General features: G+C 74.0%; 40 protein-coding genes and 2 pseudogenes (1 of these 42 running past the window's edge). 29 read left to right on the top strand and 13 right to left on the bottom strand.

What is annotated here, in order from left to right:
• The 10 genes in view from ACZ61C_RS34845 to gntA are tightly spaced (at most 41 nt apart) and all read left to right on the top strand, a layout consistent with a single transcriptional unit that may run on beyond the window.
• Positions 1-9732 carry the 3' portion of an SDR family NAD(P)-dependent oxidoreductase gene (locus ACZ61C_RS34845; RefSeq protein ID WP_465312351.1) on the top strand. Its footprint begins 1173 nt before the window's first position, so 9732 of the gene's 10905 nt are visible here — the last part of the coding sequence; its start codon lies off the left edge, out of view; the stop codon is at positions 9730-9732.
• Positions 9733-9764: 32 nt separating this feature from the next.
• Complete coding sequence (locus tag ACZ61C_RS34840; RefSeq protein ID WP_465312144.1) at positions 9765-18569, top strand: type I polyketide synthase; 8805 nt, start codon at positions 9765-9767, stop codon at positions 18567-18569.
• Between the two features lie 3 nt (positions 18570-18572).
• Positions 18573-21530: a type I polyketide synthase gene (locus ACZ61C_RS34835; protein WP_465312143.1), complete on the top strand. Its 2958-nt coding sequence runs from the start codon at positions 18573-18575 to the stop codon at positions 21528-21530.
• Positions 21527-22384: a 3-hydroxyacyl-CoA dehydrogenase family protein gene (locus ACZ61C_RS34830; protein WP_465312142.1), complete on the top strand. Its 858-nt coding sequence runs from the start codon at positions 21527-21529 to the stop codon at positions 22382-22384. Before ACZ61C_RS34835 ends, ACZ61C_RS34830 begins: the two co-directional genes overlap by 4 nt.
• 41 nt (positions 22385-22425) lie before the next feature.
• Positions 22426-22677, top strand: coding sequence for an acyl carrier protein (locus ACZ61C_RS34825; protein WP_465312141.1), 252 nt, complete (start codon positions 22426-22428; stop codon positions 22675-22677).
• Between the two features lie 14 nt (positions 22678-22691).
• The gene (locus ACZ61C_RS34820) at positions 22692-23831 is read left to right on the top strand and encodes an acyl-CoA dehydrogenase family protein (RefSeq protein ID WP_465312140.1); all 1140 of its coding nucleotides are present in this window, start codon (positions 22692-22694) and stop codon (positions 23829-23831) included.
• Complete coding sequence (locus ACZ61C_RS34815; protein ID WP_465312139.1) at positions 23828-24892, top strand: HAD-IIIC family phosphatase; 1065 nt, start codon at positions 23828-23830, stop codon at positions 24890-24892. The genes ACZ61C_RS34820 and ACZ61C_RS34815 overlap by 4 nt, the downstream gene beginning before the upstream one ends.
• Entirely contained in the window at positions 24889-25632 is a 744-nt protein-coding gene (locus ACZ61C_RS34810; RefSeq protein WP_465312138.1) for a thioesterase II family protein, read from the top strand. The genes ACZ61C_RS34815 and ACZ61C_RS34810 overlap by 4 nt, the downstream gene beginning before the upstream one ends.
• Positions 25629-26366 (top strand): 4'-phosphopantetheinyl transferase family protein, encoded by a 738-nt coding sequence (locus ACZ61C_RS34805; protein ID WP_465312137.1) that lies wholly within the window; start codon positions 25629-25631, stop codon positions 26364-26366. The genes ACZ61C_RS34810 and ACZ61C_RS34805 overlap by 4 nt, the downstream gene beginning before the upstream one ends.
• Positions 26363-27067: a guanitoxin biosynthesis heme-dependent pre-guanitoxin N-hydroxylase GntA gene (gene gntA, locus ACZ61C_RS34800; protein WP_465312136.1), complete on the top strand. Its 705-nt coding sequence runs from the start codon at positions 26363-26365 to the stop codon at positions 27065-27067. Before ACZ61C_RS34805 ends, gntA begins: the two co-directional genes overlap by 4 nt.
• A gap of 126 nt (positions 27068-27193) precedes the next feature.
• Here the strand turns inward: gntA and ACZ61C_RS34795 are convergent, their stop codons facing one another.
• Positions 27194-29572: a BTAD domain-containing putative transcriptional regulator gene (locus ACZ61C_RS34795; protein ID WP_465312135.1), complete on the bottom strand. Its 2379-nt coding sequence runs from the start codon at positions 29570-29572 to the stop codon at positions 27194-27196.
• 356 nt (positions 29573-29928) lie between these two features.
• On the opposite strand from ACZ61C_RS34795, the gene ACZ61C_RS34790 reads away from it, so the two are divergent.
• Genes ACZ61C_RS34790 through ACZ61C_RS34770 form a run of 5 tightly spaced genes read left to right on the top strand, consistent with a single transcriptional unit; the run spans position 29929 to position 35753 of the window.
• A complete protein-coding gene (locus ACZ61C_RS34790) occupies positions 29929-31560 on the top strand; it encodes a fatty acyl-AMP ligase (protein ID WP_465312134.1) in 1632 nt (543 codons plus the stop codon).
• Entirely contained in the window at positions 31541-31810 is a 270-nt protein-coding gene (locus tag ACZ61C_RS34785) for an acyl carrier protein (RefSeq protein WP_465312133.1), read from the top strand. Before ACZ61C_RS34790 ends, ACZ61C_RS34785 begins: the two co-directional genes overlap by 20 nt.
• A gap of 1 nt (position 31811) precedes the next feature.
• Complete coding sequence (locus tag ACZ61C_RS34780; RefSeq protein ID WP_465312132.1) at positions 31812-32129, top strand: hypothetical protein; 318 nt, start codon at positions 31812-31814, stop codon at positions 32127-32129.
• On the top strand, positions 32129-35335 hold the full coding sequence (locus ACZ61C_RS34775; RefSeq protein ID WP_465312131.1) for a WXG100 family type VII secretion target: 3207 nt from the start codon (positions 32129-32131) through the stop codon (positions 35333-35335). Before ACZ61C_RS34780 ends, ACZ61C_RS34775 begins: the two co-directional genes overlap by 1 nt.
• A 19-nt stretch (positions 35336-35354) precedes the next feature.
• A complete protein-coding gene (locus tag ACZ61C_RS34770) occupies positions 35355-35753 on the top strand; it encodes a hypothetical protein (RefSeq protein WP_465312130.1) in 399 nt (132 codons plus the stop codon).
• 40 nt (positions 35754-35793) lie between these two features.
• Here ACZ61C_RS34770 and ACZ61C_RS34765 read toward each other — a convergent pair whose 3' ends face one another.
• Positions 35794-36603: a class I SAM-dependent methyltransferase gene (locus ACZ61C_RS34765; protein ID WP_465312129.1), complete on the bottom strand. Its 810-nt coding sequence runs from the start codon at positions 36601-36603 to the stop codon at positions 35794-35796.
• A 25-nt stretch (positions 36604-36628) separates the two neighbouring features.
• Here ACZ61C_RS34765 and ACZ61C_RS34760 point away from each other — a divergent pair, with 25 nt between their 5' ends.
• The gene (locus tag ACZ61C_RS34760) at positions 36629-38176 is read left to right on the top strand and encodes a glycoside hydrolase family 13 protein (RefSeq protein ID WP_465312128.1); all 1548 of its coding nucleotides are present in this window, start codon (positions 36629-36631) and stop codon (positions 38174-38176) included.
• Positions 38173-39738, top strand: a complete 1566-nt coding sequence (ligD, locus tag ACZ61C_RS34755) for a non-homologous end-joining DNA ligase (protein WP_465312127.1) — start codon at positions 38173-38175, stop codon at positions 39736-39738. The genes ACZ61C_RS34760 and ligD (ACZ61C_RS34755) overlap by 4 nt, the downstream gene beginning before the upstream one ends.
• Positions 39739-39744: 6 nt before the next feature.
• On the opposite strand, the gene ACZ61C_RS34750 is transcribed toward ligD (ACZ61C_RS34755), so the two are convergent.
• The gene (locus ACZ61C_RS34750) at positions 39745-40656 is read right to left on the bottom strand and encodes a PfkB family carbohydrate kinase (protein ID WP_465312126.1); all 912 of its coding nucleotides are present in this window, start codon (positions 40654-40656) and stop codon (positions 39745-39747) included.
• A gap of 243 nt (positions 40657-40899) precedes the next feature.
• On the opposite strand from ACZ61C_RS34750, the gene ACZ61C_RS34745 reads away from it, so the two are divergent.
• The gene (locus ACZ61C_RS34745; protein WP_465312125.1) at positions 40900-41295 is read left to right on the top strand and encodes an STAS domain-containing protein; all 396 of its coding nucleotides are present in this window, start codon (positions 40900-40902) and stop codon (positions 41293-41295) included.
• Between the two features lies 1 nt (position 41296).
• Here ACZ61C_RS34745 and ACZ61C_RS34740 read toward each other — a convergent pair whose 3' ends face one another.
• Positions 41297-41518, bottom strand: a complete 222-nt coding sequence (locus tag ACZ61C_RS34740; protein ID WP_465312124.1) for a hypothetical protein — start codon at positions 41516-41518, stop codon at positions 41297-41299.
• 87 nt (positions 41519-41605) lie between these two features.
• Between ACZ61C_RS34740 and ligD (ACZ61C_RS34735) the strand changes: the two genes are divergently transcribed.
• From ligD (ACZ61C_RS34735) to ACZ61C_RS34715, 5 genes are all read left to right on the top strand, one after another.
• The gene (gene ligD / locus ACZ61C_RS34735; protein ID WP_465312123.1) at positions 41606-42526 is read left to right on the top strand and encodes a non-homologous end-joining DNA ligase; all 921 of its coding nucleotides are present in this window, start codon (positions 41606-41608) and stop codon (positions 42524-42526) included.
• Positions 42527-42944: 418 nt separating this feature from the next.
• Positions 42945-43364, top strand: a complete 420-nt coding sequence (locus ACZ61C_RS34730; protein WP_465312122.1) for a DUF6292 family protein — start codon at positions 42945-42947, stop codon at positions 43362-43364.
• Positions 43365-43413: 49 nt separating this feature from the next.
• Entirely contained in the window at positions 43414-44388 is a 975-nt protein-coding gene (gene ligD / locus ACZ61C_RS34725; RefSeq protein ID WP_465312121.1) for a non-homologous end-joining DNA ligase, read from the top strand.
• Entirely contained in the window at positions 44385-44816 is a 432-nt protein-coding gene (locus ACZ61C_RS34720; RefSeq protein ID WP_465312120.1) for a GyrI-like domain-containing protein, read from the top strand. Before ligD (ACZ61C_RS34725) ends, ACZ61C_RS34720 begins: the two co-directional genes overlap by 4 nt.
• A gap of 180 nt (positions 44817-44996) precedes the next feature.
• Positions 44997-45335, top strand: coding sequence for a DoxX family protein (locus ACZ61C_RS34715; RefSeq protein WP_465312119.1), 339 nt, complete (start codon positions 44997-44999; stop codon positions 45333-45335).
• Here ACZ61C_RS34715 and ACZ61C_RS34710 read toward each other — a convergent pair.
• Together ACZ61C_RS34710 and ACZ61C_RS34705 are read right to left on the bottom strand one after the other, a co-directional pair.
• The gene (locus ACZ61C_RS34710) at positions 45296-46159 is read right to left on the bottom strand and encodes an alpha/beta fold hydrolase (RefSeq protein WP_465312118.1); all 864 of its coding nucleotides are present in this window, start codon (positions 46157-46159) and stop codon (positions 45296-45298) included. The two genes, ACZ61C_RS34715 and ACZ61C_RS34710, sit on opposite strands and share 40 nt — an antisense overlap.
• A gap of 93 nt (positions 46160-46252) precedes the next feature.
• Positions 46253-47275, bottom strand: a complete 1023-nt coding sequence (locus ACZ61C_RS34705; RefSeq protein WP_465312117.1) for an alpha/beta hydrolase-fold protein — start codon at positions 47273-47275, stop codon at positions 46253-46255.
• Between the two features lie 131 nt (positions 47276-47406).
• On the opposite strand from ACZ61C_RS34705, the gene ACZ61C_RS34700 reads away from it, so the two are divergent.
• The 3 genes from ACZ61C_RS34700 to ACZ61C_RS34690 are packed head-to-tail and all read left to right on the top strand — an operon-like array spanning position 47407 to position 49059.
• On the top strand, positions 47407-48078 hold the full coding sequence (locus ACZ61C_RS34700; RefSeq protein ID WP_465312116.1) for a hypothetical protein: 672 nt from the start codon (positions 47407-47409) through the stop codon (positions 48076-48078).
• Entirely contained in the window at positions 48078-48623 is a 546-nt protein-coding gene (locus ACZ61C_RS34695; RefSeq protein ID WP_465312115.1) for a DUF6529 family protein, read from the top strand. The genes ACZ61C_RS34700 and ACZ61C_RS34695 overlap by 1 nt, the downstream gene beginning before the upstream one ends.
• A 13-nt stretch (positions 48624-48636) precedes the next feature.
• A complete protein-coding gene (locus ACZ61C_RS34690; protein WP_465312114.1) occupies positions 48637-49059 on the top strand; it encodes a Rieske (2Fe-2S) protein in 423 nt (140 codons plus the stop codon).
• Here ACZ61C_RS34690 and ACZ61C_RS34685 read toward each other — a convergent pair.
• Positions 49056-50609 carry a hypothetical protein gene (locus ACZ61C_RS34685; protein WP_465312113.1) on the bottom strand — a complete coding sequence of 518 codons (1554 nt, stop codon included), beginning with the start codon at positions 50607-50609 and terminating at the stop codon, positions 49056-49058. The genes ACZ61C_RS34690 and ACZ61C_RS34685 overlap by 4 nt on opposite strands.
• Before the next feature lie 179 nt (positions 50610-50788).
• On the opposite strand from ACZ61C_RS34685, the gene ACZ61C_RS34680 reads away from it, so the two are divergent.
• Entirely contained in the window at positions 50789-51706 is a 918-nt protein-coding gene (locus tag ACZ61C_RS34680) for a DUF3800 domain-containing protein (protein ID WP_465312112.1), read from the top strand.
• Here the strand turns inward: ACZ61C_RS34680 and ACZ61C_RS34675 are convergent.
• The 3 genes and pseudogenes from ACZ61C_RS34675 to ACZ61C_RS34665 all read right to left on the bottom strand — a co-directional run bounded on the left by ACZ61C_RS34675 (position 51696) and on the right by ACZ61C_RS34665 (position 53639).
• Positions 51696-52721: a protein kinase domain-containing protein gene (locus ACZ61C_RS34675; RefSeq protein WP_465312111.1), complete on the bottom strand. Its 1026-nt coding sequence runs from the start codon at positions 52719-52721 to the stop codon at positions 51696-51698. The two genes, ACZ61C_RS34680 and ACZ61C_RS34675, sit on opposite strands and share 11 nt — an antisense overlap.
• 76 nt (positions 52722-52797) lie before the next feature.
• Positions 52798-53076: pseudogene (locus tag ACZ61C_RS34670) on the bottom strand (protein kinase family protein); the annotation flags it as partial.
• A gap of 95 nt (positions 53077-53171) precedes the next feature.
• Positions 53172-53639: a CAP domain-containing protein gene (locus ACZ61C_RS34665; RefSeq protein ID WP_465312110.1), complete on the bottom strand. Its 468-nt coding sequence runs from the start codon at positions 53637-53639 to the stop codon at positions 53172-53174.
• Between the two features lie 221 nt (positions 53640-53860).
• Between ACZ61C_RS34665 and ACZ61C_RS34660 the strand changes: the two genes are divergently transcribed.
• Positions 53861-54757, top strand: a complete 897-nt coding sequence (locus ACZ61C_RS34660; protein ID WP_465312109.1) for an NAD-dependent protein deacetylase — start codon at positions 53861-53863, stop codon at positions 54755-54757.
• Between the two features lie 10 nt (positions 54758-54767).
• On the opposite strand, the pseudogene ACZ61C_RS34655 reads toward ACZ61C_RS34660, so the two are convergent.
• From ACZ61C_RS34655 to ACZ61C_RS34645, 3 genes and pseudogenes are all read right to left on the bottom strand, one after another.
• Positions 54768-55298: pseudogene (locus ACZ61C_RS34655) on the bottom strand (TIGR03086 family metal-binding protein); the annotation flags it as partial.
• A 161-nt stretch (positions 55299-55459) separates the two neighbouring features.
• Positions 55460-55915 carry a group II truncated hemoglobin gene (locus ACZ61C_RS34650; RefSeq protein ID WP_465312108.1) on the bottom strand — a complete coding sequence of 152 codons (456 nt, stop codon included), beginning with the start codon at positions 55913-55915 and terminating at the stop codon, positions 55460-55462.
• Positions 55916-55955: 40 nt separating this feature from the next.
• Positions 55956-56909: an NAD(P)/FAD-dependent oxidoreductase gene (locus ACZ61C_RS34645; protein ID WP_465312107.1), complete on the bottom strand. Its 954-nt coding sequence runs from the start codon at positions 56907-56909 to the stop codon at positions 55956-55958.
• Positions 56910-56986: 77 nt separating this feature from the next.
• Between ACZ61C_RS34645 and ACZ61C_RS34640 the strand changes: the two genes are divergently transcribed.
• The gene (locus ACZ61C_RS34640; RefSeq protein ID WP_465312106.1) at positions 56987-57571 is read left to right on the top strand and encodes a helix-turn-helix domain-containing protein; all 585 of its coding nucleotides are present in this window, start codon (positions 56987-56989) and stop codon (positions 57569-57571) included.
• Positions 57572-57671: the final 100 nt, after the last annotated feature.

Genomic DNA, 57671 nt, shown 5'->3' with positions numbered 1-57671 from the left:
GAGTGGCCTGCCGTCGAACGGCCGCGCCGCGCGGGTGTCTCGTCCTTCGGCATGAGCGGTACCAACGCGCACGTCGTCCTGGAGCAGGCTCCCCCGTCCGAAGAGTCCGAAGAGGACCGGACGCCGCCCGCCGTCCAGCCGTGGCTGCTCTCGGCTCGCGGTCCGGCGGCGCTGCAAGGTGCGGCTCGGTCCCTGCTGTCCACTGTGGACGACGTCGACCCGCTCGACCTCGGCTGGTCGCTGGCCACCACACGCACTGCGCTGGAGACGCGGGCCGCCGTCGTCGGCCGCACGGCGGAAGACCTCAAGGCCGGGCTGATCGCGCTCGCGAACGGCGAGCCCGCGCCCGGTGTGGTCACCGGCGAGCCGCTGCACGGGCGCACCGCGTTCCTGTTCTCCGGCATGGGCGCCCAGCGCTGTGGCATGGGCCGCGAGCTGTACGACACGTTCCCCGCGTACCGGACGGCGTTCGACGAGGCCTGCGCGGCTTTGGACGCCCACCTCGACCGCCCGCTGGCGGACATCGTCTTCGGGGACGACCAGTCGCTGCTCGACCGGATGACCTACGCGCAGCCCGCGATGTTCGCTCTGCAGGTCGCGCTGTTCCGGCTGTACGAGTCCTGGGGCGCGCGCCCGGACTACGTCGTCGGCCACTCCGCCGGTGAGCTGGGCGCCGCGCACGTCGCCGGCGTCTGGAACCTCGCCGACGCCGCCCGGATGATCACCGCCCGCGGCCGCCTGATGGAGGCGCAGCCGCCCGGTGGCGCGATGATCGGCATCCAGGCCACCGAGGAGGAGGTCGCGGCCGAGCTGACCGACGGCCTCGCCATCGGCGCCCTCAACGCGCCCGACTCGATCGTCATCTCCGGTGAGGAAGCCGTCGCCGAGGCCCTGTCCGCGAAGTTCGCCGAGCGCGGCCGCAAGACCAAGCGGCTCAACATCTCCCACGCGTCGCACTCGGCGCGGATGGACGGCATGCTCGCCGAGTTCGGCGCCATCGCCGAGGAGATGACCTACCACCCGCCGACGATCCCGGTCGTGTCCAATGTGACCGGTCGGCTGGCCGGGCCGGACGAGGTTACCGTCCCCGGGTACTGGCCGCGGCACGTCCGGCAGCCGGTCCGGTTCGCCGACGGCGTCCAGTTCCTGCGCGGCGAGGGCGTTTCCCGGTTCGTCGAGATCGGCCCGGACTCGGTGCTGGCCGGGATGGCCGCCCGGACGCTGCCCGCCGAGGGTGTGCTGACCGTCCCGGTGCTGCGGCGCGATCGCGACGAGGCACTGACCGCGATGTCCGTATTGGCCGAGCTGCACGTCCGCGGCGCCCGCGTCGACTGGACGGCCTTCTACGCCGGGACCGGCGCCCGCACGATCGACCTGCCCACCTACGCCTTCCAGCGTGACACCTACTGGCTGCGCGGCAACCGCAGCGCGGGCGACCCGAGCGGACTGGGCCTGGCCGACGCCGGGCACCCGCTGCTCGGCGCGTCCGTGACGCTGGCCGACGGCGCCGGGGTCGTGCTGACCGGCCGGATCTCGCCGTCCACCCACCCGTGGCTGACCGACCACGCCGTCGGCGGCACGGTGGTCGTGCCCGGCACCGCGCTGGTCGAGCTGGCCCTGCGCGCGGGGGACGAAGCCGGGTGCGCCCACCTGGAAGAGCTGACCCTGCGCGAGCCGATGGTCCTGGCCGGAGCCCTCGACGTCCAGGTCGCCGTCGCCGGGCCGGACGAGAGCGGCCGCCGCGCCGTCGCCGTCTACTCCCGCGCCGGCGAGGGATCCTGGACCCTGCACGGCACCGGCACCCTCGCCCCGACGGCCCCGGCCGCCGGGTTCGACCTGACCGCGTGGCCGCCGCGGGACGCGACCCCGGTCGACCTCACCGACGTCTACCCGGCCTTCGCCGCCGCGGGCATGGAGTACGGCCCGACCTTCCGCGGCCTCACGCACGCCTGGCGCCTCGGCGACGAGATCTTCGCCGAGACCACGCTGCCGGAGGACGCGGGCAAGGCCGACGTCGAGCGCTTCGGCCTGCACCCCGCCCTGCTGGACGCGGGCCTGCACGCGATCGGCCTGCTCACCGGCGAGGGCGGCGGCGCGCAGCTGCCGTTCCTCTGGCAGGACGTCGCCCTGCACGCGACCGGCGCGTCCCAGCTGCGGCTGCGCATCACGCGGGACGCGTCCGGCGCGGTCACCCTGCGCGCGGCCGACGGCACCGGCTCGCCGGTCGCCACGGTCGGCTCGCTGACCCTGCGCGAGCTCACCGCCGGCCCGCTCACCGCGTCGACGCCGGGCCTGGACGCGCTGTGGCGCCTCGACTGGACGCCGCTGCCGACGCCCGCCGAGCCCGAGCCGGTCGGCTGGTCCTTCCACGGCCGCCTCGGCGGCGGGGACGTGCCGCCGGTGGTCGTCCTGCCGGTGCTCACCGACCCGGACGACGCCGCCGAGAGCGCCCGGCTCGCCACCCGCGAGGTCCTGGCCGTCCTGCAGCAGTGGTCGACCGACGACCGCTTCGCCGACGCCAAGCTGGTCATCGTCACCGCCGACGCCACCACCGGCCGGGTCGACCCGGCCGCCGCCGCGGTCTGGGGCCTGGGCCGGTCCGCGCAGAGCGAGCTGCCCGGCCGCGTGCTCCTCATCGACACCGAGACCGGCGATCTCTCCGACTCCGAGGTCGCCGCGGCCATCGCCACCGGCGAACCGCAGCTGACCCTGCGCGACGGCGTCTTCTCCGCGCTGCGCCTCGGCCCGCTGCCGGGCACGGACGAGCTGGTCCCGCCCGCCGAACCCGCGTGGCGGCTCGGCATGGCCGGGCGCGGCACCTTGGAGGAGCTGCGGCTGGAGCCGTGCCCGCAGGCCCTGGAACCCCTGGCGCCCGGCAACATCCGCGTTGCCGTCGGGGCCGCGGGCCTGAACTTCCGTGACGCGCTCAACGTGCTCGGCATGTTCGACGGCGAGCCCGGCCCGCTCGGCAACGAGGTGGCCGGCGTGGTCCTCGAGGTCGGGTCCGAAGTGGACGATCTCGCCCCCGGCGACCGCGTCATGGGGGTCGCCATCGGTGGCATCGGCACGATCACCACCGCCCAGCGGTCGATGTGTGCGCGGATCCCCGGCAGCTGGACCGACGAAGAAGCCGCGTCCGTGCCGCTCGTGTTCCTCACCGCCTACTTCGGGCTGAAGGAGCTGGCCGGGCTGCAGTCGGGCGAGAGCGTGCTGATCCACGCCGGCGCCGGTGGTGTCGGCATGGCGGCCATCCAGATCGCGCGTCACCTCGGCGCCGAGGTCTACAGCACCGCGAGCCCCGCCAAGCAGCACATCCTGCGCGAGGCCGGGCTCGACGACGCCCACATCGCCAACTCACGCACCCTCGACTTCGAGCAGCAGTTCCTCGCGACCAGCGAAGGCCGCGGTGTCGACGTTGTGCTCGACGCGCTCACGGGCGACTTCGTCGACGCGTCCATGCGGCTGCTGCCGCGCGGCGGCCGGTTCCTCGAGATGGGCAAGGCGGGCCTGCGCGACCCCGAAGAGGTCGCGGCGGTGTATAACGACGTTCACTACCGGCCTTACGACCTCATCGAAGCCGGGCCGGAGCAGTTCTCCCGCATGTGGACCGAGGTCCTCGAGCTGTTCGCGGCGGGCACGTTCGAGCCGCTGCCGCGTCGCGTCTGGGACGTCCGGCGCGCGCCCGAGGCGTTCCGGCTGCTGAGCCAGGCCAAGCACATCGGCAAGCTGGTGCTGACCATCCCGAAGCGTCCCGACGGGACAGTCCTCATCACCGGCGGCACCGGTGGCCTCGGCGCGATGCTGTCGCGGCACCTGATCACCGAGCACGGCATCCGCGACCTCGTGCTGACCAGCCGTCGCGGCCCGGACGCCCCGGGCGCGGCCGAGCTGGCCGAGGAGCTGACCGGGCTCGGCGGGAACGTCACCGTCACCGCGTGCGACAGCTCCGACCGCGACGCCGTCGCCACGCTGCTAGCCGGGATCCCGAACCTGACCGGCGTGATCCACGCGGCCGGCGTCCTCGACGACGGCCCGATCGACACCCTGACCCCCGAGCGTCTCGACCGGGTCCTGTACCCGAAGGCCGACGCCGCCTGGCACCTGCACGAGCTGACCGCGGACCTGCCGCTGCGCTGGTTCGCCACGTTCTCCTCGGCCGCCGGGGTGCTCGGCAACCCGGGCCAGGGCAACTACGCCGCCGCCAACGCCTTCCTCGACGGGCTGGCCGCGCGCCGCCGCGCCGAGGGCAAGGCCGCGCAGTCCGTCGCGTGGGGCCTGTGGTCCGGCGGCATGCGCGGCGAGCTGGGTGACGCGGGCGAGGAACGCATGCGCCGCAGCGGGTTCCCGCCGATCGCGCCCGAAGAGGGCATGGCGATGTTCGACCGCGCGGTCTCCGTCGACCACGCCGTCCTGCTCGGCCTGAAGCTCGACCGCGCCACCGTGCGCGGCAGCGACGCGCCGATCTCGCCGCTCATCCGGTCGCTGGTCGGCGGGTCCACCCGCGGCAAGGCCAAGACGGCCACCGCCGAGCAGGCGGGCGAGCTGCGCCGCAAGCTCACCGGCCTGCCCGGCGCGGAGCAGGACGAACTGCTGCTGGACCTGGTGCGCCGCGAAGTCGCGCAGGTCCTCGGCCACGCGGACGCGGCCGGCATCGCCGCGACCCGCGCGTTCAACGAAATCGGGTTCGACTCGCTCACCGCGGTCGAGCTCCGCAACCGCCTCGGCGCCGCGACCGGCCTCCGGCTGCCCGCGACGCTCGTCTTCGACCACCCGACGCCCGCCGCGCTGGGCACGTTCCTGCGCGCCGAGCTGATCGGGACCGAGGAGCCGGCCCCGGCCGTGGTCGCCCCCAGCGCGGCCGGCGCCGGCTCCTCCCCGGACGACCCGATCGTCATCGTCGGCATGGGCTGCCGCTACCCGGGCGGCGTCACCTCGCCGAGCGAGCTGTGGCAGCTCGTGGCGGAAGCCCGTGACGGCGTCGGCGACTTCCCGACCGACCGAGACTGGCCCCTCGACTCCCTGTTCCACCCGGACCCCGACCACCGCGGCACGACGTACGCCTCCGAAGGCGCGTTCCTCTACAACGCGGGCGACTTCGACCCCGAGTTCTTCGGCATCTCACCGCGCGAAGCCCTCGCGATGGACCCGCAGCAGCGCCAGGTCCTGGAGACGGCGTGGGAGGCCCTGGAGCGGGCGGGCATCGACCCGTCGTCGCTGCGCGGCACCAGCACCGGGGTGTTCGCCGGCGCGCTGTCCAACGACTACGTCTCGCGGCTGAGCGCCATCCCCGAGCAGGTCGAGGGCTTCCTCGGCACGGCGTCGTTCAGCAGTGTCATCTCCGGGCGTGTCGCCTACGCGCTCGGCCTCGAAGGCCCCGCGGTGTCGGTGGACACGGCGTGCTCGTCGTCGCTGGTCGCCGTGCACCTCGCGGCCCAGTCGCTGCGGTCGGGGGAGTGCACGCTCGCCCTGGCCGGTGGTGTCAACGTGATGGCGTCGCCGGACATGTTCGTCGAGTTCTCCCGCCAGCGCGGCCTCGCGCCGGACGGCCGCTGCAAGCCGTTCGCGGCCGCGGCCGACGGCACGAACTGGGCCGAAGGTGTCGGCATCCTCGTGCTGGAAAGGCTTTCCGACGCCCGCCGGCACGGCCACCACGTCCTGGCCGTCGTCGCCGGATCCGCGGTCAACCAGGACGGCGCGTCCAACGGCCTGACCGCCCCCAACGGCCCGTCGCAGCAGCGTGTCATCCGTGCGGCGCTCGCCAATGCCGGGGTCGAGGCGTCCACTGTGGACGTCGTCGAGGCGCACGGCACCGGGACGCCGCTGGGCGACCCGATCGAGGCCCAGGCCCTGCTGGCCACCTACGGCCAGGGCCGTGAGCGGCCGCTGCTGCTCGGCTCGGTGAAGTCCAACATCGGGCACACGCAGGCCGCGGCGGGTGTTGCCGGGATCATCAAGATGGTCGAGGCCATGCGCCAGGGTGTGGTCCCGGCGAGCCTGCACCTCGACGAGCCGACCCCGCACGTCGACTGGGAAGCCGGTGAGATCACGCTCCTCGGCACGCAGGAGGCGTGGCCGGAGACCGGCCGCCCACGTCGCGCCGGGGTGTCGTCGTTCGGCATCAGCGGCACCAACGCCCACGTCATCCTCGAGCAGGCGCCGGCCGCGGCCGAACCCGAGCCGACGCGGCCGCTGCCCGTGGCCGCGTACCCGATCTCGGGCCGCACCCCGGCTGCCCTCACCGCGCAGGCTTCGCGCCTGCTGTCCACTGTGGACGCCCCGGCGGACGTCGGCTTCTCACTGGCCACGACCCGCACGCACCACGCTCACCGCGCGGTGGTCGTCGGCGACCCGGCCGCCGGGCTGCAGGCGCTGGCCGCGGGCGGGACGTCGGCGCGCCTGGTGACCGGCGAGACCGCGCCGGGCCGCCTGGCCTTCCTTTTCACCGGCCAGGGCTCCCAGCGGGCCGGGATGGGCCGCGGCCTGTACGCCGCCTTCCCGGCGTTCGCGGCGGCCTACGACGAGATCGCCGAACTGCTCCCGGCCGTGCGCGACGTCGACGACGCCGTCGCGCTCGGCCGGACCGGGCTCGCCCAGCCCGCCATCTTCGCCCTCGAAGTCGCGCTGTTCCGGCTCTACGAGTCGTGGGGCGTGCGGCCCGCGTTTGTCGCCGGGCATTCGATCGGCGAGATCGCCGCGGCCCACGTCGCCGGGGTGCTGTCCCTGGCGGATGCGGCCAAGCTGATCGAGGCGCGCGGACGGCTGATGGAGGCGCTGCCCGAGGGCGGTGCGATGGTCGCGGTCCAGGCGTCCGAAGCCGAGGTCGCCGAGTTCGCCGACGTCAGCATCGCGGCGATCAACGGCCCGCAGGCGGTCGTGCTGTCCGGGGCCGAGGAGCCGGTGCTCGCCGCTGCAGCGGCCCTGGAAACCCAGGGCCGCAAGGTCAAGCGCCTCGACGTCTCGCACGCCTTCCACTCCGCGCTGATGGACCCGATGCTCGACGACTTCGCCGCTGTGGCCGGTGAGCTGACCTACGCCGCGCCGTCGATCCCGGTGGTGTCCTCGGGCACCGACCTGACCGACCCGGCTCAGTGGGTCCGGCACGTCCGCGAGCCGGTCCGGTTCGCCGACGCCGTCGCGACGCTGAAGGCCGAAGGTGTGACGACGTTCCTGGAGATCGGCCCGGACGCCGTGCTGTCGGCGATGGCGGCCGACGCGGGCACGGCGATTCCCGCCCTGCGTGCGGACCACGACGAGCCGACGGCAGCCGTCACGGCGTTGGCGCGGCTGCACGTCGTCGGCGTCGACGTCGACTGGACGGCGTTCTACGCCCCCGCCCGGCCCCAGGTGGTCGACCTGCCGACCTACGCCTTCCAGCACGAGCGGTTCTGGCTGCGCGAGCCCGCCGTGGCCCGCGCCGCCGGTGGCCTCGGCCACCCCGTGCTGGCGAGCGCGGTCACCGCGGCCGGGGACGGCTCGGTGCTGTGCACCGGCGTCCTGCCCGCCGAGCCGTCGGACACGCTGCTCGTCGAGCTGGCCATCCGCGCCGGCGACGAGGTCGGCGCGGGCACCATCGCCGAGCTGACCGTCGAGGGGCCGCTGGCCGGGGACCGCGAGGTCCAGGTCGCCGTCGGACCGGAAGCCGGCGGACGTCGCCCGGTCTCGATCCACACCCGTGGTGGCCAGGACTGGCAGCGGCACGCCACCGGCTTCCTGGTCGGCACGCCCGCCCCGGCGCCGGTCGTCGACGGCCCGCTCACCGAGCTGACCGTGCCCGGCGCGTCCGACGACACCGCCCAGCTCTACGGCCTCCACCCCGAGCTGCTGGACCTGCTGCTGGCCGAGCACGGCTGGCCCGCCGCCTGGCGGAACGTCACCCTGCACGCCACCGGCGCCACCACGGTCCGGGCTCGGGTGGAGAACGGCAAGCTGGCCGTCTTCGACGTCTCCGGCGAGCCGGTCCTGTCCGCCGAGATCACCTTCGGCGAACGCCCGGCCGTCACGGGCTCCGAGCAGGAGCACCTGCACCGGCCGGCCTGGACGCCGGTCGCGCTCGGCACCGCCGAGACGACGTGGACGCGTCGCGAAGACCTCGGTGACGAGGTCCCGGACGCGGTCGTGCTGGAAGTGTCCGAATCGGACGGTGACCTCGCCGGAGTGCTCGCTGCCGTGCAGGAGTGGCTCACCGAGCCGAAGTTCGCCGAAAGCCGTCTGGTCGTGCTGACCGCCGGGGCGACCGGGCTGTCCGAAGAGGACGGTGCCGACCCGGCCGCGGCGGCCGTCTGGGGTCTGATGCGCTCGGCGCAGTCGGAGCACCCGGACCGGTTCGTCCTGGTCGACGGCGACGGCGACACCGCGGCCCTGGGCCGCGCGCTCGCCACCGGCGAAGGCCAGCTGCTGCTGCGGGACGGCCAGGCGTACGTGCCGAAGCTGGCGACCGTCAGCGGTCCGGTCACCGAAGCGCCCGAGCTGGCCGGCGGCACCGTGCTGGTCACGGGTGGCACCGGCGGGCTCGGCGCCCACATCGCCCGGCACCTCGTGCGGAACCACGGCGTCACCGACCTGGTGCTCACCAGCCGTCGTGGGCTCGACGCGCCCGGCGCGGCCGAGCTGGCCGACGAACTCGGCGCCCGGGTCGTGGCCTGCGACGTCGCCGACCGCGGTGCCCTCGAGGCCCTGCTGGCCGGGATTCCGCGCCTGACCGGCGTGGTGCACGCGGCCGGTGTCCTCGACGACGGTCTCGTCGAGGCCCAGACGCCGGAGCGGCTCGACGGTGTCTTCGCGCCCAAGGCCGGGGCCGCCTGGCACCTGCACGAGCTGACCAAGGGCCACGAACTCGCCGCGTTTGTCCTGTTCTCCTCGGCCGCCGGGGTCCTCGGCAACGCGGGACAGGCCAACTACGCGGCGGCGAACGCGTTCCTCGACGGCCTGGCCGTGCACCGGCGGGCCCTCGGCCTGCCGGCCCGCTCGCTGGCCTGGGGCCGCTGGGCCGACGGCATGGGCGGCGCGCTCGACACCGCGGCCGCGCAACGCCTCAGCCGCACCGGTTTCCCCGCGCTGTCGCTCGACGAAGGCCTCGCGCTGTTCGACCGGGCGCTGACCACCGACGTCGCGGCGCAGGTGCCGGTGAAGCTGGACCGGGCCGCGCTCGCCGCGGCCGCCGGGGCCGGGCTGCTGCCGCCGGTGCTGCGGGACCTGGTGCCCGCGGTGCGGCGCCGGGCCGCGGCCGCCGACGCCGGGGAGCTGCGGCGCAAGCTGGCCGGCCAGGCCGGGTCCGAGCAGGAACGCACGCTGCTCGACCTGGTCCGCGGGCACGCCGCCACCGTGCTCGGGCACCCGACCCCGGCCGCGATCGCCCCGGCGCGCGGCTTCCTCGACCTGGGCTTCGACTCGCTGACCGCGGTCGAGTTCCGGGCCGCGCTGGCCGCCGCGACCGGGCTGAGCCTGCCCACGACCGTGGTCTTCGACTACCCGGCGCCCGACGCGCTGGCCAAGTACCTGCAGGCCGAGCTCGCCCCCGAGACCGGCCCCGCGGCCGCGGTGACCGAGCAGATCACCCGGCTCGAAGCCCTCCTCGACGGCGCCGACCCCGCCGACGCGGAGATCGACAACCGGCTGAAGCGGCTGGTGTCGGCGTGGGCGGCGAAGAAGCCCGCGCTCGCCACCGCCGACCTCGAAGCCGCGTCCCCGGACGACCTCCTCGCGCTGATCGACGACGAGTTCGGCCCGCGCTGACCCGCCCTCCAGCCCCTCGGGAGCCGTGACCCATGCCTTCGGAAGAGCAGTACGTCGACTACCTCAAGCGGATGGCGGCCGACCTGCGTGAGAGCCGCCGCGAGCTGGCGGACGCGCGGGAGAAGGAGACCGAGCCCGTCGCGATCGTCGCGATGAGCTGCCGGTTCCCCGGCGGGGTCCGCACCCCGGACCAGCTGTGGGACGTGGTCGACGGTGGTGTCGACGCGATCTCGCCGTGGCCGGCGGACCGCGGCTGGGAAACCGACGCGATCCACGACCTCGACGCGTCCAAGCCGGGCACCAGCTACGTCCGCGAGGGCGGGTTCCTGCACGACGCGGCCGAGTTCGACGCCGAGCTGTTCGGCATCTCGCCGCGTGAGGCGGAGGCGACCGACCCCCAGCAGCGGCTGCTGCTGGAGACGGCGTGGGAGGCGGTCGAGCGGGCCGGCATCAACCCTGCGTCGCTCAAGGGCAGCGCGACCGGCGTGTTCGCGGGCGTCGGCTTCACCGACTACGCGTCGCGGCTGACGGCGTTGCCGGAGGAGCACGAGGGGTATCTCGGCATCGGGACCTCGGGCTCGGTCGTCTCGGGGCGCGTGTCGTACGCGCTCGGCCTGGAGGGGCCGTCGGTGTCGATCGACACGGCGTGCTCGTCGTCCCTGGTCGCGCTGCACCTCGCGGCTCGCGCGCTGCGGTCGGGGGAGTGCACCCTGGCGCTGGCCGGTGGTGTCACGGTGATGGCGACGCCCGGGGCGTTTGTCGAGTTCTCGCGGCAGCGCGGCCTCGCGCCGGACGGCCGCTGCAAGCCGTTCGCGGCCGCGGCCGACGGCACGAACTGGGCCGAGGGCGCCGGGATGCTCGTCCTGGAACGGCTTTCCGACGCGCGTCGCCACGGCCACCCGGTGCTGGCGCTGGTCCGCGGCAGCGCGGTCAACTCCGACGGCGCGTCCAGTGGTCTCACCGCGCCGAACGGTCCCTCGCAGCAGCGGGTGATCCGGTCGGCGCTGGCGAACGCCGGACTGTCCACTTCGGACGTGGACATGGTCGAAGCGCACGGCACCGGCACCGCGCTTGGTGACCCGATCGAGGCGCAGGCCCTGCTCGCCACCTATGGGCGGGATCGTGAGACGCCGCTGTGGCTCGGCTCGGTGAAGTCCAACATCGGGCACACCCAGGCCGCGGCGGGCATCGCCGGGATCGTCAAGGTCGTCGAGGCCATGCGGCACGGCGTCCTGCCCGCGACGCTGCACGTCGACAAGCCGTCGCCGCACGTCGACTGGTCCGCCGGGGCGGTCGAAGTCCTGGCCTCGCGCCGGGAGTGGCCGGCGGCCGACCGGCCGCGCCGCGCCGGGGTGTCGTCGTTCGGGATCAGCGGGACCAACGCGCACGTGATCCTGGAGCAGCCGGTCGACGAGCCTGCTTCGGAGCGTGAGGTTGTTGCGCCGCCGGTGGTTCCGTATGTCCTTTCGGGAGCTTCTCCCGCGGCGGTGAAGGCGCAGGCTGCTGCTCTGCTGTCCACTGTGGATGAGACCGGTGCCGAGCCGGTCGACGTCGCGCTCTCGCTCGTCGCCGGCCGGGCCGCGCTGGAGCACCGGGCGGTGGTCACCGGCACGAACCGCGGCGAACTGGCGGCGGGCCTGCGAGCGCTGGCCGCCGGCGAGGCGGGGACCACGACCGGCAGCGACACCGGCGGCCGCCTGGCCGTCCTGTTCACCGGCCAGGGGGCGCAGCGGCTCGGCATGGGCCGCCGCCTCCACGAGGTCTTCCCGGTGTTCGCCTCGGCGTTCGACGAGGTCTGCGCGCACCTGCCCGGTGTCCGTGACGTCGTCTTCGGCGCCGACGCCGCCCGTCTCGACCGGACGGAGTTCGCGCAGCCCGCGCTGTTCGCGTTCGAGGTCGCGCTCTACCGGCTGGTGACGTCCTGGGGTGTCACGCCGGACTTCCTGGCCGGGCACTCGATCGGCGAGCTGGCCGCCGCGCACGTCGCCGGGGTGCTGTCCCTCGACGATGCGGCGAAGCTGGTGCTCGCCCGCGGCCGTCTCATGCAGGCGCTGCCCGAGGGCGGCGCGATGCTCGCCCTCGAAGCCACCGAGGACGAGGTCCGCCCGCACCTCTCCGGCGACGTCGCGCTCGCCGCCGTCAACGGCCCGCGTGCGGTGGTCCTGTCCGGGGCCGAAGCCGCGACCCTGGCTGTCGCCGAGAAGTTCCCCGGCCGCCGTTCGACGCGGCTCTCGGTGTCGCACGCGTTCCACTCGGCGCTGATGGAGCCGATGCTCGCCGAGTTCACCGCCCTCGCGCGGACGTTGACCTTCCACGAGCCGACGATCCCCGTCGTCTCGACGCTGACCGGCGAGCTCGCCGACCGGCTCACCGACCCGGCCTACTGGGCCGAGCACGTGCGCGGCACCGTCCGGTTCGCCGACGCCGTCGAGACCCTGCACGCCCAGGGCGCGACGACGTTCCTCGAGGTCGGCCCGGACGCCGCGCTCACCCCGATGGGCCGTTCGGTGCGGCCGGACGACGCCGTCTTCGCCGCGGCCCAGCGCAAGGACCGCGACCAGGCGCAGACCCTCGTCACCGCGCTCGGTCAGCTGCACGCCCACGGCGCGCGCGTCGACTGGGCCGCCTACCTCTCCGGCAGCGGCGCCCGTCGTGTCGACCTGCCGACGTACCCGTTCCAGCGCAAGCGCTTCTGGCTCGAAGACCCCGGTGCATCCACAGTGGCCGCCGAGGACGGCCGGTTCTGGTCGGTCGTCGAGAGCGGTGACCTGGGCGAGTTCGCCGCCGAGCTGAAGCTGTCCGATGTGGACGCTCCACTCGGGACGGTCCTGCCCGCGCTGACCCGCTACCGCCGCGCCCGCTCGCTGTCCGCCGAGGCCGACGCGCTGGCCTACCACGTGCGCTGGCAGCCGTTCACACCTGTGGCGTCGGCTGCGCCGGGCCGCTGGCTGCTCGTCACGGCCCCCGGCGAGCACCCCTGGATCGACGCGGCCGCCGACGCCCTGGGCGACGTCGAGCGCCTGGTCCTCGAGCGCCCCGGCCACGTCGAGCTGCCCGACGAGCACTTCGACGGCATTCTCTCCCTGCTGGCCCTCGACGAGACCGAGACCGACGGCCTGTCTTTCGGCGCCGAGGCCACGATGACCCTGGTCCAGGCGCTGGCGGCGTGTGACCCGCAGGGTCCGTTGTGGACGCTGACCCGCGGCGCCGTTTCGACCGGCCCGGACGACGCGCCCGACGCGCCGGCCCAGGCCCAGCTGTGGGGCTTCGGCCGCGCCGCCGCCCTGGAGAACCCGCAGGGCTGGGGTGGCCTGGTCGACGTCCCGGCCGAGCCGGGGGAGCGGGCCGTCACCCTGCTGCGCGATGTCATCACCGGCCCGCGGGGGGAGGACCAGGTCGCCGTCCGCGCGTCCGGCGCCTTCGGCCGTCGTCTTGCGCACGCCGAGGTCAGCGAGCCGAAGCGCTCGTGGCAGCCGCGTGGCACTGTGCTCGTCACCGGCGGTACCGGTGGCCTGGGCGGGGTGGTCACGCGCTGGCTGCTCGACCACGGCGCCGAGCACGTGGTTCTCGTGTCCCGCCAAGGTCTGGACGCGGCGGGCGCGAAGGAGCTCGCCGGGGACCGCGTGACGATCGCCGCCTGCGACGTCGCCGACCGCGACGCCCTGGCCGCCGTGATCGAGCCGATCCGCGACGAGCTGCGCGCGGTGTTCCACCTCGCCGGTGTCCTCGAACTGGGCCTGGTCGAGTCGATGGACCGTGAGCGCTACGCGAACGTCCTGCGCCCGAAGGTCGCCGGGACGCGCAACCTCGAAGAGCTGACCGAAGGCCTCGACCTGGACGCGTTTGTGCTGTTCTCGTCGATCGCCGCGTCCATCGGCAACGCCGTCCAGAGTGCTTACGGCGCCGCGAACGCGCACCTCGAAGCCGTCGCCCAGCGGCGGCGGGCGCAGGGGCTGCCCGCGACGTCGATCGCGTGGGGACGCTGGGGTCAGGTCGGGATGGGGGTCGGCGCGGACCTCGACGAGCTGCTGAGCGGTCTGGGTGTCCCGGCGATGGCGCCGGAGACCGGGCTGGTCGCGCTCGGGCACGCGCTGGATCGCGACGAGACCGCGTTGACTGTCGCCGAGCTGACCTGGGAGAAGTTCGCGCCGCCGTTCGCCGCGCTGCGGCCGAGCCCGCTGCTGGCCGACCTGCCCGAGGTCGTCGCGATCGCCGAGGCCGAAGCGGCTCGCGCCGAGGAAGGCGCGGAGGCCGCGGAAGCATGGCGGACCCGGCTGGCGGGCTTGCCCGAGGCCGAACGCGAGCGTGTCGTCACCGAGCTGGTCCAGACGCACACGGCGGCCGTGCTCGGGCACACCGACGGCGTTCCGGCCGGGCAGCAGTTCACCAAGCTCGGCATCGACTCGCTGACCGCGATCGAGCTGCGCGGCCGGATCAACACCGAGACCGGGCTGGGCCTGCCGCCCACGATGGTGTTCGACTACGCCACCCCGGCAGCGCTCGCCGCGCACCTGCTGGCTTCGCTCGCGCCCGGCGCCCGGGACGACCGGCCGGTCGTGACCGGCAAGACCGCCGCCGCGGGGCAGGACGTCGCCGTCGTCGGGCTGTCGTGCCGGTTCGCCGGCGGCAGTGACACACCCGAGCAGTTCTGGACGAACCTCGTCGAGGGCAAGGACCTGGTGCGCGAGGTGCCGCCGGACCGCTGGACGGCCGCCGACTACTACGACCCCGACCGCACCGCGCCGGGCAAGGCGTACACACAGCAGGGCGCGTTCGTCTCCGACCTCGCCGGCTGGGACGCCGGGTTCTTCGGCCTCTCGCCGCAGGAGGCGCGGCGGCTCGACCCCTCGTTCCGGCTGCTCATGGAGCTGGTCTGGGAAGGCCTGGAGGACGCCGGCCTGACCGCCGAGGAGCTGCGCGGCAGCCGCACCGGCGTGTTCGCCGGGCTGATCGACACGATGCAGTACAGCATGCGGCAGCTGGAGGCCGACGGCATCGACGCGGCCGACGACCCGTACTTCGGTCTCGGCAGCTCGCTGTCCGCGGCGGCCGGGCGGATCGCGCACCTGCTGGACCTGCGCGGCCCGTGCCTGACGGTCGACACGGCGTGCTCGTCGGCGCTGAGCGCGGCGCACCTGGCCGTGCAGAGCCTGCGGCGGGGCGAGTGCGACATCGCGATCGTCGGCGCGACGTCCGCGATGATCAACCCGGACGTGTTCATCCAGTCCTGCAAGATGAGCATGCTCGCGGCGGACGGCCGCACGAAGACGTTCGACGAGACCGCCGACGGTTACGTCATCGGCGAAGGCGGCGGCGTCGTGGTGCTGCGCCGCGCGGCCGACATCAACCCGGGCGGCCGGGCCCGCGCGATCATCCGCGGCTCGGCGACCAACCAGGACGGCCGCAGCAACGGCCTCACCGCCCCCAACCGCGCGGCCCAGAACGCGGTCATCCGCGCGGCGCTGGCCGACGCCGGGGTGACGCCGGACGAGATCGGGTTCGTCGAGGCGCACGGGTCCGGCACGCAGCTGGGTGACGCGATCGAGTTCACGGCGTTGAAGGAGATCTTCGCCGAGCGGTCGGCTCCGGAGCCGTTGTTCGTGGGCGCGGTGAAGTCCAACGTCGGGCACACCCTCGCCGCGGCGGGGATGGCGGGCCTGATCAAGACCGTGCTGTCGCTGGAGAACGCGACCCTGCCCGGGAACCTGCACATGAGCACGCCCAACTCCGTGGTGACGGTGGACGGGCCGGTGCGTCCGGTGCCGGGTTCTCGCCCCTTCCCGGCGAATTCTGCCGGGGTGCTGCGGGCCGGGGTGAGCTCGTTCGGCTGGTCGGGATCGAATGTCCACTTCGTCCTCGACGCGGCCGCGCCCGCTCCGGCGCCGGTGCCCGGTCCGGAGTGGCAGCTGCTGACCGTGTCCGGGCAGGGAGAGGCCGGGCTGCGCGCGAACGCTTCGGCGTTGGCGGACCACCTTTCCGAGCACCCGGAGCTCGAGCTGGCCGACGTCGCCTTCACGACGCAGGCCGGGCGCAGTGCGTTGCCGCTGCGAAAGGCGGTCCTGGTGCGTGACACCACCGACGCGATCACCGCGCTGCGCGAGGTGAACGGCGGCTCGGCGGTGACGGACCGACGCCGGTTCGGGCTGCTGCTGCCCGGGACGCACGGAACGTGGTCGGACGAGCTGTACCGCACGGAACCGGCCTTCCAGGCGGCGATCGACGAGGTCGCGTCCCTGACGGACCTGTCCGCGGACGAGCGGGCCGGTACCTTCGCGGCCGAGTACGCCCTGACCCGGCTGCTCGCGGCCTGGGGCCTCGAACCCGCCGTCATCCTGGGCCGCGGCACCGGCGAGCACGTCGCCGCCGTCGCCGGCGGGCTCTTCACCCTCGCCGAAGGCGTCGAACTCACCCTCGGCGGTCCTGGCCCCAAGCGCCCCAATGTGGCCTTCGGTGCGTTAGACGCACCCAATGTGGCCTTCGGTGCGTTAGACGCACCCAAGGCGGCCTTCGGTGCGTCTGACGCACCCAAGGCCACATTGGGGCGCATTCCCGTCATCTCCCCGCGGACCGGGGAGCTCCTCACCGCGGCCGAAGCCGCTGATCCGGCCCACTGGCGCATCTCCGACGACCGCTTCGAGGACGGCCTGCTCGCCCTCGCCCGCTACGCCGAGGTCCTCGTCGAAGCCGGGCTCGGCGACGCCGGGGCCGAGGCCGCCGGTCGCTACCTCTCCCAGACGCCCGCCGTCTCGCTGCAACCCGAGCCCGGCCGCGAAGCCTGGCTCGCCGCGCTCGGCGCTCTCTGGGAGCACGGCGTCCCCATCACCTGGCCGAACACGGACCGCCGGCTGGTCCGCCTGCCGGCCTACCGTTTCCAGCGCATCCGCTACTGGCCCGAAGTCTCCTCGCGCGGCAGCGGCTGGTCCATGACCCAGATGACCGCGGGCCAGGCCACCGCCGAACCCGCCGCCCCGGTCAAGGACGGCCTCGCCGCCCACACCCCGACCTGGCGCCGCGACAGCACCCGCCGCGGCCCCGCCACCCCGGGGGAGATCATCCTGTTCGGCACCCTCGACGGCTTCGAGGCCGCCGCCGAAGCCGCCGGGCACCACGTCACCCGGGCCGGGATCGAGCCGTCCGATGTGGACGGTTACCGCCGGGTGCTCGCCCAGGCGAAGGGCGACGGGCCGCTGCGGATCGTGCACGCGCACGGCCTCACCGGCACCGACCTCGAGGCCGGCTTCTACAGCCTGATGTGGCTCGGCAAGGCCATCGGCGCCGAGACCAGCGGCCGCCGTGTCGAGCTGCTCTCCCTCGGCCGGGGCGGGTACGACGTGCTCGGCGGGGACGCCACCGACCCGTTCGCGCCGACCATCGCCGCCATGACCGACGCCATCGCCGCCGAATACCCCCTGGTCCGCGCCCAGTACGCGGACCTCGACGGCGACGTCGCGACGCAGGCGCTGCACGAACTCGACCTGCTCGCTGCGTCCACAGTGGACACCGTGGACGGTGTCGCGGTCGCCGCCTGGCGCCGCGGGCGGCGGTGGGTGCGCGACTACGACGTCGTCCAGCTGCCCGAGGTCGACGACGCGAGCGCGTGGAAACCCGGCGGCACCTACCTCGTCACCGGCGGCCTCGGTGTCCTCGGCCTCGCGCTGGCCCGGCGGCTCGCGCCGCTGGGCGTCAACCTGGCGCTGGCCGGCCGCACCGCGCTGCCGCCCGAGGACACCTGGGACGACTGGATCCGCGAGCACGGCGTCGACGACCGCACGAGCACCGTGCTGCTGGCCGTCCGCGACCTGCGGGCCCTCGGCGCCGACGTGCTCACCGTCAAGGCCGACGTCAGCGTCCCCGGCGAGGCCGCCGCGCTGCTGGCCGAGGTCCGCGGCTACTTCGGCGGCCTGGACGGCGTGATCCACGCGGCGGGCATCGCCGGCGGTGGCCTGCTGCAGAACAAGACCCGCGAGCAGGCGGCCGCCGTCCTCGCCCCGAAGATCGACGGCACCCTCGCCCTCGCCGAAGCGCTGCGCGTCGACCCGGTCGAGCTGCTGGTCCTGTACTCCTCGACGGTCACCCTGACCGTCGGGGTCGGCGAGACGGACTACTCCGCGGCCAACGCCTTCCTCGACGGCTTCGCCGCCGTCGAGTCGGCTTCCGGCAAGGCGGCCGAGCGGGTCGTGTCGGTGGCGTGGGGCCCGTGGCAGCTGGACGCGTGGACCTCGGCCGGGCTGTCCGGCTCGGCGGAGGCGCAGGAAGGCTCCAAGCGGTTCCGCGAGGAGTTCGGCATCGGCGCCGAAGAAGGCACCGAACTGCTCTCGCGGATCGTCGCCTCCGGCGAGTCCCAGGTGACGGTGCTGCCGCTGCCGCTGACCGACGTCCTCGCCGCCCTGGCCCGGATGGGCTCGGTCGACGCGCTGGTCGGCGCCGACGCCGCGGTCCCCTCCGGCGAGCGCTACCCGCGCCCCGACCTGCGCACCGCGCTGGTCGCGCCGCGCACACCCGCCGAGGAACGCGTCGCCGCCGCGTGGTGCGACTGCCTCGGCCTGGAAGAGGTCGGCGTGCACGACCCGTTCTTCGACCTCGGCGGCACGTCGCTGATCGGCCTGGTGCTGATCGGCCGTGTCGCCAAGGAGTTCGGCGTCGAGCTCGCCCCGGCCAGCCTGTTCGAGAAACCGACCATCGCGGAGTTCGTCACGCTGCTCGGCGAGCCGGACGCGGCCCCCGCGGCCGGGGCCGCCGCGCCCGCCGAAGCCGCCGAAGACGTCGCCGCGCGCGGTGAGCGCCGCCGCGCCCGCGCCGCGAACCTCCGCAAACGCCCGAGCCGGACCGGAAGGTAGACCATGACCACGCAACCCAGGGACACCGGCGACGACATCGCGATCGTCGGCATGGCCGGGAACTTCCCCGGCGCGCCCGACATCGGCAAGTTCTGGGCCGACCTGTGCGCCGGCCGCGACGGCATCACCCGGATGACCCGCGACGAGCTGCTCGCCGCCGGGGTCGCGCCCGAGGTCGCCGACGACCCGGCGTTCGTGCCCGCGGCCGGGCTGCTGCCGGACATCGACCGCTTCGACGCCGACTTCTTCGGCTACAGCCGCGCGGACGCCGAGCTGCTCGACCCGCAGCACCGCCTGTTCCTCGAGTGCTCCTGGCACGCGCTGGAGGACGCGGGGGTCGACCCGGACAAGATCGAGGGCCTGGCTGGCGTGTTCGCCGGCGGTGCGCCCAGCACGTACCTGATGTCCAACCTGCTGCAGAACGACGTCACGGCGCTGACCGTCGGGCCGGACCAGCTGATCCTGCAGAACGAGAAGGACCTGCTGGCGTCGCGGCTGTCGTTCGCGCTCGACCTGACCGGGCCGTCGGTGAGCGTGCAGAGCTGCAGCTCGACCGCGCTCGCCGCGGTCGCCCAGGCCTGCTCCAGCCTGCTGACCGGCGAGTCCGACCTGGTCGTGGCGGGCGCCGTGTCGGTCGTCGTGCCGCAGGACCCCGGCTACCTCTACCGCGAGGGCAGCCGGTTCGCCCCCGACGGGATCAACCGCATCCTCGACGCCGGCGCCAACGGCAAGGTGCCGGGCAACGGCCTCGGCGTCGTCGTCATGCGGCGCCTCGAAGACGCGCAGGCCGACGGTGACCGCGTGTACGCCGTCGTCCGCGGCTGGGCTATCCACCACGAAGGCAACCGCGCGCGCCAGGCGTTCAACCTGCCGGGCGTGCCGGGCCAGGCCGCCGTCGTCGCCGAGGCGATGGCCGCCGCCGACGTCGAGCCGGCCGAGATCGACCACGTCGAAGTGTCCACTTTGGGCACGCCGTTCGGGGACGTCGCGGAGATCTGCGCGCTGCAGAAGATCTTCGACGTCGAGGGCGTCGAGAAGGTCACCCTCGGCTCGATCGACGCGAACCTCGGGCACATCAACCAGGCCGGTGGCATCGCCCGGTTCATCAAGGCCGCCCTCGCGCTGCACCACGAGAAGCTGCCGCCCGCCGTCAACTTCAGCGCGCCCAACCCGCAGCTCGCGCAGAGCGGCGACAAGCTGGTCGTGCAGGCGGAGCCGGCGGACTGGCCGCGCGGCGAGCGGCCGCGCCTGGCCGGGGTGAGCGCCTACGGCTTCGGCGGCACCGACGCGCACGTCGTCATCGAGGAGGCCCCGGAAGACCACCCGCAGCGGCCGGCCCCGCGGCCGCACCACCTGCTCGTCTGGTCGGCGCGGACGGCCGAAGCCGCCGACGCGGCCACCGACCGGCTCGCCGCCCACCGTCCGGGGTGGACGGACCTCGCCGACGTCGCCTACACGCTGCAGGCCGGGCGCAAGGCGTTCGAGCACCGCCGGATGACCGTCGTCTCGTCCCTGGACGACGCCGCCGACGCGTTCACCGCCGAGAACCGGATCGTCGCCGAGGCCGACACGAAGCCACGGCGGACGGCCTTCCTGCTCGCCGGTGTCGGTGAGCAGTACCGCGGCATGGCGGGCGGCCTCTACGACAGCGAGCCGGAGTTCAAGGCCGCCGTCGACGAATGCGCCGCGCTGTTCAAGCAGCACCTCGGCAGCGACCCGACCGAAACCCTGCTGGGCGCCCGCGGCGGCGACGGCGGCGACCTCGCCCGGCTGCTCGGCCGCGCCACCGACACCGAGGAAGCGGGCCCGGCGGTCACGCAGCCCGCGGTCTTCACCCTCGGCTACGCGCTGGGCCGCCTGCTGCGCGCCTGGGGGGTCGAGCCGTCGGTGCTCGCCGGCTACAGCGTCGGCGAGTTCGCCGCCGCCGCGCTCTCGGGCGCGCTGAGCCTCGAGGAGGCGACCGCCCTGGTGGCGTTCCGCGCGCAGCTGGTCGAGAAGCTGCCGCCCGGCGCGATGGCCGCCGTCCCGGTCGGCGGCGACGAGCTCACCAGGCTGGTCGGCGACGTGACGGCGTTCGGCGTCGACGTCGCCGCGGTCAACGGGCCGCGCATGATCGTGGTCTCCGGCCCCGCCGAGGGCGTCGAGAAGCTGGCCGCCGCGCTCGCCGGGCACGGCGTCCCCGCGCGTCCGCTGCTGACGACCCACGCCTTCCACTCGCGCTCGCTGCGGCCGGCCGCCGCCGAGCTGACGGCCTGGGCCCGGCAGCACCTCACGCCGCGCGAGCCGGACGTCCCGTACCTGTCCAACGTCACCGGCGCGCCGATCACCGCGAAGCAGCTCAAGGACCCGGGCTACTGGGCCGAGCACATGTGCCGCCCGGTCCGGTTCGCCGCGATGATCGAGCATCTCGCCAGTGCCGCACCTGACACGGTGGTCCTGGAGCTGGGAGCCGGGCAGTCGCTGGGCTCGATGTTCCGCGGCCACCCGGACTTCCCGCAGGAGTCCTGGCCGCTGCTGGTGCCGACGTTGCCGGGCGAAGCCGATCCCCGCCCGGACACGGCGGTGCTCGCGGAGGCGCTCGGCCGGGCGTGGTTGTCCGGCGCGGACGTGGACTGGCGTGCCTGCCACGCCGGCCGCGAACCGCGCAAGACCACGCTGCCCGGTTACGCGTTCCACCGCGAGCGGTACTGGATCGAACCGACGACGACGCGGTCGGCGGCCGAGGTCGCCCTCGGCGCGCGGTCCGCGGAAACGACGGCGGAGCGGCCGGTCTACCTCGTCGAAGGCGAGCTCGACCGGACCGCCCGAGACCTCGCCACCCGGCTCGCCACCGAGCTGGGCGCCACGGTCCTGTTCGCCGGCGAACAGCCCGGGGGAGCCGACGCCGTGCGCGCGACGCACGGCCGGCTCGACGGTGTGCTGGACCTGACCACGAGCAACGCAGCCAAGGAGGAACGATGAGCCTCGTCGGAGTCGTCGGCGCCGGTGTGATGGGCACCGGGGTCGCGCAGAACCTCGCCACCAGCGGGCACGACGCCGTGCTCGTGGACGTCGACCCGGGCAAGCTGGCCGACGCCCGCGACCGGATCGAGCTCGAGTGCCGGATGAGCCGGATGCTCGGCGGCCCCGAGCTCGACGCCGAGGCCGTGCTCGGCCGGATCACCACCGGCACCGAGCTCGAGCTGCTCGCCGAGGCCGAGGTCGTGATCGAGAACATCACCGAGAACTGGGACCTGAAGTCCCGCCTCTACCCGAAGCTCGACGAGGCCTGCAAGGCCGACACCGTCTTCGTCGTCAACACCTCGGCCATCCCGATCACCAAGGTCGCCGCGCTCACCTCGCGCCCGGACAAGGTGATGGGCGTGCACTTCATGAACCCGGTGCCGATGAAGCCGGCATGCGAGTTCATCCCCGGTTACCACACCAGCGAGTCCACGAAGGACATCGTCCGGACGCTGCTGGAGTCGATGGGCAAGAAGCCGATCCCGGTCAACGACGCCTCGGGGTTCGTCTCCAACCGCGTGCTCATGCTCACCGTCAACGAGGCCGCTTTCCTGGTGCACGAAGGTGTTGCCGACGCGGCGACCGTCGACGAGGTGTTCCGCAGCTGCTTCGGCCACCCGATGGGCCCGCTGGAGACCGCGGACCTGATCGGCGTCGACACGATCCTCTACAGCGTCGAGGTGCTCTACGACGAGTTCAACGACGGCAAGTACCGCCCCTGCCCGCTGCTCAAGCAGATGACCGCGGCCGGGCTGCACGGCCGCAAGAGCGGCAAGGGCTTCTACTCCTACAGCGCGGCCGGCGCCGGCTGAGCCGCCGGCGCCCCCTTCCCCCAAACGAGAGAGGCTTTCCCATGTCGCAGGACGTCCGCGGCGAGATCCGCACCTTCATCGGGGCGAAGTTCCCCGGCCTGTCGTTCACCGACGAGCAGGACATCTTCGCCCTCGGCTTCGTGAACTCGCTCTTCGCGATGGAGCTCGTCATGTTCATCGAGAAGGCGTTCGCCACGCGGATCCCCAACGAGGAGCTGAAGCTGGACAACTTCCGCACCGTCGAGCGGATGACCGAGCTGGTGCAGCGGCGCACGGCCGCGGCCGCGTACTGACCGGGGAGGCCGAGGTGACGGCGAGGACACGGCCGGAGGCTCCCGAGCTCGTGGTGGTCGGGCGCTTCGTCGACGACGAGGTCGCCCCGCACGCGAACGGGTGGGAGCAGGCCGAAGAGATTCCCCACGAAGTCCGCGGGCGGGTGGCCGACCTCGGCCTGTGGGCCCCGTTCCTGCCGGTGGAGTCCGGCGGCGCGGGCATGGACATGGTGACCCTCGGGCGGGTGCACGAGGAGGTCGGCCGCGGCTGTTCGTCACTGCGCAGCCTGCTGACCGTGCACACCATGGTCACCGCCACGGTCGAGCGCTGGGGCGACGACGAGCAGCGCGAGCGGTGGCTGCCGGCCCTGGCCGCCGGGGACACCCTCGGCGCGTTCTGCCTGACCGACCCGGACTTCAGCGGCAGCGACGCCACCGCGGCCGGCACCGTCGCCGTCGCCGGCCACGGCAGCTGGACGCTCACCGGCCGCAAGAAGTGGATCACCGGCGGCCAGCGGGCCGGGCTGCTGCTCGTGTTCGCCCACACCACCAACGGGATGACGGCGTTCCTGGTGCCGGCCGACCACCCCGGCGTGCGGGTCACGCCGGTGCGGCACGTGCTCGGCACCACGGCCAGCATGCTGGCCACCATCGAGTTCGACGACGTCCGGCTCGACCCGGACGCGCTGGTCGGGCCGCCGGGCTGGGCCGCGGGCACGGTGATGACCGGCGCGCTCGACCTCGGCCGCTACAGCGTCGCCTGCGGCTCGGTCGGGATCGTGCGGGCCGCGCTGGCCGCGTCCGCCGCCTACACCTCGGAACGCTCGGCCGGCGGCGGGCTGCTGCGCGACCTGCCGCAGATCCGCGCCAAGATCAGCGACATGGTCACCGCGCGCGACGCCGCGCGGCTGCTGTGCGAGAAGGCCGGACGGCTCAAGGACGCCGGCGACCCGGCGACGATCATGGCCACCTGGGTGGCCAAGTACTTCGCGTCCACCGCGGCCGCGCGGGCGGCGTCGGACGCCGTCCAGATCCACGGCGCGAACGGCTGCGGCCCCGACTACCCCGTCGCGCGGCTGTACCGGGACGCGAAGGTGATGGAAATCATCGAGGGCAGCACCCAGATCCAGGAGCTGACCATCGCGGACGAGGCCTACCGGGAGGTGGCGGGATGACCAGCGCGGAAACCACGGCGGTGGCGGAGAAGCCGAAGCGCGGCCGCATCAAGTGCGTGGTCTGGGACCTGGACAACACGGTGTGGGACGGCACCCTGCTGGAGGACGGCGACGTCACGGTGCGCCCCGGCGTCGTCGCCGAGATCAAGCGGCTCGACGAGCTGGGCGTGCTCCACTCGGTGGCCAGCCGCAACGACCACGACGCGGCCATGGCGCGCCTCAAGGCGGCCGGGCTGGCCGAGTACTTCCTGCACCCGCAGATCACCTGGAACCCGAAGTCCGGGTCCGTGGAACGGATCGCGAAGGCCCTCAACATCGGCCTGGACGCGATCGCGTTCGTCGACGACCAGCCGTTCGAGCTGGAAGAGGTCGCGCACGCGCTGCCCGCGGTGAAGACCGTCGACGTCGCACACCTGGCGGAAACGCTGGCGTCGGAGGAGTTCCGGCCCAAGTTCGTCACCGACGAGTCGCGCGTGCGCCGTCAGCTCTACCGGGCCGCCGCCGAGCGGGACCAGGTGGAGCAGGACTACGAGGGCACGAACGAGGAGTTCCTGTCCACTTTGGACATGACGTTCACGATCTCGGCCGCGCAGCGCGAAGACCTGCAGCGCGCCGAGGAGCTGACCGTCCGCACCAACCAGCTCAACTCGACCGGGCGGACCTACTCCTACGACGAGCTGGACCGGCTGCGGACCTCACCCGACCACGTGCTGCTCGTCGCGTCGCTGTCGGACAAGTACGGCGGCTACGGCAAGATCGGCCTGGCGCTCGCCGAGCGCGGCGCCGAGGCCTGGCACCTGCGGATGATGCTGATGTCGTGCCGCGTGATGTCCCGCGGGGTCGGCACGGTGCTGCTCAACCACATCATGGGGCTGGCCAAGGCCGAGGGCGCCAAGCTGCGCGCGGACTTCGTCGAGACCGGCCGCAACCGCGTCATGTACGTGACGTACGCGTTCGCCGGGTTCAGCGAGATCTTCCGCGACGGCAACCAGCTGGTGCTGGAGTCGGACCTCGGGCAGATCCAGCCGCCGCCGGCCTACCTGACGCTGGAGGTGCGATGACCACGGCGACCGCGCGGCCGTGGCTGCCCGGCGGGCTGCCCGCGACCGGCGCCACGAAGCTGTTCTGCTTCCCGCACGCCGGGGCGAGCGCGGCGGTCTACCGGAGCTGGACGGCCGCCGCGGGGGACGACCTGGTCGTGCTCCCGGTCCAGCCGCCCGGGCGCGCCGAGCGGGGCCGCGAACGGCCGCACGACAGCGTCGAGGCGCTGGTCGACGACGCCCTCGACGGCCTGTCCGACACGCTGACCGGGGACTTCGCCTTCTTCGGGCACAGCCTCGGCGCCCTCGTGGCCTACCTGCTGACGCGCCGGCTCGCCGAGCGCGGCGCGACCCTGCCGCGGCACCTGTTCGTGTCCGGCCGGGCCGCGCCCCAGCTGCCCGACACGCGCCCGCCACTGCGCGCGCTGCCCGACGACCGGCTCGCCGCGGAGCTGCACGCCCTCGGCGGGCTGCCCGACGTCCTGCGGCGGGAGCCGTCGCTGCTGGCGATGTTCCTGCCGCTGATGCGCGCCGACCTGGCCGTCAACGAGACCTACCGGCACGTGCCGGGGGAACGGCTGCCGGTGCCGGTGACCGCGTTCGGCGGTGACCACGACCCGCGGGCGAGCGAGGACGAGCTGGCCGCGTGGCTGGAGCTGGGGACGGACCCGGCCGTGTTCACCTACGTCGGCGGGCACTTCTACCTCGAGGAGCGGGTGCCGGAGCTGCTGCGGGTGATGCGGCGGAGGCTGGCGCGGTGACCACGGACTGGTCGCCGGCGTGGCGGCAGCCCTCGGGCGCGGTCGGCGAGCGGCTGCGCCCGGGCCGCGACGTGCACGTCTGGCGGATCGGCCTGGGCCGCGTCCTCGGCGTGTCCGACGTCTGCGGCCTGCTCGGCCGGCTGTCCGACGACGAGCTGCGCCGCGCGGCCCGGATCACGGTCGACGAAGAGCGCACGCGGTTCCTGGCCTCGCACGTCGCCCTGCGCGACGTGCTGGCCGGGTACGTGCCCGGCGAGCTGCGGTTCACCCGCGACGGCGACCGCCCGGCGCTGGCCGGGGACTCCGGGCTGGAGTTCAGCCTGTCCCGCTCCGGCGGCCTGGCGCTGGTCGCGGTCGCCGCCGGGGTGCGTGTCGGTGTCGACGTCGAGGAGATCCGCGCCGTGGACCACGTCGGGCTGGCCTCACGCACGCTGGCCGCGTCCGAAGCGGCCGACGTCGCCGAGCCGGAGACGTTCTTCCGGTACTGGACCTGCAAAGAGGCCTACCTCAAGGCCGAAGGGGTCGGCCTGGCCGGGCTCCCGGGCCCGGCCTTCACCCTCACCGGCGGCGAAGCGGAGTGCCCGGACAGTCCCGGGTGGACGGTCATGGAACTGGCCGCCGGCCACGGCCACGCCGCGGCGCTGGCCGTCCCGGCGCGCCCGGTGACGGTGCGCGCCTTCGACTGGCTCCCGGGCCGGACCCCGGCCGGAGCGCACGGGAAAGGAGCGACATGAGCGAGCCGCGAGCGGAGCTCGAAGAGTTCATCCAGACCAAGGAGTTCAGCTGCCTCGGCGCCCGGTCGGCGCTCAAGCGCGGCTCCATCGAACACGGCCACTACCCGGCACTGGGCGACCCGGCGTCGGCTCGTGCCAACTACCGCGACCTACTCGGGTACGCGCGGGGCATCCGCCCGACGCTGTCGGACAAGAGCTTCCGCACGTTCGTCTCGACGTTCGAGACACCCGGCGGGACCCTCGACGAGGAGGAGCACGAGCGCCTGTTGTGGCGCCACCTCCAGCTGATGCACGACATCGACAGCCGCACGTACGGCCTCGACGAAGGCGCGACGTCCGACCCGGCCGAGCCCAACTTCGGCTTCCACGTGGCCGGCCACGCGTTCTTCATCGTCGGCATGCACCCGGGTGCGTCCCGCGCGAGCCGCCGGTTCGTCCGCCCGGCGATCGCGTTCAACTCCCTGATGCAGTTCATGCTCCTGGGCGACAAGTTCTTCTCGATGCAGGACGCGATCCGCAAGCGCGAGAACACGAACAACGGCTCGGTGAACCCGAGCTTCACGACGTACGAGTACCAGATGCCGTCCCGCCACTTCGCGGGCCGGATGACCGAAGAGGACTGGAAGTGCCCGTTCAGTTCCCGGCACGAGGCGTCGGCGGTCAAGTACGACTCGGACGTCATGCAGCGCCCCACCGGCTGACGTCGGACACGGCAGAGCCCCGGTCACTTCGGTGGCCGGGGCTTTGTCGTGCGCCGGGACTCCCGCCGTGTGCGGGACATGGCTGTGCCGCCTCCCGCAGCGAGAGGCGGCACAAGACTCGGACGCTCAGGCGGGGATCTCCGTGCGGGCCGCCCGGCCCACCGGGCGGCGCAGCAGCTCGGTCCGCACCGACCGCGGGATCCGCTGGTAGGCCAGCTCCCGCAGCGCCGCGCGCCGGAACGTGAAGCCGTCCTCCTCGCGCTGCAGCACGTCGCGCTCGGTCAATGCCGTCAGGGCCGCCGCCACCTCCGAGGCGGACCGGTCGCAGACCGAAGCCACGTCGGACGCGTCGAAGACGTCTCCGGTCAGCGTTGCCGCCTTCAGGACCGCCTTCTCGGCCGGGGGCAGGCTGTCCAGCAGGGCCGACAGCGTCCGGCGGACCAGCGGGGGTGTCGTCTGGGCCGCGAACGGCGTTGTGCGGCCGCGGACGCTGTCCGCGTAAGCGTGCGCGAAACGCGGGTTGCCGCCGATGCGCGTGATCAGGTCGCGCTTGCCGCGGGCCAGGCGGGTCGTGCCCGGGAGCAGGACGTCGAGCAGGCCGGCCACCGCGTCGTCGGCGAGCGGGGCCAGGGTGACCGTCGTCTGCCCGGCCGAGCCCGGCGCCGGCTCGGGCGAGCCGGGGCGCGCCGTCGCCACCACCAGCACCGGCAGGCCCGCGCAGGCGCCGCCGAGGGTGGACACCGGCAGGCCGGACTCGTGGACGTCGTCGGCCAGCACCACCAGCGGGCCGTGCGCGGTCAGCTCGGTCGCGGCCGCGTGCACCGCGTCGTCGTCGCCCTCGGCGCGCAGCCGGGCCACCGTGCGGGGGAGCAGCCCCGGCGCGCCGGCGAACGTCGCCGCCAGGTCGCCGGCCGCCGCCAGCACCCGCACCTCGGGCCGCTTGGCCAGCAGCTCGCCGAACTCCGCGAGCAGCCGCGTCTTGCCGATGCCGGGCTCGCCGAGCACCGTGATCCGGTGCGGGCGGCCGCCGTGCTCGACAAACCCGAGGAAGTGGGCCAGCAGGGCGAGGTCGTGGTCGCGGCCGGCGAACGTGCCGGGGTCGGGCGTCTCGGCCACCCCGTGCGGACGCACCGAAGCCGCCTGCCACCAGTCGGGGGAGTCGTCGGCGGCGCCGTAGACCACCGTCGGTTCGCTCGCCTCCCGCACCGCGTCGGAGACCCGGACGCGGCCGTCGGGGGCGGCCAGCGCGGACCGGACGCAGCGGTCCAGCACCGGCCCGGTGACCACCGGACCGCCGGGGGAGGACTCCGCGAGGACGTCGCCGGCGTCGACACCGATCTGCGTGACGACACCCGCGGCGGCCAGGCGGTCGCGGATCCGCAGCGCGGTGCGGACCGCGCGCACGGCGTCGTCGTCGCGGGTGCCGGGCAGGCCGAACACCGCCAGCTGCACCGGGCCCGGGCCGCCGGGCAGGTGGGCGCCCTCGGCCTCGGCCTCTTCTTCGGCGACGGCGCGCAGCCGGGCGAGGACCTCGACGGCGTCCTCGGGGTCGTCGTCGCCGGTGTCGGCGGGGGCGATGCCGACCACGACGACCGGTTTCCGCTCGGCGTCGGCCGGCTCCGGGCGCGCCGGGGCGACCGCGATCACCGGCGGCGCGGGCGCGACGGGCGGCGCGGGGGTGACCGGCGGCGCCGGCAGGACCGGCGGCGCGACGGGCCGGGGCGCGGGTTCGGGCGCCGGCTCGTGGGTCAGCAGGGTGTCGTCGTGCTGCAGGATCGCCCGCTCCAGCTCGCGCAGCTCCTTGCCCGGCTCCAGGCCCAGCCCCTCGGCGAGGGCGACCCGGGTCGCGCGGAAGACCTCGAGCGCGTCGACGTGCCGGCCGCAGCGGTACAGCGCGGTCATCAGCTGGCCGTTGAGGCGCTCGCGGTTCGGGTGCGCCTCGGCCAGCGCCCGCAGGTCGGTCAGCACCTCGTGGTGGCGCCCGCGGTCCAGCTCGAGCGCGAACAGCTCCTCGTGCACGGCCAGCCGCTCGTCCTCGAGCGTGGTGAGCTCGGGCCAGGCGACCCCGGTCTCGGCGAGGTCGGCGAGCATCCGGCCCCGCCAGAGCCCGAGCGCCTCGCGGTAGGCCGCGATGGCCGTCTCGTCGTCGCCGGCCGCGGCCCGCCCGGCCGCGACCAGCCGCCGGAACCGGGCGACGTCGACCTGCTCGCCGTCGACCCGCAGCAGGTACCCGGGCGCGTGGGTGAGCAGCATCGGCGGCTCCTCCCCGGCGCCGGACCGCGCGGCGAGCGTCGTGCGGAGCCCGGAAACGGCGTTCTGCACCATCTTGCGCGCGGTCGCGGGGACCCCGTCCGGCCAGAGGGCCGAGAGCAGCGTGCTGGTCGCGACGACCTCGTTGTGGTGGAGCAGGAGGAAGGCCAGCACGGCTCGCTGGGTCGCCCCGCGCAGCACGACCGGGCGTCCGTCGTGGACTACGTCGAGTGGGCCGAGAAGGTCGAAACGCACGGGTCACCGCCTTGTCCGGGCTTGTGAAGACGATCTCCACCGTGGGCCACGAACGGGGTCGCGGACAACGCCTGGGGCCCGATACTGGCGGGGTGCCAGGCCGCACCGGAACGATGCCAGTTACCGCCGGATGTGTTGACGATGACCGGGGCAACTGCTATCGGAAACCGGCCGGAACCGAGGGGAACCGAACGTGGGCCCGCCGCGTCCGAGTGGTCGTGGTGGCGCCTGGGAAGGCCGCCCGGCCCGCGAGCAGGACGGCGGCCCGGGCGCTCGGTGCTGCCCGCGGGCACCGTCCACAAAGCACCACGCACCGCGGGCGAACCGGAGCCGGGGCGTCCAGTAGGTTGCGGAGCGTGTCCCGTCCGACCGTGTCCGTGCCCGAAGCGGTGCTGCGCACCTCGATCGTGGAGTGCCTGTTCGCTCGCGCGGACGACGAGCGCCCGCTGTTCACCCACCAGGACCACACGCACACCACGGAACACACGCTGACGTGGGCGGAGTTCGCCGCCCGGGTCCGCGTCGTCGCCGGGGAGCTGCGCCGGGCCGCCGAGCCGGGGGAGCGGGTCGCGATCCTCGCCGGGCAGGAGCTCGCCTACCCGCTCGCGTTCTTCGGCGCGCTCGCCGCCGGGCTGGTCGCCGTCCCGCTGATGGCGCCGTCGAACCCCGCGCAGGCCGAGCGGCTGACCGGGATCCTCGCCGACTCCGGCGCGCGGCTGCGGCTGACGTCGAAAGCCGTGGCGGAGCGCCTGCCGGGAGACGGCCTGATCGTGGTCGACGACCTGGCCGGCCCGGGCGCCGACCCGGTGCCGTCGGAGCCGGAAACGCCCGCCTACCTGCAGTACACCTCCGGTTCGACGCGCGAGCCGGCCGGCGCGGTCGTCCCGCACCGGGCGATCGTCGCGGCCTGCTGGCAGGGCAGCCGCGCCTACGCCGTCGACGAGGGCACGACGTGTGCCGGCTGGATCCCGTTCTTCCACGACATGGGCCTGATCCAGCTGCTGTGCCTGCCGGTCTTCGCCGGCGGGCGCTCGGTGTTCATGGCCCCGGCCGAGTTCGTGCACCGGCCGGAACGCTGGCTGCGGCAGCTGAGCGACTACCCCGCGGTGTTCACCGCCGCCCCGAACTTCGCCTACGACCTCGCGGCCGACGCCGCGGGTGCGGGCGAGTTCGACCTTTCCGGCGTGAGTGTCGCCCTCAACGGCAGCGAACCCGTCCGGCCGCGCACGGTCGAGCGGTTCCAGGAGGTCTTCGGGCCGCACGGGTTCCGCCGCGAAGCGCACCGGCCGTCCTACGGGCTCGCCGAAGCCACCGTCTACGTCGCGAGCGCGGGGCCGGAAGGCCCGCGGGGCGCGATGTTCGACCGCGAAGCCCTCGCGCAGGGCCGGGCCGTCGAAACCGTCGACGGCCAGGAACTGCTGTCGGTCGGCCGCCCGGTCGGGCAGCTGGTGCGGATCGTCCACGACGGCCGGGAGCAGCCCGACGGCCTGGTCGGCGAGATCTGGGTGCACGGCCCGAACGTCGCGACCGGGTACTGGGGCCGCGGCGACGGCACGGCGTTCGGCGCGACCCTCGACGGCCTCGGCGGCTGGCTGCGCACCGGCGACCTCGGTGTGGTGCACCGCGGCGACCTCTACGTCACCGGCCGGCTCAAGGACCTCATCGTCATCGACGGCCGCAACTTCCACCCGCAGGACATCGAAGCCTCCGCGGGCGAGGCCCACGCCGCGGTGCGCCGTGACCGCGTCGCCGCGTTCGGGGTGTCCGACGACGAGGGCGAAGGGGCCGTCGTCGTCGCGGAATGGGTGCGCGGCGCCGAGGCGGACACCAAAGAGGTGACCCGGGCCGTGCTGCGCGCCGTGTCGAAGGAGCACGATCTCACGCTCCGTGCGGTACGTCTGGTCCCTTCCGGCGGACTTCCGCGCACATCCAGTGGCAAGGTCGCCCGGTCGGCCGCCAAGGCACGTTATGGTGGCGGCCGTGGGTGATCACCGCGCCGAGGTCACGAGGGTCGTCATCGACACCTTTCGGCTCGACCCGGCCCTCGTCGAGCCCGACGCCCCGCTGGAGGAGCTCGGCATCGACTCGAAGGGCCGGATCCGCCTCCTGGCGGCACTCGAGGTCTATTACGGGGTCACCATCGACCTCGACCTGCTCGACCGCTTCACCGACGTGGGATCCGTGGCCGGCGTGCTCGCGGAAGCCCTGGGAACCGAAGAATCCGAGGAAAGGCGCTGACATGAGCGGCGGGGGGTACACCGCGACGACGGAAGCGTTGTCGACGGCGTCCAAGACGATCGGTGACCTGGCGGAGCACCTGCTGGACGACAACCCGGACCTGGAGACGCCGGAGGTGACCGCGGAAGGGTTCGGCCGGGCGCACAACGCCCACGCCGCGAAGTACACCGCGGGCGCGCAGGCGCTGTGGGCCGCGGTCTCCGGCTACAGCACCACGCTGGGCTCGTTCGGCACGAACCTCGGCACCGCCGGGTCGGCCTATGGCGCCAACGAGGAAAACCAGGCGGGCGCGATCACGAACGCCGGAGGGTCGCTCTGATGGCCGAGAAGAAGAAGTGGTCCGACGTCAAGGCGATCCTCGACGACCCGAGCGTGCCGGCGGCCCAGAAGAGCACGCTGATCAGCAGCTGGCTGCGGGAGAACCCGCCACCGCCGCCGTTCCTGGCCGACCAGGAACCGGACGACATCAAGCAGAAGCGCCAGGAAGCCGACAAGTACGCGACCGCGTACAACGCGAACCCGCTGTTCGCCGGGCAGTCGGTCGACGAGGCCTACGACAAGGCGAAGTCGAGCGGCGACCAGAACTCCTACAACGAAGACCAGGAGAAAAAGGCCGTCGACGACGGCAAGGCCAAGCTCGACGGCACGAAGCCGCCCGCCGCGGGGGAGAACGGCGCGGGCGCCTCCGGGACGAAGACGTCGGACGAGATCTTCGACGCCGCCGCGCCCGCGCTGAAGCTGTTCGAGACGTTCGGGTCGCTGCTGGCGAAGATCCCCGCCGACTGCCGGGGCAACACCCGCGCGATCGACCTCGACAAGGACATCCGCGCGCCGTTCGACGAGCAGCGCGGGATCAGCTTCGAGCACTTCGTCAACGACGCCGCGCACTTCAAGACCGGCTCGGAGACGGTGGACCGGACGGTGGAGGACACCGGTTCGCAGCTGGGCTCCCTGTTCAAGACGTGGACCGGCGCCGGCGCGGACGCCGCGTCCGACACCTACAACGACAAGATCCAGCCCAAGGCCTCGAAGCTGTCCCAGACGCTCGGCAACGTGAGCGAAGCGACGCTGAACACCGCCACCACGGTGTTCCAGCTGTGCAAGGGCAAGGCCGACGCGGTGGTCGGGATGTACACCGACCTGGTCGGCAAGGCCGACTACACGATGGCGCAGAAGGTCATCGCGGTCGCCAGCGGCGAGCACGGCAACGAGCAGGACCTGGCCCAGATCGCGGGCTGGATGGATCTCAACTTCGGCACGAACCTGGTCAAGACCCTCAACGACCAGGGCTGCTGCGACGGCGACGAGATCAAGAAGCACGGCCAGGACCTGGCCAAGCAGTGGATCCAGAACCAGTTCAACCCCGACATGTGGGACCGGCTGTACCAGGGGTTCGCGAAGACCTGCAAGGACACCAAGGACCTCGTCGACCAGGCGTACGACGCGCTCGACAAGGTGATGGGCAAGGTCAAGAACGAGTTCGAAGGGGTGTCGCTGCCGGGCGGTTCCGGCGGGGGCCCCGGGAGTACTGGCGGCACGGGCGGCGGTCCGGGTGGCTCGGGCTCCGGGTCCGGGTCGGGTTCCGGCTCGGGTGGCTCTGGTTCGGGTGGTTCCGGGTCGGGCGGCTCGGGTGGCGGCTCCGGTTCGGGCATCCCCGGTGGCGGTGGCCCGGGCGGTGGCGGTTCGGGCTCCGGGGGTTCCGGCAGTGGCTCCGGCTCGGGGATTCCCGACGGCGGCGGCTCGGGTTCCGGCTCGGGCTCGGGTTCCGGTGGTTCGGGCTCGGGTGGTGGTGGCTCGGTGCCGCCGATCCCCGACACGACAACACCTTCCGACAGCGGTCCGGCGGGCGGCGGGTCCGGTTCGGGTTCCAGCGGTTCTGGCTCGGGTTCCGGCTCGGGTTCCGGCTCCGGCTCGGGTGACAACGGCCAGGCCGCGGCCCAAGCCGCCGCGGAGGAGGCCAAGAACAAGGCGGCCGACGCGCTGAAGCAGTTCAGCGGCCCGGGGATCCAGACGGATTCGGGCGCGGGCGGCGCGGGTTCCGGGTCCGACCTCGGCTCGGGTTCCGGTGGTTCGGGCTCCGGCTCGGGTTCGGGTTCGGGTTCGGGTAGTGACGACACTTCGCCGTCCTCGGTGCCGCCGCCGTCCTCCGGTGGTCAGGACGCGGCGGCCGCGGCCGCCGAAGCGGCCAAGAAGAAGGCCGCCGACGCGCTGGCCGAGTTCAGCGGCCCGGGCATCGAGACGGATTCGGGCGCCGGCGGCGGTTCGGGCGCCGGAAGCGGCCTCGGCGGTGACGAAGGTCTCGGCGGCGGCGGTTCCGGCTCGGGCGGCGGGTCCGGGTCCGGGTCCGGTTCGGGCTCCGGCGACGACGGCAAGGCCGCGGCCGAGCAGGCCGCGGAGGACGCGAAGAACAAGGCGGCCGACGCGCTGAAGGAGTTCAGCGGCGACCCGATCAAGACCGAACCGGCCGGCGACCACCCGGGCCTCGACACCGACGGCGACGGCAAGCCGGACAGCCCGCTGGGCGAGGACAAGGACGGCGACGGCAAGCCGGACCACCCGCTGGGCGAGGACAAGGACGGCGACGGCAAGCCGGACAGCCTGCTCGGCGACGACAAGAACGGAGACAAGGACGGCGACGACACGCCGGACACCCTGAAGGTCAAGCAGGGCGACAAGACCTTCGAGATGACCGAGCCGGACCACGACGGCAAGATGGACATCAAGGTCGGCGACGGTTCCGGCCCGCTGAAGGACTTCAAGCTCGACTGGTCCGACGACGCCAAGGCGGGCGACGGTCCACAAGGGACGGACGACGTCCACTGCCCGGGCCCGGACGGCAAGATCCACATCGACGACGGCGGGGTGAAGATCACCGCCGAGCGGCCCGACGGGCCGGACGGGCCGACCGTCGTGACCGTCGACGACGGCAGCGGCAAGCCGACCACCTACACCCTCGGCGAAGACGACAAGGACACCCCGGGCGGCGCCCACCACCTCGCCGACGACACGCTCGGAGGCGGCAAGAAGGACGCCCTCGGCGACACTCCGATCTCGCCCGCGCACGGCGTCAAGATCGACGATCTGCCCACCCACAGCGGCACCCTCGACGGGATCACCGGCGGCGGTGGCGGCGGGCACGAGGGGCTCGGCGGTGGCGGGGGTGGCCTGTCGTCGGCCGGTCTCGACCCGGTCGGCGCCGGAGCGGCGTCGGGCGCGCTCGGCGACACGCCGTCGTTGTCCGAAGGGGCCCACAGCGGGACCGCGGCGCACCAGCCGCAGCCCGCCACGGCGGCGTTCGCCCCGGCCGGTGCCGGGGCGCCCGGCGCGGCCGGCCAGGGCTTCGGCGGCGGCGGGATGGCGCCGATGGGCGGCATGGGCGGCGCCGGGGGCGGTGGCGGCGACCAGGAGCGCAGCAACCGGGCCTACCGGATCGACGGCGGGGTCTTCGAGCCGATCGCCGAGCCGACCGGCCGGATCGTCGGCTCACTGGACGAGGAGGAGCCGCCGGCCGCCCGCCGGTGGTGAGCGTGGCACGGGAGGACGCATGACCGACATCAGCGGGATGAAGGCCGAGCTGGACGGCCTGGTCCGCGAGCAGTCCGAGCGCCGCGCGCTGCGGGAACAGCGGGGCGAGGAGATCAAGGCGCGCTCGCAGGAGTACATGACGAAGCAGGTCCAGGCCGCGGAGCGGTACGTCCAGCGCCGCCGGGAGCTCGCTCAGCGCAAGACGAAGTCGGGGTGGAGCACGGACCGTTCGGGCGCGGAGCCGCCTTCGGCCTTCGACTCGGACGCGTTCGGCGGCGAGCCGGGCTCGGCGTCCCCGTTCGCCCCGACGTCGGCGCCCCCGATGGCCCCGCCGTCACCCCGCGACGAGCCGCCCCGCCGCGGCCGCCGCGCACGCATGGACGAGGACGACGACGGGTTCACGAACAACCCCTGGTGAACGGGTCCGGCCGCGGCGAGCATCCGCTCCCGCGGCCGGATCACGGCCACCAGAGGTCGACCGCGATCTCCCGCAGCGTCTCGGCGAACACGCCGTCCGGGCTCGCTCGCCCCAGCAGCTCCCGCAGCTCGGCCTCGAACTCCGCCCGCCGGTCGCCGAACAGGTGCGGCGCCGAGCTCGACAGCGAGAACACCGCCGCCACGATGTCGTCGAGCTGACGGACGACCACCCGCCCCGGCACCTCGAACCGCCGCGGGCCGCCGAACCCCGCGGCCCGGTAGATCTCCGCTTCACCGCCGGCCGTCCCGCTCGGCAACGACCCCTGGCCCGCGCGCCGCACCGGACCGAGGAACTTCCGCACCAGCTCGGTGATCGCGTCGTGCGGTGGCGGCGGGTGCGCGAGCGCCCCGCCCTCGACCCCCTGGTGCGTCGTCGCGTGCACGTGGGCGCAGGCGCCGCCCGGCTCCAGCATGGCGCGCACCGCCGTGGCGACCTGCAGCCGGTCGAGCCAGTGGAACGACTGGGCGAACGTCACCAGCCGGAACCGGCCCAGCCCGGCGGGCAGCTCCTCGGCGCGCCGGTGCACCCAGCGGCAGTTCCCGATCCCCGCCGCGGCGGCGAGGCGCCCGGCCTCGGCGAGCATGTCCGCGTCCGCGTCCAGCCCGACCGCTTCCGCGAACTCACCGGCCAGCAGCAGCGTCAGCGAACCGGGCCCGCAGCCGACGTCGAGCAGGCGGCCCGACCCGTCGAGCCCGGCCTCGGCCACGATCGCGGTGGCGAGCTCGCGCGGGTAGGCGGCCCGGCCACGTGCGTAATACCCGGCGCTGCCCGCGTACAACGACGAATCCATGCCCTCAGCGTAGATACTCGGATCCATGAACGAGTGGTGGCGCGACGCCGTGGTCTACGAGGTCTACGTACGCAGCTTCGCCGACGCAGACGGCAACGGCGTCGGTGACCTCGCCGGCCTGCGTTCGCGGCTCGGGTACCTGGCCGACCTGGGCGTCGACGCCGTGTGGACCACCCCGTGGTACCGCTCGCCGATGGTCGACGGCGGTTACGACGTCGAAGACCACCGGTCCGTCGACCCGCTCTTCGGCGCCGACGACGACGCGCTCGAGCTCCTCGCCGAGGCGCACCGGCTCGGGCTGCGGGTGATCATCGACGTCGTCCCGAACCACACCTCCGACCGCCACCCCTGGTTCCGGGCCGCGCTGGCCGCCGGCCCCGGCTCACCCGAGCGCGCGCGGTACCACTTCCGGCCCGGCCGCGGCGTGGACGGCGAGCTGCCGCCCACCGACTGGCGCAGCGTCTTCGGCGGCCCGGCCTGGACCCGCGTGCCCGGCGGCGAGTGGTACCTGCACCTGTTCGCCCCCGAGCAGCCCGACCTGAACTGGGACCACGCCGAGGTCCGCGCCGAGTTCGAGGACCTGCTGCGGTTCTGGTTCGCGCGCGGCGTCGACGGCGTCCGCATCGACGTCGCCCACGGCCTGCTCAAGGACCCGGGGTTCCCCGACCTCGGCGCCGAAACCGACGTGAGCCCGCACTGGGACCGCGACGGCGTGCACGACGTCTACCGTTCGTGGCGGAAGGTCGCCGGCGAGTTCGGCCCCGACCGCGTGTTCGTCGCCGAGGCGTGGGTCGACCGGCCGGACCGCCTCGCGCGGTACGTCCGCCCGGACGAGCTGCACACGGCGTTCAACTTCGACTTCCTGCTGGGCGACTGGGACGCCGTCAAGCTGCGGGCGGTGATCGACCGGACCCTCGACGCGCTGGGCGCGGTCGGCGCGCCCGCGACGTGGGTGCTGTCCAACCACGACGTCGTCCGGCACGTGACGCGCTTCGCGGGGGAGTCCGGCCTCGAGTCCGGCCGGCGACGGGCCCGCGCCGCGCTGCTGCTGATGCTGGCGCTGCCCGGCGGCGCTTACCTGTACCAGGGCGAAGAGCTGGGGCTGGAAGAGGTCGAGGACCTGCCCGAAGCGGTGCTCGCCGACCCGACGTGGGAACGCTCCGGCCGCACCCGCCGCGGGCGCGACGGCTGCCGGGTGCCGCTGCCGTGGTCGGGGACGGCGCCGCCGTTCGGGTTCACCGAGGACGGCGTCCGGACGTGGTTGCCGCAGCCCGGCCACTGGCGGGAGCTGACCGCGGAGAAGCAGGCTGCCGACCCCGCGTCGATGCTCAGCCTCTATCGCGCCGCCCTGGCCGCCCGCCGGGCGCACCCGGCGCTGGGGGACGGGACGCTGGGATGGCTGCCCGCGCGGGAGGGCGTGCTGAGGTTCGGCCGGGAGCCGGGGTTCGAGTGTGTGGTGAACCTGTCCGCGGAGCCGTACGAGCTGCCCGGGGACACGCGGGTGCTGCTCGCGAGCGTGCCGCTAGCGGACGGCCGGGTGGCTGCGGACGCGGCCGTGTGGGTCGAGCGGTGAGCCCGGCGGACCGCAAACTGCGGCGTTACCAGGAGATGCGCGACTTCGGCCGGACCGCCGAACCGGCCGGCGGAGACGCGTCCGGCCCCGACGGTCACCGGTTCGTCGTGCAGCGGCACCGCGCCCGCCGGCTGCACTACGACTTCCGGCTGGAGCTCGACGGGGTGCTCGTCAGCTGGGCCGTGCCGAAAGGTCCTTCGCTGGACCCGAAGGCGCGCCGGCTGGCCGTGCACGTCGAAGATCATCCGATCGAGTACGCCGACTTCGAAGGGGTCATTCCGCACGGGGAGTACGGCGGCGGCGACGTCATCGTCTGGGACCGCGGGGTGTGGCGGCCGGTCGAGCCCGACCCGGCCCGCGCGATCGAAGAGGGCACGCTCCACTTCGACCTGGACGGCGAGAAGCTGGCCGGGCGGTTCGTCCTGGTGCGCACCAGCCGTGGCGACAAGGAACAGTGGTTCCTCCTGCACAAGACCGACGAGCACGACCAGGCCGGCTGGGACGCCGAGGACCATCCGCGGTCGGTGAAGAGCGGCCGCACGAACGACGAAGTGGCCGCCGCGCCCTCGGCGTTGTGGCACGGTGACCGGCCGGCCGCGCAGGCGGAGGAGGCCGTCGGGTTCCCGGCCGCGACCGAGGACGAGCTGGCGGCCCTCGACGACCTGGGCGCCAAGGGAAAGTGGTCGATCGGCGGCCGGGAGCTCACGCTGACCAACCTCGACAAGGTGCTCTTCCCCGGCCCGGCGCCCGGCACGAAGCGGGACCTGATCCGCTACTACGTCACGGTGGGGCCGGCGATGCTGCCGTACCTGGCCGGGCGCCCGCTCAACACCCAGCGGTTCCCGCAGGGGGTGACGGAGCCGGGCTTCTACCAGAAGGAGGTCCCGCGGCACGCGCCCGAGTGGCTGACGACCTGGCACAACGAGCGCGCCGACGCCGGTGAAAGCCAGCGGTACGTCGTCGCGGACAGCGTCGCGACTTTGGCGTGGCTGGCGAACTACGGCGCGCTGGAGCTGCACGCGTGGACGTCCCGCGCCGCCGACGTCGACCACCCGACGTGGGTGCTGTTCGACATCGACCCGGGCCCGGAGACGACGTTCGCCGACGTCCTGGAGCTGGCGCGGCTGCACCGCACGGCGCTGGAGCACCTCGGCCTGACCGGGCGGCCCAAGGTGACCGGGCAGCGCGGCGTCCAGGTCTGGGTGCCGATCGCGCCGCACCGGACGTACGAGGAGACCCGGACGTGGGCGGAGACGGTGTCCAAGACCATCGGGCAGGTGCTCCCGGAGCTGGTCAGCTGGGCGTGGACGAAGGACAAGCGCCGGGGCCGCGCCCGGCTCGACTACACGCAGAACGTGCGCAACAAGACGCTGGTCGCGCCGTACAGCGTCCGTCCGCGCCCGGAGGCGCCGGTGTCGGTGCCGCTGGAGTGGGACGAGCTGGACGACCCCGGCCTGAAACCGGACGGCTGGACGATCCGCGACGTGCCGGCGCGGCTGGCCGAGCGCGGTGACCCGTTCGCGGCGTTGCTCGGCGTGGCGCAGGAGCTGCCGGGGCTGTAGCCGGGTTCACGCGTGGACGACTTCCAGCCCCTGCGGCTGCAGCCGGTCGAGGTCGGGCCGGGTCAGCCTTGGCCGTCCGCCCGCGTGCTCGGTGGTCGCCGCCGCCGCGGCCACCGCCAGGCACGCCGCCGTCTCCAGCGGCCGCCGGCGGGTGAGCGCCGCCGTCAGCGTCGCGACCAGGGCGTCCCCCGCGCCGGTCGGATCGACCACCTCGGTCTCGACGTCCGGGAGGAACCAGGTGCCCTCGGGCCCGGCGAACAGGGTGCCCTGGCCGGTCACCTCGAGCACCACGAGCGACGGCCCGCGCCGGCGGAGCTCGGTGGCCGCGCGGGCCGCCGTGGCGACGTCGGACAGGGGTTCGCCGGCGAGCAGTTCGGCGTCGTGCCCGTCGGCACGCACGACGTCGGCCAGCGCGAGCAGCTCGGGGGTCAAGGCCTCCGGCGCGCCGTCCAGCACGACCCGGGTGCCCGCCCGGTGCGCCAGCCGGGCCGCCAGCAGCGCCGCCGGGGCGGGCTGGCGCAGCTGGACGATCAGCGAGGCCGCGGCCGAGATCGGCGCGGACGCGGCGAAGACGTCGGTCTCGGTGACGAGCGTGCCGTCCGGGACGTGCTCGCGGCGGCTGCGGCGGCCCTGGTCGTCGACCACGTCGACCAGCCGCGCGGTCTCGGTGCCGGGCCTGCGGACGACGTGGGTCGTCCCGATCCGGTCGGCCCGGGCCTGGGCGCGCAGCGTGTCACCGGCGGGGTCGTCGCCGACCACGCCGACCAGGGACACCGACGTCCCCAGCTGGCGCAGCGCCACGGCCTGGTGGGCGCCCCTCCCGCCGAGCGTCGCCTGTCCGTGCTCGACCGGCGCGTCCGCGGCCGGGAGCACCAGGTCGCAGGCCACCTGGCCGACAACCACCACTTCGCTGTACATCATCGGCACCGCCGGTCGGTCATGACGCCTCCTCGGTTCCCCGGTTCGGTTACCCGGAGCGACGCGAGGGGCAAACCGCACGATCGGGGGGCTCGTTTTTCTTCGAGGGTGCCGAGTTTCCCGGATCGTGGGAGGCCCGCAGAAAGGGGGCGTTTCCGACGCGGGACTTTGGGTATCAAGATCCCGTCCTTGATCACCTCGCTGCGACGCCGGCCCGCCCGGCGCGGAAGGCCTGACGAACCCGTGTTCCCCACCTCCCCGGTCCCGGCCCGGTCCGCGCCGCTCGTGGCGCGCCGGACGGAGTACCGCCCCGGTTTCCTGGTGCTGACCCTCACCGGCGAGATCGACGCCCTGACGCTGCCGATCCTCGACCGCGAGCTGCGGGCGGCGCCACCGGGCACCACGGTGGTGGACCTGACGAAGGTGGCGTTCGTCGGCCTGGCCGGCGCCCGGGCGCTGGCGGCGGCCGCGGAACGGGCCGGCAGCGAGGGACGCCGGTTCGGCGTCGTGGCGAACAGCCGCACCCTCGCCCGGCTGTTCCGGATCACCGGCCTGGCCGCGGTGGTCCCGATGTTCGCGTCGCTCTCGGACGCGCTGCGGGAGCTGCTCTCGGCCGGGATCCAGGACGCGGCCAGCTGACCTACTTGCGGCGGCCGAGCGCCTTGGCGCGGTCGTGCGCCCAGCCGGCGAGCACAACGCCGATCGCCGTCGCCACGACGTAGCACACCAGCGTGCCCGCGAAACCGGCGTCGAGCCAGCCGAGGAGGCCGAGGTGCTCGTGGTCGATCAGCAGCCGGATGGCGCCCTGGGCGCCGATGACGGTCAGCACCGCTCCCACGATCTGCAGCACGTCGAACTTCACCGTGGTCCCCTCTCGTTGGTGATACGACTGCATCATAACCACGAGTGACGGATGTGCTCCACCGCCGGGGGCGGTAGCGTGTGCGGTGTGGCGGGGAGCCGGATCACGGTGCAGGTGGGCGAGCGGCAGCTGACGCTCTCGAACCTCGAAAAGGTGCTCTACCCGCGGCACGGGTTCACCAAGGGCGAGGTCCTCGACTACTACACGCGCATCGCGCCGTTGATGCTGCCGCACATCCGCGACCGGGCGATGACCTTCGTGCGGTTCCCGGATGGCGTCACCGGCAGCTCGTTCTTCGAGAAGAACGTCTCCCGGCACGCGCCGGACTGGGTCCGGACCGCGAGCCTCGCCGTCGGCGGCCGCGGCAAGGACCCCGAGATCATCGAGTACCCGCTGATCAACGACCTGCCCGAGCTGGTGTGGGCGGCCAACCTCGCCGCGCTCGAGCTGCACGTCCACCAGTGGACGGTCGAGGACGGCGACGAGCGGAGCACCCCGGACCGGCTGGTGTTCGACCTCGACCCGGGGCCGGGGGCGAGCGTGGTCGACTGCTGCCGCGTCGCCGAGCAGCTCTACGAGGTCCTCACCGAAGACGGGTTCACGCCGGTCGCGAAGACCAGTGGCTCCAAGGGGATGCAGCTCTACGCGGGGGTCGTCACGGCCGACGGCGCGGAGACGTCGCAGTACGCCAGGGCGCTGGCCGAGCGGCTGGCCGCCCAGACGCCGGACCGCGTCGTCGCGCGCATGACGAAAACCCTGCGGCCGGGCAAGGTTTTCATCGACTGGAGCCAGAACAACCCCTTCAAGACCACCGTGGCGCCGTACTCCCTGCGCGGGCGCGACGAGCCGACGGTGTCGACCCCGGTGACGTGGGACGAGGTCCGCGCCTGCCGGCACGTGACGCACCTGCGGTTCACCGCCGACGAGGTCCTCGAGCGCGTCGACGAGCTGGGCGACCTCTTCGCCGATCTGGAGCGCACGCGCGTCCCGATTCCTGCGTTCGGCTGAATTTCGGAAACCGCAATTCCGTGGCGAATCCCGGCCGGTTCCCGGCGCGGCGCCAGCGGTTTCCGGGCGAATTGCCGGGGCGGGGTCGGGACCAGGCGGTTTGATCGTCCTCAGTGGACTGTTGCACGTGCAGACGGCGCGTGCCGGTGCGCGGCTCGCCGCTGGACGATCTTTCCGTTGTGCGGCAAGCTGGACGAATTGGGTACGGTCTACGCGTAAACCGTCAGGACGGGTCTCCGATCGCCGCAAGCTGTTCACGCTCACCGCGTTCGCCGGTGAGCGGAGCACGGCCGCCGCGGTGGCCGGAGACATTGTTCTCGCGACTGTCGCCATTCTTGTCGAATGCGCGCTCGGCCGATCCTGCTCCTCCGGCCGGCAGGGTGCGCGGCCGGCGTTCCGGTGCGAAGAAAGGAAACGGGTGTCCGGCCTGATCGACACCGATCTCGAGTTCTGGTTCCAGCGCGGCCTGCGCGCCTACCTCGGCGAGGTGGCCAGGGCGCTCGGCTTCGGCCTCGAGTCCTGCACCGTGGACGTCGACGTCCCGGTGTCGGCCTACCTCGCGGTCGACTGGCGGCTGCGCCGGTTCCCCGACCGCGACGTGGCGCTGCTGTGGGACGAGGTGCACGGCTGGGCGGTCGCGGTCGAGGCGGCGTGCGGCGAGGAGATGATCGTGCTGGCCTACCTCGGCGGGGCCGACATCCTGCCGCCGCCGCGGGTGATCGTGCGGTTCCTGGCGGCGCTGCGAGCCGGGGACCTCGCGCCGGACGGGCCGGGTTCGCCGGTGCTGCGCCGCGCCGGGAGCCACCAGGAGCTCCTGCCGCTGCTGCCCGCCGGGTGACGCGCGGCCGCCGATCCTCCACACTGGACGTCGAGCGCGGAGGTGGGGGATGGGGACGATCCCGGCGGCGGTGGCCGCGATGCTGGCGATCGACGGGCCGCTGCCCGACGACGACCGCCACGGGTACGAGTGGAAGTGGGACGGCTTCCGCGGCTGCGCCCGGGTCGCCGACACCGGCGAGGCCCGGATCACCAGCCGCAGCGGCAGCGACCACACGCACCGCTACCCCGAGCTGCGGGACGTGTTCGGAGCCGCGCTCGGCGGCCAGGCGGCCGTGCTCGACGGCGAGGTCGTCGCGCTCAACGAGGCCGGGCGCCCGGAGTTCGTGCTCATGCAGCGCCGCGCCATGCACCCGCCGACGCCGGAGCTGCAGGCCGAGGTCCCGGTCGTCTACTTCGCCTTCGACGTGCTGCGGATCGGGAACGAGTCCCTGCTGGAGCTCCCGTACGAGCAGCGGCGCGAGCTGCTCGCCGAGCTGGTCCGGCCCGCCGACGGCCGGCTCGTCGTGCCGCCCTGGTACTCCCGGGCCGACATCTCACCGGACCAGCTGCTGGCGACGGCCGCCGAGCACGGCATCGAAGGCGTCGTCGCGAAGCGTCTGGACGCGCCGTACCTGCCCGGCGCCCGCTCACCCCTGTGGACAAAACACGCCCTGAGGCAGACGTGCGAGGTGGTCGTCGGCGGCTGGCGAGCCGGCGAAGGCCGCCGCGCGGGCACGTTCGGCGCGCTCCTGCTCGGCGCGTTCGACGACGACGGCGAGCTGGTGTACCTCGGCGACGTCGGCACGGGCTTCACCGACGAGGCGCTCGACCACCTCAGCGACGCGCTGGCGCCGCTGGTCCGCACCGCGAGCCCGTTCGCCACCGAGCTGCCGCGCGACCGGGCACTGGGGGCCAAGTGGGTGGAGCCGTCATTGGTCGGCGAGGTGGTTTACCGCCGGATCACGCCGGACCGCCGGTTGCGGCACACGGCGTGGCGAGGCCTGCGCCCGGACCGGACCCCGGACGAGGTGCGCGTCCCGTGAGCTCGCCGGTGCTGAGCGACGCGCCCACGCGCATCCGCCGCGAAGACATCGTGGTCATGGAACGGACCACCGCCGACGAGCTGCCGGCGATCCAGGCGCTCTGGCCGGCGTTCGAGCGAGCGGTGGGCCTGCGCGGCCGCCGGATGTTCGCGCGCGCCGACGAACGGGCGGGCACCTACACCGTGTGCACCCCGGTCAAGGCCGGCGACCGGCCCGAAGCCCTCGGCCTGCGGACCGGGGTCCTGCCGGGCGGCTGGTACCTGCGCGGGAGCCTGGTCGGCGACCCGGACCTGATCTACCGGCACATCGCCGGCGGGATGGCCGAGCTCCGGCGCGCGGCGCCGATGGACGAGACGCGGCCGCTCGTCGAGTTCTACCGCCGGCACGGGCACATCGAGCTGTGGCTGCCGGTCGGAGAGCCCGCGTGACGGCGGTGCGGCTGGTCGTACGGCTTCCACCCGACCGGCGAGGTCGACCACGGCGAAACGGCGCTCCGGCTGACGCTGTGACCGCCGTCACGAGAAGAGCTGTCACATCGGCCCCGACCCCGGAGTCGAGGGGGTGACGGCGCCGGACCCCCGGCGCCCGCGATCTCCCGAGGAGCTCCGATGTCCACCGCTTACCTGATCGTCACCCTCGTCGGCGCCGCACTGGCCGGGTTCTCCGCCGTCTCGGTGTTCACCCGCGCGAAGTGGGTCGTCGAGCCGATCACCTCCTACGGCGTGCCGGAGGCGTGGTGGCCGTGGCTCGGCACCGCGAAGGCGGCGGGCGCGGCCGGGCTGGTCGCCGGCCTGTTCGTGCCGCCGATCGGCGTCGCCGCGGCGATCGGCCTGGTGCTGTACTTCCTCGGCGCCCTCGTCACCGTGGCCCGCGCGCGGTCGTACGGACACCTGGCGTTCCCGGTGCTCTACCTGGCGCCGGTGGTCGCTTCGCTCGCGCTGCTGTGACCGGCGAGCCAGGTGAGGGCACCGGCGGCGTGGTCCAGCACGGAGATGTGCCCGTCGCCGGCGGTGGTCCGGAGCTCCGCGTCCGGGCAGGCGCCGGCGAGCCACGCGCTGTGCGTCGCCGGGATCATCCGGTCCGCTTCGCCGTGCAGCAGCAGGACCGGCGCGGTGATCGCGGCCGGGTCGCCACCCCAGGGCGTGACGTAGGCGAGGTCGTCGTCGATCAGGCCGTCCGGCCCGCCGGCGAGCGCGGGCTGGACGACCTCGTCCAGCCACGACCATGAACCCTTGAGCGCGGCGAAGTCGGCCTCGGTGAAGACGTCCGGATCGAACTCACTGGCGGCCTCGTGCTTCTCCTTGGCCGAGCGTCCTTCGGCGGCGGCACCGAGGGAGGCGGCACCGGCGGCGGCCATCCCCCCGAACCAGTCGAGCCCCTCGGCGTCGAAGGGCGCGACGGCGGCCAGGCTCGCGACGGCGACCACGCGATCCGTCAGCAGCGCGGCACAGGCGAGGGCGTGCGAGCTGCCCCCGGAATGCCCCATGACGGCGAACTTCCCGACGCCCAGCGCATCGGCGACGGCGCTCGCCCACCCGGCGGCGTCCCCGACGGTCCGCCCGGGCGCGGGGGTGGAGGTGCCGTAGGCGGGCCGGTCGTAGGAGATCCACCGAACCCCGAGCCGCTCGCCGAGCGGCAACAGTGGCCCGGGCGGCGCGCCGAGGTTGGGCGTGCCGTGGTGCCAGAGAACGGTGAGCCGCGCCGGGCCGCCGCTGTCATAGACGTGCAGGGTGGCTCCGCCGGGCAGCGCGACGTCGGTCTCGGTCACCATGCGGCCGAGCCTAGCGGCTGTACGAAAACCGGGGCTGCGAATGATCCACCTGATCGGCAATGGCCTCAGGCTGACCGAGGACGGCGGCCCGGCTCAGCGAGCCAACCGCTCGGCCAACCAAGCCAGCGACAGCGGATACCGGTAGTCGATCCCCCCGTGCCCCGCGTCGAACAGCTCGAACCGCACCCGCTCCTCCGGCAGGCCCACCTCCGCCACCGCGTTCCGGAACGCCTCCGCGCCCAGGTCGAGGTACCACTCGTCGCTCGTGCCCGCGTCGATCCACACCGCGCGCAGCGAACGGATCGCCTCCGCGTGGTCCGGCGCCATCCGGACCGGGTCCCAGTCGAGCCAGCGCTGCCACACCGCGGGCCGCAGCGCGCCGGTCGCCGGGTCGAACGGCAGCTCCGGCGTGCCGTCCTCGGTGGCCGAGAAACACGCCGCGACGCCGTACAGCATCAGGAGGTTCGAGTCCTCGGGCTTGGTGAACGCCGTGCGGCTGCGGAAGTCCGCCCACCACGCCTCGACGTCCTGGTCGTACTCGCGCAGCGCGCGGACCGCCTTGCCGAAGTCCGGGACGTAACACATCTCGTACAGCGCGTCGCCCGCGTGCGTGGCCAGTGCGCCGAACAGGTCCGGGCGCAGCATCGGCGTGATCATCGCGCCGAAGCCGCCGGACGACTTGCCCGTGATCGCGCGGGACTCGCGGTCGGGCAGCGTGCGGTAGTGCTCGTCGACCCAGGGCACGATCTCGTCGCAGAGGTACGAGTGGTAGCGGCCGGTGCCCGGCGAGTCGACGAACTGCGAGCCGCCGTACGCGGTCCAGGCGTCGACGTACACGACGACGCAGCCGGGGGTGCCGCCGGCGAAGAGCGCGTCGGCCGTCTCGACGAACGGCTGCCGGAACGGCGTCCGGTTGGCCCACATCGACAGGTGCCCGGTGTACCCCTGGATGACGTACACCGCGGGGTAGCGCTGGTCGCCGTCGTCGTACCCCGGTGGCACGTACACCCACAGCGGACGCTCGTGCGGGTCGCCGAGCGGATTGTCCCGCAACAGCGCGGAGTCGACGGTGTGCCGGTCGAGCCGGCCGGCGAGGTCGCCGTCCCAGGGCAGCATGCGCCCAGTCAACCACGGCTCACCGGTTGCAGAGGCTAAGCGATACCTCTTTTCCACGCGTAGCGTTGAGCCGTTCCGCCCCGACCCTCGTGTTACGAGCACGGTGGTGGGTAGGGAGAAGCGGGGAGATCATGAAACATCCGGGGCCGTTGTTCACCTTGCTCGCCGGTGTGGTGCTCGCCGGCGGGATCGGGATCGCCAACCTGGCAACGGGGACGGGCGTCGCGCCGGTCGCCGGCGCCGCGAGCGCGGCCGGCACCGACACCGCGACCGACGCGCCGCCGCCGAAGACGTCCGAAGCGCCGAAGCAGGAAGCAGCGCCCGCGCGAGCGGACTACGCCGGACGCGTCACCGGCGGCGGCGCGTCGGTCGCGGTGTCGGTGCGCGACGGGCACGCCATCGCCTACCTCTGCGACGGCAAGAAGGTCGAAGCCTGGCTCCAGGGGGTGACGGCCGGCGGGAAGCTCGACCTCAAGGGCGCCGAGAACGCCAGCCTGAAGGGCAGCTTCGATGCGGCCGCGGTCACCGGCACGGTGACGGCGGCCGGGAAGACCTGGCAGTTCTCCGCGCCCCCGGCGAAGAAACCCGCGGGCCTCTACCGCGCGACGCCGAAGGTGAAGGGCAAGGCGGGCAAGGTCGGCTGGATCGTGCAGCCGGACGGCAGCCAGGTCGGCATCCTCACGACGGACGAGGACTCGACTTCGGCGCCCGCGCTCGACCCGGCCGCCGCCACGGCGACCGTCGACGGCGCGTCCGTGACCGCCGAAGCCGTCAGCGGCCTGGCCGGGAACGGGGACTTCTGATGACCACGGCGGGCAACCGCGCCGCGGTGGTGCTCCTGGTCCCGCTGGCCGTCGGCGCCGTCGTCTCGGTGGTGCTCGGCGTCTACGGCAGCTTGCACACGCCGACCGGGGTCGCGATCAACGTGGCCGGCTTCTCCAGCCCGCAGTCGGTGAAGGCGTGGCTCGCCACGGTCGTCGTCGTGCTGGCGCTCGTGCAGCTGGTTTCGGCGCTGGCGATGTACGGCAAGCTCGGCCGCACCACCCCCGCGTGGGTCGCGCCGGTGCACCGCTGGTCGGGGCGGCTGGCCTTCCTCGTGTCGATCCCGGTGGCGCTGCACTGCCTCTACGCGCTCGGGTTCCAGTCGTTCGACACGCGGGTCCTGCTGCATTCGCTGCTGGGCTGCTTCTTCTACGGCGTGTTCGTCGCGAAGATGCTGCTGCTGCGCAAGGACGGCGCGCCCGGCTGGTCGCTGCCGGTGGTCGGCGGCCTGGTCTTCACCGCGCTGGTCGGGCTGTGGCTCAGCGCGTCGTTGTGGTTCTTCACCCGATTCGGCTTGACCTTCTAGGCGGAGGACGACCTTGCGCGACGACAACACGGACCCGGTGCTGGCGCGCCGGACGGCCCTCGCGGTCCTGGGCGCCGGCCTGGCCGCCGGGTGCAGCACCTACGGCGGCACCTCGGCCTCGACGTCCGCCGCGCCGCCGCCCGCGGCCGGCACCGCGCTCGGCGACGCCGCCGACGTGCCGGTCGGCGGGGGCAAGGTGTTCGCCGCGCAGCAGGTGGTGGTCACGCAGCCGGCGGCGGGCACCTTCGCGGCCTTCTCGGTGGTCTGCACCCACCAGGGCTGCGCGGTCGACGCCGTCGCCGACGGCACCATCAACTGCCCGTGCCACGGCAGCAAGTTCGCCATCGCCGACGGCTCGGTGGCGAACGGCCCGGCGTCGCAGCCGCTGGAGAAGAAGAAGGTCACCGTCACCGGCGGCAAGATCACCCTGGGCTAGGTGTAGGCCTTCGCGACGGTCGCCGCATCGATCGTCCACAAGGGACTCGACGTGTCCGGTTCGCCCTGCAGGAAGGTCTTGCCGTCGGCGCAGGCGAACCGGGCGCCCGGCGGCGCGTTCCCGGTGACGGCGGCGCACTCCAGGCCGCCTTCCAGCGTGAGCAGGAAGGGATCGGCGGTCCCGCCGGGCTCCGGTGGCGACGGCAGCGCGCCGGTGTAGGTCAGCAGCACGGCCTTGCTCGCCGACGTCGGGCAGAGCACCTGCGGCCGGGCGCCGGTCCCGGCGAAACAGGGGTCGTAGGTCTTGTCGCGGGTCGAACAGCGGTAGGCGTCGTGCCGGCCGGACACCGCGGACACCGCGGCGCAGGTCCCGGTGACCCGCAGCGCCGTCGTGACGCGGGTGCCGGTCCACGGCCGGTAGTCGACGTTCTGCGTGAACCGCGCCGAGCGGCTCGTGGTCACCGGGATCTCGACGGCGGGCCCGGCGAGCGCGTCGGCGAACCCGCCGGCCACCGGCGCCATCCCGGCGGTGAGGAGCCGCCGCACGACACCGCCGCCGTCCGGGTGGCACGGTTCGAGCGCGGCCCACACCTCGGCCGCGACGGCGTCGAGCGGCCGGCCCGCGGAGTAGCGGGCGGCGGCGGTGTCGGCGGCGCAGGTCAGCACCCCGGACGCGGGTTCGGGCCCGGCGGCCAGGCCGAACAGCGCGGCCACGCGGTGCGCCACCGTGGCGAGCGCCGTCCCGAGCGCCGGGCCGGGTTCGGCCGTGCCGCGGACGCTCGCCGGCAGCCGGCCGAACGGCACGTCGTAGGTCACGCCGGAGCCGGGCCAGAGCAGCTCCCGCTGGCGTGGCCGCCCGAGCAGCTGCACGGCGGACGTGCTCGCCGCCGCGGTCCGGGCGCTCGGCTCCGGCCAGCCCGCCGGCACTTCGAGCCGGTAGGGCACGCGCGCGTTCGAGGTCAGGGTGACACTCGCGCGGCCACCGGCGGCCGTCACGCAGGCCTGCACTGGTGCCTGGGGATCCGCCGCGCCGATCCCGACGGTCACCCCGGCGGAGCTCGCGGCCCGCCCCGCACAGTCCGGTAGCGGCGCCGTGCCCGGCACTCCGCTGCGGCCCAGCGCCGCGAGGTCGAGCAGCCCGCCCCAGAAGGCGCCCGGCCGGTCCAGCTCGGCGACGATGCCCCCGGCGTCGTACCCGGCGGGCACGAGGCGGGAGCCGTTCGCGGTGACGAGCACGGGCACGAACCCCGGCGGCGGCGCGGCGACGAGCGGGATCCGCACCCGCGGCCTGCCGCCCTCGAAGGCCACTTCGACGCCGCTGCCGACGCGGCGGGTCATCGGCGTCTCGAGACCCGGCTCCGGCGCCGTGCCCGCCGACAGGCGCGTGCCCGCCGGCGCGACGATCTCGACGCCGCCGACGGTGAGCGTCCCGCCGGCCACGGCGGACCGGCCGGAAAGCCGTTGGTGGACCAGGACTCCCGCGCCACCCAGCAGCAGCACGGCCACGGCCACCACGAGCGCGCGCCGGGCCCGTGTGTCGTTCGCGGCCATCACGCCTCCCGAAACCCCTGTGCCTCCCCAGTCCGCCGGGGGCTCATGGTCGTTAGCCGGTGTGGCCCAACCGTGACCGGACCTGCGCTTTCCCGGCTCGCCCGGCAGTTCACCGTGGACGGACGGCGGCGCCGGTAAGCCGGTCGCCACCGGCGGGCCGGTCTGGCACCATCGGACCGGTGAGCCCGGTCGAGATCGCCTGCGACGAGTCGGGCTCCGAGGGCGAAAACCTCCTCGGCGGCGAGACCGACGTCTTCGCCCACGCCGGGGTGCGGCTGACGCCGGCGGAGGCCGCCGCGTGCGTGCGGGAGATCCGCCGCCGCATCGGCTCGCCGGCCGAGGAGTACAAGGCCAACCACCTGCTCCGCGCCAAGCACCGCGCGGTCCTCGAGTGGCTGCTCGACCCGGCCGGCCCGCTCGCCGGCCGCGGGCACGTGCACCTGACCGACAAGACGCTCTTCGCCGTGCGGGCCGCCGTCACGCTGCTGGCCGAGGACGGCACGGACACGGTGGCGCGCGCGCTGTACCGCGCCGGCCCGGCCGCTTTCGGCGCAGCCCGCTGGGAGTTCTTCCTGACCGCGTTCACCAGCGTGCTGCGGCTGAAGCCGCGCCGCGGGCCGACGGCGTCACCGGCGGAGTTCTTCGCCCTGGTCGAGGAGCTCGCCGCGATCCCCGGCGAGGCCGGTGAGATCGTCGCGCGGTTCCGCGGGGGCGGTGCGCGCGTGGCCGCCTACCGCGCCCGGCTGGCAAGCGACCCGGGGCTCGTGCCGGTGCTGGACCCGCTGGTGCCCGCGGTGGTCCACACCGTCCGCCACTGGAGCGCCGGCGGCACGCCGGTCGCGCTGGTGCACGACGAACAGCTCGCCCTCACCCCGGAGCGCGTGCTGCAGCTCAAGGCCGGGCTCGGGCACCGGCTGGCCGGCGTCCGGTTCGTCGACTCCCGGTCGGACGCCCGGGTCCAGGTCGCGGACTTCCTCGCCGGGGTCGCCCGCCGGATCGCCTCCGACGCGCTGAACGGCCGCGGGGACCCGACGTTGACCGGCCTGCTGCGGTCCTTTGTGGACCGTGAGTCCGTCTGGGCCGCGGTCAGCAGCTGATGACTTGCGCCGGCGAAGACGTGTTGTCGAGCCGCTTGACGTACGCGGCTCCGCTGCGCCGGGCGCACGCGGCTTCCTTGCTGCCGAACGGCCCGGCGTACACCGCGTAGACGTCGGCACCGTTGAGCTGCTGCCGCAGCGAGCCACAGCCGGTGGTCGGCGCGTGCAAGTACCCCGAGCCGGGGTTCGTGGTCAGCAACTGCTGGATGTCGGCGCGGTAGCGAGCCGAGGTGACGGCCGAGCCGAGCACAACGACGAACGAGCCGTCGCACGCGGGGGTGCTCATCGCCGTCGCGAGCCCGAGGTCCGCGCTGCTCACGACGCTGGTGGCGACGGTCGTCCGGGTGGTCGTGACCGGCGCGGCGGTCACCGGCGGCGCGGGCGCCGTCGACTTCGGCGAGGACGACGGCGCCGGGCTGGACGACGCCGCGGCCTGCGTCGAGGTCTCGTGGAAGGTGAACCAGCCGACGACGGCGAGGAGGGCGGCCAGCGCGGCCGCGGCGACCAGCCACGGCGCCTTCGACCCGCGCCGGACCACCGTCGCCGGCGGCTCGGGAGCCGCGCCGGCCCGCGTCGCCTGCCGGGGCGGGGGAGCGGTGGCCGGGCTGGTGCCGCCGAGCGCGGCGCGGGCGGCGCCGGCCAGCTCGGCCACACTGCCGAACCGCTCGTCCGGGTCCTTCGCCATGCCCCGCGCGATGACGTCGTCGAAGGCGGCGGGCAGGCCGGGCCGCAGCGCGCTGGGCCGCGGCGGCGGCTGGTGCAGGTGCGCGCCGATCAGCGCCACGGCCGTCGACGCGGCGAAGGGCTTGCTGCCGGTCAGGCACTGGTGCAGCACGCAGGCCAGCGAGTAGACGTCGACGCGGTGGTCGGCCGGCGCGTCGGTGAACCGCTCGGGCGCCATGTAGTCGAGCGTGCCGACGGCGCCGCCGGTCGCGGTGAGCCCGGTCGAAGGCCCGGCCGCCCGGGCGATGCCGAAGTCGACGAGGTAGGCGAACCCGGTCGCGCCGACGAGCACGTTCGACGGCTTGACGTTCGCGGTGCACCAGCCCCTCGGCGTGCGCGGCGGCCAGCGCCTGCGCGACCTGCCCGACGACGTCCACCGCTTCGGCCGGGGTGAGCGCACCGCCCGCGGCCAGCCGCCCGCCGAGGTCTTCGCCGTCGACCAGCCGCATGTCGAGGTACAGCCGCCCGTCGATCTCCCCGTAGGCGTGGATCGGGATCACGTGCGGCTCGCGCAGCCGCGCCACCGCGTGCGCCTCCCGCCGGAACCGCTCCTGGAACTCCCGGTCCTCGGCGAACTCGGGCGCGAGCAGCTTCAGGGCGACAACGCGGTCGTGACGCGTGTCGTAGGCCCGCACGACCTCGCCCATGCCGCCGCGGGCGACCAGCGACTCCACGCGGTAGGGGCCGAACTGCCAGCTCACGCGTTTCCCTCCGTTGCCCGTGCGAAGGGAGGTTACCGGCGCTATCCCTTCGGGGTGCCGAAGTCCTGCGTCCAGTACGCCCGGCGGCCCGAGTCGACGGTGTAGCCCACCCCCAGCTCGGTCAGCCGGCAGTCGAGGATGGTGGCCCGGTGCACCTTGCTGTTCATCCAGCTCTGCACGACCTGCTCGGGGGTGCGCCGGCCGGCGGCGATGTTCTCGGCCCAGCGCTGCCACCGGTACCCGGCGGCGGTGATCCGGGCCGACGGGTCGCCGCCGTCCCGGCCGGTGTGGCTGAAGTACCGGTAGCGCGCCATGTCGGCGGTGTGCGCGTCGGCCGCGGCGGTGAGCAGCGGGTCGGCGGTGAGCGGCCCGCACCCGAACTGGACGCGCTGGGCGTTGGTCAGCTGCAGCACCTGCGTGGGGTAGGACCCTGCGGCGGACGCCGGCGGGGCCGGCACGAGCAGCGCCAGGACGGCGGCGGCACTCCCGGCCACGATTTCGCGGAACATCACGACCTCCTCTTCGACGGTTTTCCGACACCGGGAAACTGCGCCGGTTGCCCGGGTGACCAAACGTGCCCGAGCGAAGGAAACCGCTGGTACGAAGCGTGCGGAGGAACTGGGGAATTCACCGGGAATGAGCGCGGGATTCGCCGGGCGGGCGAATTTCGGGAACCGCCGGTGAACGCGGTGTCGCGGCACGTGCAGCCTCATGTGCGTACCCTGGCGTGGTGCGGACCCGACCCACCCTGACCTGGACGTCGGCGGACGCGCCGCTGCCGCGGACGTCCAGCCTCGACGAAGTCACCGACGTCCTCGCGCGGCGCCGGGTGGCCGTGCTGAGCGGCGCCGGCCTGTCCACCGAGTCCGGGATCCCCGACTACCGCGGCGAGAGCGGCAGCCTGCGCCGGCACACGCCGATGACCTACGACGAGTTCGTCTCCAGCGCCGAGGGCCGGCAGCGGTACTGGGCGCGCAGCCACCTCGGCTGGCGCACGATCGCCCGCGCCGACCCGAACGAGGGCCACCGCGCGGTCACGGCGTTGCGCGACGGCGGTTTTGTCTCCGGCGTGATCACGCAGAACGTCGACGGGCTGCACCAGGCGGCGGGCACCGCCGACGCGGTCGAGCTGCACGGCAGCCTGGACCGCGTGATCTGCCTGGCCTGCCGCCGCACGAGCCCCCGGGCGGAGCTGGACCGGCGGCTGCGGGCGGCGAACCCGGGTTTCGAGGGGACGGCCACCCGGATCAACCCGGACGGCGACGTCGAACTGCCCGAGGAGGTCGTCCGCCGGTTCACGCCGGTGCCGTGCGCGGAGTGCGCCGGGGTGCTCAAGCCGGACGTCGTGTTCTTCGGCGAGAACGTGCCGCGCCCGCGCGTCGAGCAGTGCTACCGGCTGGTCGACGACGCCGGCGCGTTGCTGGTGCTGGGTTCTTCGCTGACCGTGATGTCGGGCCTGCGGTTCGTCCGCCACGCGGCGGCCGCGGGCAAGCCGGTGGTGATCGTCAACCGCGGACAGACCCGCGGTGACCGGCACGCGTCGGTGCGGGTGGACCTGCCGCTGGGGCGGGCGCTGCCGGAACTGGCCGCACGGCTGGGCTGCGGGGGTCACGGCCGAAGCGCGTGAGCAGCCGGTCCTGCCGGGACGCGCCGGGTGCGGCGGGTGGCGGGTCGGCGAAGAACGCCGGGCCGAGCTCGAGCCCGGCGAAGATCGTGTCGAAGTCCTCCTCGATCCAGGCGACCAGGCCCGGATCGAGGGTGTCGTCGGCGCCGAGCGCCCGGGCCAGGTCCCAGGTGTGGACCGTGCTGTCGGTGGTCCGCACGGCCAGGGCCCGCCGCCCGGTCAGCTCGCCCAGCGGGTAGTCGACGACCCGGTCCAGCGCGCCTTCTTCGGCGAACGCCGCCGCGCACCCCCGCACCGACGCGGTGTAAGCCGCGACCGGGTCGGTCCCGAGTGCGTCGGCGTCACGGGCGGCCGGGAACTCTTCGCGGCTGCTCCCGCGCAGGAGTGCGACGTAGTTGAGGTTGCCGCGGGTCATGTGGTTCACCAGCGCCCGGACGTCCCACTCGGAGCACGGCGTCGGAGCGCCCCAGCCGTCCGGCGCGACCGCCCGGAGGTGGTGCTCGAAACCCTCGGCGGCGAGGAGGTAGCGGTCCAGGAGCGTCATGGCCGCAGTCTGGCCGGGCGGGCGCTGATCGTGCTCGCGGGAATCGGACGTCGTGGACGAGCCGGCCCCGGGCGGATCGGGGGGAAACCCGCCCGGGCCGGCTCTGCGACGGACCTCCACAGCCGGTCGTTGCTCACAAGACGCGCGGGCCCCTCATATCGTTACGGTGTTCGCAGCCCGTCCCACGACCAGCGCGGCATCGCCAGCCCGGCGGGGACGTCGCCGGGCGGGCCGGGGTAGGTGAGCACCTCGGCCACCGCCCACTCCATGTAGGCCCGCAGCGCGGCGCGGAACTCGGGGTCGGCGGGCAGACCGGCGTCGTCGGCGGCCTGCACGAAGCACGCCACGAACCGGCGCCCGAGGTCGCTCATGTCGCCGTTGCCGGCGTGCATCCGCAACATCGCCGAGTGGTCGCTGTACTCGGCGGAGAACGTCGGCGGCCCGCCCAGCACCTCGGCCCAGTACCGCGCCAGCCGTTCGACGTGCCGCGGGTGCTGCCCGGGGTGCGAGAACGGGTGGTTCAGCTCGGGGTCGGCCAGGCAACGCTCGTGGTGGGCGGCGGCCAGCGCGAGGAACGCGGGGTCACCGCCGGCGAAGTCGTACAACGTCGGGCGCACGCGCCGAGCCTGGCACGCGCGCTCGCCGAACGCCAGGACGTCAGCGCGCCGCGGCGGCGGCGCGTTCCGCGGCCGGAGTGAAGCCGCCGAACGCGTCGACCGCCTGCCGGACGTCTTCGGCGACGAGGTCGTGGTTCAGCGCGCCCGCGGCCGCCGCGCCCTGGGCCGCGGCGATGATCACGGTGGCCCGCGCGTCGACGACGTTCCCGGCCGCCCACACGCCCGGGACGCTGGTCTTGCCCATCGGGTCGACGGCGACGACGCCGTCTTCGGTGACGGCGCAGCCGAGCCCGCGCAGCACGTCGTCGTGCGGGACCGTCCGGGTCCGGACGAACAGCGCCACCCGCGGCACGAACCGGCCGCCCAGCTCGATCCCGGTGAGGTGCCCGTTTTCCCGCCGCAGGGCGGTCACGACGCCGTCGACGACGCGGATACCCCGCGCGTCGAGCCGTTCGCGGTCCTCTTCGGACGGTGGCGCGGTGTGCGCGAAGTACACGACGTCCGGCGACCACTGGCGCACCAGCAGGGCGTGCTCGACGCTCGCCGGCTCGGTGCCGAGCACCCCGAGCGGCTGGTCGCGCACCTCGTAGCCGTGGCAGTACGGGCAGGTCACCGCATCGGTGCCCCAGCTTTCGCGCAGGCCGGGCAGGTCCGGCAGGTCGTCGTGGACACCGGTGGCGACCAGGACGCGCCGGGCGGTGAGCTCCCGGCCGCTCGCGAGCCGCGCGGTGAACCCGTCGTCGAGCCGGGTGACCTGGTCGTCGAGGAGGTCGACGCCGTACCCGGCGAGCTCCTCACGGCCGATCTTGAGCAGTTCGGACGGCGGGAGGCCGTCGCGGGAAAGGAAACCGTGCATGTGCGACGCGGGCGCGTTGCGGGGCGCGCCGCCGTCGACGACCGCGACGCGCCTGCGCGCCCGGCCCAGCATCAGGGCGGCGCTGAGACCCGCCGCGCCGCCACCCACCACCAGGACGTCATAGTTGTTTTCGGTCATGCGGCCACCCTGCGCCCGGCGTCGCGGATCCGACAACAAATGTTGCCATTTCCGCAACGACGGCGTTTCCTGGGGGCATGACGGACGCGATCACCCAAGCCCTGGCCGAGGTCGGCCCCCGGCTCAAGCGGGTCCGCACCCAGCGGCGGGTCACGCTGGCGGACCTGTCGACGGCGACGGGCATTTCGAAGAGCACGCTGTCGCGGCTTGAGTCCGGGCAGCGGAAGCCGAGCCTGGAGCTGCTGCTGCCGATCGCCCAGGCCCACCAGGTCCCGCTGGACGAGCTGGTGGGCGCCCCGGAGGTCGGCGACCCGCGCGTCCGCCTGACCGCGCGCCGCATCCCGCGCCACAACGGCACGGCGATGACGGTGCTCCCGCTGACCCGCCAGCCGGGGGCGCCCCAGGCGTTCAAGATGATCCTCGAGCCGGACGCGAGCGAGCCCGACCCGCAGGTGCACGAGGGGTACGAGTGGCTCTACGTCCTGTCGGGCCGCCTCCGCCTGGTGCTGGCCGACCGCGACATGACACTCGGCCCGGGCGAGGCGGCGGAGTTCGACACGCGGCTCCCGCACTGGTTCGGCGCCGTCGACCGGCCGGCGGAGATCCTCAGCCTGTTCGGGAAGCAGGGGGAGCGGCTGCACCTGCGGGCGAAGTCCCGCTGACCAGTGGCTAGGCACTGTCCTGTAAGTCATCGGAGCCAGAGCACGATGGCGGCGATGGTGAGTTCTGCCTGGTAGTAAGCGGCGCGTTTGGCATAGCGGG

Source organism: Amycolatopsis sp. NPDC104587, assembly GCF_055583645.1.
Note: the sequence above shows the minus strand (reverse complement) of the source record. Positions and strands in the feature narration are given on the sequence as shown.

What these genes read in the sequence shown, in the direction of transcription:
- ACZ61C_RS34840 (WP_465312144.1), top strand. Translation starts at nt 9,765, where the DNA reads ATGCCTTCGGAAGAGCAGTACGTCGACTACCTCAAGCGGATGGCGGCC.
- ACZ61C_RS34835 (WP_465312143.1), top strand. Translation starts at nt 18,573, where the DNA reads ATGACCACGCAACCCAGGGACACCGGCGACGACATCGCGATCGTCGGC.
- ACZ61C_RS34830 (WP_465312142.1), top strand. Translation starts at nt 21,527, where the DNA reads ATGAGCCTCGTCGGAGTCGTCGGCGCCGGTGTGATGGGCACCGGGGTC.
- ACZ61C_RS34825 (WP_465312141.1), top strand. Translation starts at nt 22,426, where the DNA reads ATGTCGCAGGACGTCCGCGGCGAGATCCGCACCTTCATCGGGGCGAAG.
- ACZ61C_RS34815 (WP_465312139.1), top strand. Translation starts at nt 23,828, where the DNA reads ATGACCAGCGCGGAAACCACGGCGGTGGCGGAGAAGCCGAAGCGCGGC.
- ACZ61C_RS34810 (WP_465312138.1), top strand. Translation starts at nt 24,889, where the DNA reads ATGACCACGGCGACCGCGCGGCCGTGGCTGCCCGGCGGGCTGCCCGCG.
- gntA (WP_465312136.1), top strand. Translation starts at nt 26,363, where the DNA reads ATGAGCGAGCCGCGAGCGGAGCTCGAAGAGTTCATCCAGACCAAGGAG.
- ACZ61C_RS34785 (WP_465312133.1), top strand. Translation starts at nt 31,541, where the DNA reads ATGGTGGCGGCCGTGGGTGATCACCGCGCCGAGGTCACGAGGGTCGTC.
- ACZ61C_RS34780 (WP_465312132.1), top strand. Translation starts at nt 31,812, where the DNA reads ATGAGCGGCGGGGGGTACACCGCGACGACGGAAGCGTTGTCGACGGCG.
- ACZ61C_RS34775 (WP_465312131.1), top strand. Translation starts at nt 32,129, where the DNA reads ATGGCCGAGAAGAAGAAGTGGTCCGACGTCAAGGCGATCCTCGACGAC.
- ACZ61C_RS34770 (WP_465312130.1), top strand. Translation starts at nt 35,355, where the DNA reads ATGACCGACATCAGCGGGATGAAGGCCGAGCTGGACGGCCTGGTCCGC.
- ACZ61C_RS34765 (WP_465312129.1), bottom strand. Translation starts at nt 36,603, where the DNA reads ATGGATTCGTCGTTGTACGCGGGCAGCGCCGGGTATTACGCACGTGGC.
- ACZ61C_RS34760 (WP_465312128.1), top strand. Translation starts at nt 36,629, where the DNA reads ATGAACGAGTGGTGGCGCGACGCCGTGGTCTACGAGGTCTACGTACGC.
- ACZ61C_RS34750 (WP_465312126.1), bottom strand. Translation starts at nt 40,656, where the DNA reads ATGTACAGCGAAGTGGTGGTTGTCGGCCAGGTGGCCTGCGACCTGGTG.
- ligD (WP_465312121.1), top strand. Translation starts at nt 43,414, where the DNA reads ATGGGGACGATCCCGGCGGCGGTGGCCGCGATGCTGGCGATCGACGGG.
- ACZ61C_RS34715 (WP_465312119.1), top strand. Translation starts at nt 44,997, where the DNA reads ATGTCCACCGCTTACCTGATCGTCACCCTCGTCGGCGCCGCACTGGCC.
- ACZ61C_RS34710 (WP_465312118.1), bottom strand. Translation starts at nt 46,159, where the DNA reads ATGGTGACCGAGACCGACGTCGCGCTGCCCGGCGGAGCCACCCTGCAC.
- ACZ61C_RS34705 (WP_465312117.1), bottom strand. Translation starts at nt 47,275, where the DNA reads ATGCTGCCCTGGGACGGCGACCTCGCCGGCCGGCTCGACCGGCACACC.
- ACZ61C_RS34700 (WP_465312116.1), top strand. Translation starts at nt 47,407, where the DNA reads ATGAAACATCCGGGGCCGTTGTTCACCTTGCTCGCCGGTGTGGTGCTC.
- ACZ61C_RS34695 (WP_465312115.1), top strand. Translation starts at nt 48,078, where the DNA reads ATGACCACGGCGGGCAACCGCGCCGCGGTGGTGCTCCTGGTCCCGCTG.
- ACZ61C_RS34685 (WP_465312113.1), bottom strand. Translation starts at nt 50,609, where the DNA reads ATGGCCGCGAACGACACACGGGCCCGGCGCGCGCTCGTGGTGGCCGTG.
- ACZ61C_RS34665 (WP_465312110.1), bottom strand. Translation starts at nt 53,639, where the DNA reads ATGTTCCGCGAAATCGTGGCCGGGAGTGCCGCCGCCGTCCTGGCGCTG.
- ACZ61C_RS34645 (WP_465312107.1), bottom strand. Translation starts at nt 56,909, where the DNA reads ATGACCGAAAACAACTATGACGTCCTGGTGGTGGGTGGCGGCGCGGCG.
- ACZ61C_RS34640 (WP_465312106.1), top strand. Translation starts at nt 56,987, where the DNA reads ATGACGGACGCGATCACCCAAGCCCTGGCCGAGGTCGGCCCCCGGCTC.